Origin of the sequence: Chlorobium sp. (assembly GCF_049593655.1) — a bacterium.
Taxonomy (GTDB): domain Bacteria; phylum Bacteroidota; class Chlorobiia; order Chlorobiales; family Chlorobiaceae; genus Chlorobium.
The window spans coordinates 1-44022 of record NZ_JBAWHG010000016.1; the positions used below are offsets into that span (position 1 = coordinate 1).

Genomic DNA, 44022 nt, shown 5'->3' on the forward strand with positions numbered 1-44022 from the left:
CTGGGGAGCATACTGGATTTCGTCGATGAGAACCGGTGAGGTAAAGCGTTGCAGGAACAGTGCGGGCTCTTCCCTTGCGAGTGCCCGGAGCATCGGGTCGTCAAGCGTGACATACGAGCGATTTTCTCCTGCAAGGTGTCGCAGGAACGTTGTTTTTCCGGTTTGGCGAGGTCCGGTCAGCAGCATGACGGGAAATTGTTGACTCGCTTGCAGAAAAAAGATCTCAAGTGTTCTTGTTTTGTAGGGCATGATTCGGCTGATTTTATTATTGAGTATAAAAATAGCCGAAAAAACAATCAGGTGCAAGCGGCAAAAAAGAGAGCACCTCTGAGAATGATGCAGGAGGGAAAACGGTTCGGTATGTAAGTTAATGGCGCATCCTGGCTCACATCGCAACAACAGCTTACTGAAAGCAGAGCAAAATAATGTCGCGCCATCAACATAATTCGGCGCCAACCAACCAATCACTACACTGCAAACCACTGACATTCTGCCTGCGCCCGATGCCTGACGTTCCGTTACCTCACCCGCACCCGTTTTTGAAGGTTCCTGAAACAACACTATCTTGACTGATGTTTTTACCGAAAATCGGGGTGCGTCAGCAAACCATTACACGACAGGGTTTTGCCTGTACCCCTCTATCGCCCACTCCATGCGCGAACTGCTCCTCATCAACATCACGGGCCCGGACAAACCGGGGCTTACCTCGAAAATAGCGGCCATTCTTGCGGGCTACAACGTGCCGGTGCTCGATATCGGCCAGGCGGTCATCCACAACCATCTCAGCCTCGGCATGCTGGTTGAGGTGCCCAGGGAGTCGGCATCCTCGCCCATCCTCAAGGACCTGCTCTTCTGCGCCCATACGCTCGGCATACAGATAACCTTCACGCCGATAGCCGACGACGAGTACGACGGATGGGTGGGCGAACAGGGAAAGCCCCGATACCTGCTCTCGCTGCTGTCGCGCAAGATTTCGGCCGAACAGCTCGAACGGGTATCATCTCTCGTGGCGGCCCACCGGCTCAATATCGACACCATCAGCCGCCTTTCAGGCCGCATACCGCTCGACAACGGCGACAACCATACCCGCGCATGCGTGGAGTTCTCCCTGAGGGGAACCCTCTCCGACGAAAACCTCTTTCGCGAACAGCTTCTGGCCATTACCGACAGCCTCGGCATCGACATCGCCTTCCAGGAGGACAATATTTTCCGGCGCAACCGGCGCATGGTGGTGTTCGATATGGATTCTACCCTCATCACTTCCGAAGTGATCGACGAACTTGCAAAGGAGGCCGGGGTAGGCGAGGAGGTTTCGGCCATCACCGAGCAGGCCATGCGGGGGGAACTGGATTTCAACGAAAGCCTCGAGCGCAGGGTGGCGCAGCTCAGGGGGCTCGACGAGCAGGTGATGGAGAGCATCGCCGCGCGCCTGCAGCTCACCGAAGGGGCCGAACGGCTCTTCGGCAACCTGAAGCGGCTCGGCTACAAAACCGCCATCCTCTCCGGCGGCTTCACCTATTTCGGCTACTACCTGCAGAAAAAGCTCTCGATAGACTACGTCTACGCCAACACCCTCGAAATCGAAAACGGCAAGCTGACCGGCAGGGTGCTCGGCAAGGTTGTGGACGGAGCCCGCAAAGCCGAACTGCTCGGGCTGCTTGCCGAAAAAGAGAACATCAGCCTCGAACAGACCGTCGCTGTGGGTGACGGCGCGAACGACCTGCCGATGCTCGGCAAGGCGGGACTCGGCATCGCCTTCAGGGCCAAGCCCATCGTGCGCGAACGGGCCAAACAGGCCATCTCGACCCTCGGCCTCGACGCAATCCTCTACCTGATGGGATTCAGGGACCGCGACGAGCTGGCGGAGTAGGATCGCCAGCAAATCATCGAGCTGCCCTCCAGAGCTTTTCCCGGCAGGAAGGCATTTCAGTTCCGTTAAGACTTAATGTCGTTGGCATCAGCACTGCACTACCATATCGGCACCTCTTACGATGCCGTTTCGCCATTTTCAGGCTGTTTTCGATGCGTTACGATGGCAGAGGCATGCACATACATTCCCCCATAGTCTTATTATACCCGAAAGGGTATGGTTTTACCGTTTTTACTTGTTATTATACCCGAAAAGGTATAGATTGACTATAAACCATACACGGTATACCCGATAAGGTATCACAGGAATCATGAAGGATATAGCTGAATTTGTCCGCGACAGGCGAAAGGCCCTGGGCATGACCCAGCCGGAACTGGCAGAAAAAGCCGGTACAGGTCTTCGTTTTATCCGTGATCTTGAACAGGGAAAAAAAACATTGCGGATGGACAAGGTGAACCAGGTGCTTGCCCTGTTCGGGTTCGTACTTGCGCCTGTCAGGCCGGAAAGGGAGGCATAGCGTATGCAAAAAGCCGAAATACGGTACCTTGACCGAACTGCGGGCTGGTTCATTCAGGATGAAGAGGGCTATCATTTTCTGTATGATCAGGCATACCTGGACTCGAAGGATGCCAAACCGGTAAGTCTGACGCTCCCGTTGCGGGCTGCTGCATATTCTAGCAGAACCATGTTTCCTTTTTTTGACGGATTGATACCCGAAGGGTGGCTGCTTGCCGTTGCCGAAAGGAACTGGAAGCTCGATCCGCGGGATCGTATGGGCCTCTTGTTGAACTGCTGCAGGGATTGCATCGGGGCGGTGAGTGTACATCCTGTAATCATGGAGTGAGCCGATGGATCGTCGCTGTCTTTATTGCTATGAGCCGCTGGCCTCCGGGGAGGGAGATTTCCATCGGAAATGCAGCCGGAAAATGTTCGGAACGCCTCTCCCTCCACAGTTACCCTATGATGAAAACCAGCTCGACGAGCTCGCTCTGGAGGTCATCCGGAGCCAGACCGCCATTACGGGGGTGCAGCCGAAACTGTCGCTGCATCTGGAACCGGCCGGAAAGGCTGATGCTCCGCAGCGATTCACCATTGTTGGCCTGTGGGGAGGGTACATACTCAAGCCTCCTTCGCAGCGATTTCGGCAGTTGCCGGAAATAGAGGACCTGACAATGCGCATGGCAGAAGCGGCGCGTATCGATACGGTTCCGCACTCCCTGATTCGCATGCGCTCGGGAGCCCTTGCATACGTGACGCGCCGTATTGATCGCACAGGGAAAGGCAAGCTGCACATGGAGGATATGTGCCAGATCACCGGACGTCTCACGGAGAATAAATATCACGGTTCATATGAACAGATAGCGAAAGCCATACATCGTTACTCTGCAAATCCCGGTCTCGATGTCATCAATTTTTTTGAGATCGTGCTGTTCTGCTTTCTCTCCGGAAATGCGGATATGCATCTGAAGAATTTTTCACTGATCGATATCGAAGCAAAAGGGGGCTACAGCCTTGCCCCGGCCTATGATCTCGTCTCGACAGGACTGGTTATGCCTTCCGATAAGGAAGACCTTGCCTTGACGCTTGACGGGAAGAAAACAAGGATCACGCTGAACGATTTCAGAGCGGCTTTCGGCGTATTGACGATTGACGAGGTGGTTCAGGAACGAATGTTCAGGAAGTTCAGAAATGTTCTGCCTCTGTGGGATCTGCTGATAGAAAAGAGTTTTCTTGACCATGAAAATCAGGCGACCTACAAGGAGCTGATCAGGAAAAAATGTCATCAGATCCGGCTGGATGCGTGAACAGCTGAAATGGAAACCACATTGACGACAGAATCACGCCGATCGGGCCTGCCGCTCAATCGACGTACTCGACGAACCTCTCGAAATCTTCCGGGCGGGGCAGGGTGATCGCGCCGGAGGGACAGACCGGCTCGCAGCGGGTGCAGAGCACGATGCAGTTGAACGGGTTGGCGACGCTCATTTTCGGGCGGCAGACTCCCGCGGGGTCGGAGGGGCCGGGCTCGAACACTCCGGGCCGGCAGAGGTCGGCGCACGCTTCGCAGCCGTTGCACAGCTCGCTGTCGATGGCGGGAAACCAGGCTATCTCTTCGCGCGGAGCAAGCAGGCGTTTCTTTTTCCTTGCAGGTGGCGGTGAACCGCTCATGACTCGCTCCGTTTAGTATTCATCCTCTCAGTCCACATACTCGATATACTTCTCGAAATCCTCTTTCGGCGGGAGCTTGATCGCGCCGGAGGTGCAGATGGGCACGCAGCGGTCGCACAGCACAAGGCATTTGTACGGATGGGCCACGAGGAACTTGGGGCGGTGTATCCCTTCGGGGTCCGGCGGACCGGGCTCGAACACGCCGGGCCTGCACAGCACCTTGCAGTCGGCGCAGCCGTTGCAGAGGTCGGCCTTGATGGTGGGAAACCAGGCAATCTCCTCGCGGGGGGCGAGCAGCCGTTTCTTTCGTTTTGCCGACGGCAGCTTCGTTTCGGGCACCCTGGCGGCAAGCACGCTCTCCACCTCTTTTTTCCACACCCCGTCCGTATCGACGGAATCGTCTTCGCATTGCTGCATGGCGCGGGACTTCAGCCGCAACCGCAATGAACGCACAGGCATGAAGAGGCATCCGTCACACGAGGGCTTTTCGCATCGCCCGAAAAAACAGTCAAAAACAAGCATAAACCTTCAATCGTTATTTCTTCATTCCCCCACCGCAGCCTTGACCGAGGCGGTAAAGGCCTCGAAGGCGCTGGCGATGCCTGCCGGATCCTTGCCGCCTGCCGTGGCGAACTCGGGCTTGCCGCCGCCGCCACCCTGTACGGCCTTTGCCGCCTCGCGGACAAGCTTCGATGCATCGAGCCCGAAACCGCTGATGGCCTGCTGACCGGAAAAAGCGGTCAGGGATACCTTGCCGCCCTCTTCCGTGCAGAAAAGCCCCACCGATGCGGGATGCCGTTCGCGCAGGGCGAGCACTGCCTGGCGCAAGGTCTCGGTATCGACAGGATCGAGCCGGAGCGCCAGAAGGCGAATCCCTCCGACCGTTTCGGCAGCGTCGAATGCCTGCTGCAGCCTGGCGGAAAAGGCTGCGCTCCGGAACTCCTGCAGCTGTTTTTCAAGCTCTTTTCTCGATTCGGCCAGTTCGGCGATTTTCGCCGTCACCGCTTCGTCGGCCTTGAGCTTCAGCATATGGCGGATATCCTGCAGTTCGCGGTACTCCTTCCACATGAGCTGTTCGGCAGCCTTTCCGGTGAGCGCCTCGATGCGCCGCACGCCGGATGCGACCGACGATTCGCCGACGATCTTGAACAGGCCGATCTGGCCGATGCTGTCCACATGGGTTCCGCCGCACAGCTCGATGGAGAGGCCGGGAATTTCGACAACCCTTACCCTGTCGGCGTATTTGTCGCCGAAAAAGGCCAGCGCGCCTTTTCCTATGGCCTCGTCGTAGGGAATGTCCTGATGTTTGAGCACCGGTTCGGCGCTCCGGATCTGTTCGTTGACCTCGGCTTCGACGGCCAGAAGCTCCTCGTCGGTGAGTTTGGCGAAATGGCTGAAATCGAACCGGAGGCGCTCGGCGCTGACGAACGAGCCTTTCTGCTGTACATGCTGGCCGAGAATCCTGCGCAGTGAGGCGTGCAGGAGGTGCGTGGCGGTATGGTTCCGCTCGGCGCCCTGGCGGTTGTGCCGGTCTACCGATGCCCTGCAGGCAAGCTTTCCGTCGTCGAACGACACATCGGCAGGGTCGATTGCGCTGTCCCGGACGGTATCGAGGGCTTCCGTGACGACATGCACGACGGCGTCGCCGTCCTTGCGCGTGTCGGATACCTTCAGACGGTACTCCGCGGTTTCTATCCATCCCCGGTCGCCGGACTGGCCGCCGCTTTCGGCGTAGAAGGGCGTCCGGTCGAGCACGACGAACATCCTGTCGGCCGAGACGCTCACCCCGGTAATGGAGGCGATCTCCTCAAGCGAATCGTAGCCGGTGAACACCGAAGCCCGCTCCGTGGAGAACCACCGCCACTCTCCGTCCTCGTCCTGAAGGTGCTGTTTGTCTTTCCTGTCCTGCCGGGCGCGGCTCTTCTGCTCCTGCATGCAGTGCTCGAACCCCTCTTCATCGACCCCGAATCCGGCTTCGGATGCCATCAGTCTGGTCAGATCGAGCGGAAATCCGAAGGTATCGTACAGCCGGAAGGCGTCCTCCCCTTTTATTGCAGGGAGACCGGCAGCCTTTGCTCCCGTAATGACCTCGTTGAAAATTTCAATGCCCCGGTCGAGCGTGGCAAGAAAGCTCTCCTCTTCGGAACGGATGATTCTGGAAACCGTCTCCTGCTGTTTCTGCAGCTCGGGAAAGACATCGCCCATGGAGCGTGCAAGCGTCTCCACGAGCAGGTGGAGAATGGGTTCACTGCAGCCAAGCGTCTTGGAATAGCGCAGAGCCCTGCGGAGAATCCTGCGAAGCACATAGCCGCGCCCCTCGTTGGAGGGCATCGCGCCGTCGGCAAGAGCGAAGGTCAGGGTTCTGGCATGATCGGCAATCACCCGCATGGCGATATCGCAGGGATCGTCCATGGAGGCTTTATAGCTTACCCCGGTAATTTCGGTGATCCGGTCGAAAAGAGGGGTGAATACGTCGGTATCGTAGTTGGAGGACTTGCCCTGCATCACGGCGGCGACCCGCTCGAACCCCATGCCGGTATCGACATGTTTCTGCGGCAGAGGCTCGAGACGGCCGTCTCCCTGACGGTTGTACTGGATGAAGACAAGGTTCCAGAGCTCGATTACCCGGTAATCCCCGACATTGACCAGCTCTTTTCCGGAACCGTCTTCGGTAAGGTCGATATGAATTTCCGAACAGGGCCCGCAGGGACCGGTTTCGCCCATCTCCCAGAAATTGTCTTTTTCTCCGAACCGGAGAATGTGATCGTTCAGGATGTCGGTCTCGACCTGCCAGAGCATGAAGCTCTCGTCGTCGTCCTGATAGACGGTGACGTAGAGGCGCTCCTTCGGGAGTTTCCAGACCGATGTCAGGAGTTCCCACGCCCAGGTAATGGCCTCTTTCTTGTAGTAGTCGCCGAACGACCAGTTGCCCAGCATTTCAAAGAAGGTGTGATGGTAGGTGTCCCTTCCCACATCCTCCAGATCGTTATGCTTGCCCGAGGCCCTGATGCATTTCTGCGTATCGGCGGCTCTCAGGTAGGGGCGAGTTCCCTTTCCGAGAAACACATCCTTGAACTGGTTCATGCCTGCATTGGTAAACAGCAGGGTTGGATCATCCGCCGGAATGACCGGAGCCGAACGGACGATTTTATGGTCTTTGCCTGCAAAAAAATCTAAAAAAGACTGCCTGATTTCCCTGGATTTCATGAGAGGTTTCTTCTTGTTGCTGTATGCTCCCCGATACCCCGTCAATGCAGGGCAGGTGCCTCTTAAGGGCTCAAATTTAACTTTTTTTCCTGCGTGATGCCAACTTAATTTTCCCCCCCGCAATGGGCTGTTTTTTCGCGCCGTTTCCCCCCATATCTCCGGCATTGCGTGCAATGTTCATGAAAAAAATTTATATTTGAACGGACTGATGAAAGAGCTTGATTCTCACCGGTTTTAACCAAGGAATCCGTTTATGAGCTGGGGCGTTGAAGATGAACAAAGACGCAGGGATATTCTGGAACTCATGGATATATCAGCCAGAATCGTCAAGGAAAATCCCAACTATGTCAATGAAGTCAAAAAAAGCACCAACGGCTGCTGGATGGAGCAGATGTACGCCATGATGCGGTGCGATTTCTGCGACCTTTCCCCGGACTGCCCGGTCAGGGAAGAAAATGAATGGCAGGAATACCTCAGGACAAACAATATCGTCATCGGGAAATAATTCAGGCGGCATCGCCTCACAGCTTGCTTAAAGCCGAATTATCCTTTATATTCTTCTTGCAGAAGACTGTGCAGGGGAGCTTTTGTCTTCTTCTTTACCCACCACGTACATTTCACCAGATAACAAACTCAATGACCTTCCTGTCGCGATGTTCATTGGCAGGAGAATGTTATTGCTGTTTTACTAACCTTGAAAAGTAATAAACAGGCACAATGACTGATACAAAAACGACGACAAAACAGGTCAATGTAACATCGAAAACCAGCGTTTCCGTACTTTTTGCGGGAGACTCCGGTGACGGCATGCAGTTGACCGGCACCCAGTTCGCCAATACGGTTGCTGTTTCCGGGTCCGACCTGAATACATTCCCCAACTTTCCATCCGAAGTACGGGCCCCTGCAGGCACCATTGCCGGCGTTTCGGGATTCCAGCTCCAGTTCGGAAGCAAACCGGTCTATACTCCCGGAGCCCGGTTCGATGTCATGATCGCCATGAACTCCGCAGCGCTGAAAGCGAATCTGAAAGACCTTCATCGCGGAGGCATCATCATCGCGGGTACCGAAGGATTCGATGAAAAGAACCTCAGACTCGCCGGATATCCTCAGGGGGCAAATCCTCTCGAGGACGGCTCCCTGAGTAACTATATCGTCTTTCCGGTTCCGGTACTGCAGCTTACCCGCGAGGCCCTGAAGGATTGCGGCCTGAACCACAAGGAGATCGACCGGTGCAAGAACATGTTCGTTCTCGGACTGCTCTACTGGCTTTACAGCCTGCCGATCGACACAACGGTCGAGATGCTGCACGCCAAGTTCCGGAAAAATGCACAGCTTGCCGAAGCGAACATCACGGCCATCAAGGCGGGTTATTTCTTCGGAGACGAAACGGAAATATTCGCCAATCTGGGACGTTTCGACATCGCACCGCAGAAGCAGCGGGGCGTTTACCGCCGCGTAACCGGCAATGAAGCGTGCGCCATAGCCCTTACTGCCGCCGCAAAAAAAGCCGGACTCAAACTTTTTCTCGGTTCCTATCCGATCACGCCGGCAACGGAGATTCTGCAGACGCTTGCCAAAATGAAAAAATGGGGGGTCAAAACCTTCCAGGCGGAAGATGAAATCGCCGGTATCGTTACCAGCATCGGCGCGGCTTACGGCGGCGCACTGGCCGCAACCAACACCTCGGGCCCCGGACTCGCACTGAAAACAGAGGCGCTCGGACTTGCCGTCATTCTTGAAATACCGCTCGTCGTCATCAACGTACAGCGGGGAGGCCCGTCAACAGGGCTTCCGACCAAACCGGAACAATCCGATCTCCTGATGGCCATGTACGGACGGCACGGGGAAGCTCCACTGCCGATCGTCGCGTCGTGCTCTCCGGTCGACTGTTTCTATACCACCTATGAGGCGGCAAGAATCGCCGTCGAGCATATGACTCCGGTTATCTGCCTTTCTGACGGGTATCTTGCCTTGAGCTCCGAGCCGTGGAAGGTCGAATCGCCGGACAATCTGTGCGAAATAAAGCCGCGCTTTCAGCCCGAAAGAAATCCGGAAGATCCGGCCTATCTCCCCTACAAGCGCGACGAACGCCACGTACGCTCCTGGGCAATACCCGGAACCAGGGGACTGGAGCACCGTATCGGCGGTCTTGAAAAGCAGCATGAAACCGGCAACGTTTCCCATGATCCTGAAAATCATGCGCTGATGACAAAACTGCGTGCGGAAAAAATCGCCCGTATTGCCGAAAGCATTCCGCTTCAGACCATCGACAACGGACCTGAAAAGGGAGACCTGCTGATTCTCGGATGGGGCTCCTCCTACGGAGCGATCAAGACGGCTGTTGAACAGGCGCTTGCAGAAGGACTGAGCGTCGCTCATGCACATCTGCGCTATCTCAACCCGTTCCCGAAAAACCTTGGCGAAATGCTCGGAAATTTCAAAAAGGTGCTGATCCCCGAAAACAACAACGGGCAGCTCATCCACCTGATTCGCGACACCTTCCTGATCGCTCCCGAAGGATTCAGCAAGGTAAAGGGACTGCCGTTCAACGAAATGGAAATACTGGCCAAAATCACCGATCTTATAAAGGAGCACTGAAACATGACCGACCTCGATACAACACTGACAGCAGGAACGACGCTTACCGCAAAGGATTTCGCTTCGGACCAGGAACCGAAATGGTGTCCCGGCTGCGGTGATCATGCCGTTCTGCAGCAACTGAAAAACGTCATGCCCGAACTGGGCACGGCGCCTGAAAATATCGTATTCATTTCGGGCATCGGGTGCTCTTCGCGCCTGCCCTACTATATGGCTACCTATGGTGTGCACGGCATTCACGGCAGGGCGCTGCCGATGGCCACCGGCCTGAAAACATCCCGTCCGGAACTGACCGTCTGGGTTGCAACCGGCGATGGCGATGCTCTTTCGATCGGAGGCAACCATTTCATTCATACCCTGAGAAGAAACCCCGACCTCAACGTGGTGCTTTTCAACAATGAAATCTATGGTCTGACAAAAGGCCAGTACTCCCCGACCTCGAAACTCGGCCTGAGAACCGTCACCTCCCCCGTCGGTGTGATCGATCATCCGTTCAACACCGCCGCCCTGGTGCTTGGCGCCGGTGGCACCTTCTTTGCGCGCGCACTCGACCGCGACGGAAAGTTCCTTCGCTCGATGCTGAAGCGTGCCGCAATGCACAAGGGAACATCGCTGGTGGAGATTTACCAGAACTGTCCGATCTTCAACAACGGCGCTTTTGAAGCATTTGCAAGCCCGGAGAAAAAAGAGGAGACCGCCCTCTTCCTCGAACAGGGCAAGCCGCTGGTATTCGGAAAAGACAGAAAAAAGGGCATCGTGCTGGACGGCATGACGCCGGTGGTGGTCGATATCGACAAGGAGCAGGTGTCAGCCGACGACCTGTGGATACACGACGAATCGGACCTCAACAAGGCATCCATCCTGGCGAGGTTTTTCGACGACATGAGCGTGACGGAAGATTTCCTCCCAAGACCGTTCGGCGTCTTCTATGCCGCAAGCCATACCACGTACGAGGATGCGCTCACCGCACAGATCACCGATGCGCAGGCAGAGGGATGCGGTACACTCGAGGAACTGCTCAGGGGCGACAACTCTTATGAAATCAGGTAAGGCGCTCACAAGGCGCCCCTACAGACGGAAAAGCCGGCTTTGAAAGCCGGCTTTTCCGTTTATCCCTCCTCTTTCCAGACGCCCATGGACGAAAACTTTTCGATCCGGCTGCTGATCAGCTCTTCCGGAGCTTTCGGCAGGAGCGCCTTGAGCTCCTCGATCAATATGGATTTCAGCGTAGCGGCCATCGCCTCCGGATTGGTATGAGCCCCGCCGAGCGGTTCGGTAACGATCCTGTCTATAATCCCCTGTTTCAGGAGATCCTCGGCAGTAAGTTTCAGCGCTTCGGCAGCCTGCTCCTTGAAGTTCCAGCTTCTCCAGAGAATTGAGGAACAGCTTTCGGGAGAGATCACCGAATACCAGCTGTTTTCCGACATGAGAATCCTGTTGCCGACACCGAGGCCGATCGCGCCGCCGCTGGCTCCCTCTCCGATGATGACGCAGATCACCGGTACGCTGAGACGGGCCATCTCGAACAGGTTTCTTGCAATGGCTTCAGCCTGGCCGCGCTCCTCTGCTTCTATGCCGGGAAATGCTCCGGGAGTATCGATGAGCGTGATGACTGGCTTGCGGAACTTCTCTGCGAGCTTCATAAGACGCAGCGCCTTGCGGTACCCTTCGGGCTGCGCCATACCGAAGTTGCGGTACAGGTTCGACTTGGTATCACGCCCTTTCTGGTGGCCGATAATCATGACGGTCTGCGAAAAACCTCCTTCGCTCCCGGCGTTCTCCTCGATACGCGCAAAACCGCCGACAATGGCCTTGTCGTCACGGAAATGACGGTCGCCGGCCATCTCGATAAAATCGCGGGTCATCATGTAGATGTAATCGAGCGTAAAAGGGCGCTCCGGATGGCGGGCAAGCTGTACTTTCTGCCACCGGGTAAGATTTTTATAGATCGACCTCCTGAGCGCATCGACCTTCTGTTCCAGAAGTTCGATATCGCGGTGCAGGGTGTCCGCCTCATGCTGGCTCTGCTCTCTTGCGCTGCCCCGGAGACAGACTCGCATCTCGTTGAGCTTGGCTTCAAGCTCAAAAAGCGGTTTTTCAAAATCAAGCACAACCTTTGATGCCATAACCGAAAAAATAGGAGGAGACCCGGAATTGCCAGCACTGGCGTTTCAAGGCCGCCCGGTATTGATAAAAAAAGTCCATCACGCCGGAGCAGATGATGGACTTCTCATGTAATAAACTGAACGGGAAGCACTGACTATCAGGCTCCGACCTCATCTTTAAGAGCCTTGCCCGGCTTGAATTTCACAACTTTTTTGGCTGCAATGGTGATCGATGCTCCGGTCTGGGGATTTCTGCCCTGTCTTTCAGCCCTGTCTCCTGTGGTAAAGGTGCCGAATCCAACCAGCGTCACGTCGTCCCCGCCTTTCAGCGAAGAGGTGACAACATTGATAAACGCATTAACAGCGCGCTCTGCATCGGCTTTTGTCAATCCTGCCTGGGAGGCTATTTTTTCTACTAACTCAGCTTTTGACATATGACATTTTGTTATTGTTAGAGGGAAAGCATTTTTTTCTCAGAGCTACTAATTCAGTGAATTTAAACAGTGACCGCTAAAGATGCAATGACTTTTTCAGCAATCACCCTCTTTCAGGGGCGACAGTTTGAATTCATGACCGTGCGATGTTATATTTAGGTTCTTTTTGTAAACCGTAATTCTCTTCAGACCGCCTATGACGTCCATCAGCAATGTGTCCAAAGGGTCCATCATCCGCTTCAAGGGAGAGCCCCATATTATCGAAAGCCTCGTCCACCGCACGCCGGGCAATCTCAGGGCTTTCTACCAGGCGAATATGAAGAACCTGAAAACCGGCAGGAATGTCGAGTACCGGTTCAGCGCCACGGAATCGGTAGACCTGATTGTAACCGAACGCAAACAGTACCAGTACCTCTACCGCGACGGCACCGACTTCGTGATGATGGATACCGATACCTTCGACCAGATCAACGTTCCTGAGATCACCATCGGCTCCTCGGCGCGCTTTCTCAAGGACGGCATCATGGTTTTCATCGTTTTTTCCGATGACGGGTCGATTCTTGACGTAGAACTGCCTACATTTGTTGAAGTGGAAGTCATGGAAACCAGTCCGGCAACAAAAGACGACCGCGCCACCAGCGGAACAAAGCCGGCGAAGGTTGAAACCGGCACCGAGGTCAGCGTACCCATGTTCATCCAGAGCGGGAGTATTATCCGTGTGGATACCCGCACCGGTGAGTATATTGAACGAGTCAAGAAATAATTTCATTGTTTATTGCGTAACGTCTCTCGTGTTAAACTATTAAGGATACATCACCATGAACCTGAATGAAATCAAACAGCTGATTGAGGTTGTCAACAGCTCGGATCTGCAGGAAGCCATCATCGAAGAGGGCGCCCTTAAAATCATCCTCCGTCGCTTCGTTACGGGAACGGTCGCGCTGACGCAGCCGTTACCGGCCACTCCGGCAGCACAGCCTGCCGCAGCACAGTCCACGGTTTCATCAGGCAATGCCGCCGGGTCGGACTCATCCCTGCAGTCGTCGGAAATGCTGTCAGGACTGATCGACATCTGTTCGCCGATTGTCGGCACCTTCTATCGCTCCCCCTCTCCGGATTCAGATCCGTTTGTGGCGGTCAACGACACCATTCACAAAGGCGATGTACTCTGCATCATCGAAGCGATGAAGCTCATGAACGAAATCGAGGCAGAAGTCACCGGCACCGTTGTTGAAGTTCTCGTTGAAAATGGCCAGCCTGTAGAATACGATCAGCCGTTGTTCCGCATCAAACCGTAACTTTTCCATCATCAATCCAACGGCCGTGTTTAAAAAAATACTTGTTGCGAACAGGGGCGAAATAGCCCTGCGCGTCATGCAGACATGCCGTGAACTCGGCATCAACACCGTCGCGGTCTATTCGACTGCCGACGCCCAGTCCATCCATGTGAAATATGCCGACGAGGCCATCTGTATCGGCCCTCCTCCTTCCAAAGAGAGCTATCTGAACATTTCGAGAATCATTGCAGCAGCGCAGCTGACCCACGCGGACGCCATTCATCCGGGCTACGGATTTCTGGCCGAAAACGAAGACTTTGCCGAAGTATGCTCATCGCTGAGCATCAAGTTCATCGGACCGACAGCGCGCATGATCAACCAGATGGGGGACAAGAATACGGCAAAGGCCACCATGATCACTGCCGGGGTTCCTGTCGTTCCAGGCAGTCAGGGTCTGGTCAGCGATCTGCAGGGCGCTCTCGAAGCGGCTAACCGTACCGGTTATCCGATTATCATCAAGCCAACAGCAGGCGGAGGCGGAAAAGGCATGCGGGTGGTCCATGAGGAAAGCCAGCTCGAAAAGGCGCTCGTGACGGCAAGAAACGAAGCCGAAAAGGCTTTCGGCAACAGCGGCGTCTATATCGAAAAATATCTTGAAAATCCCCGGCACGTCGAAATCCAGATTCTTTCCGATCAGCATGGCAACACCACGCACCTCGGCGAAAGGGACTGCACCGTCCAGCGCCGGCACCAGAAACTGATCGAAGAGACGCCCTCCCCGGCTGTCGACGACAAGCTCAGAAAAAAAATGGGTGATGCGGCCGTCGCTGCAGCCAGAGCCATCAATTATGAGGGAGCCGGCACCATCGAGTTTCTGCTCGACCGCCACAGGAACTTCTACTTCATGGAAATGAACACCCGTATCCAGGTAGAACACCCGGTTACGGAGGAGCTCTACGATGTCGATATCGTAAAGGAGCAGATCGAGATTGCCGCCGGAGCCTCCATAAAGGGCCGCACCTTCACGGCAAAAGGCCACTCCATCGAGTGCCGCATCAACGCCGAAGATGCCGAGCATCTCTTCCGTCCTTCACCCGGAAAGCTCGAGGTATTCCATACTCCGGGGGGGCACGGCGTCAGAGTGGACTCTCATGCCTACGCAGGTTACGTCGTTCCGCCGAATTACGACTCCATGGTCGCCAAACTCATTGTCACCGCGAACACCCGCAAGGAGGCCATTTCAAGAATGTCGAGAGCGCTCGACGAGTTTATTGTAACCGGAGTGAAAACCACGATTCCCTTCCACAAGCAGGTCATGCATTCATCGGTATTCCGGAGCGGTGAGTTCGATACCAGCTTCCTCGACTCCTTCCGGTACGAAAAAATGTGACCGCGATCTTTCGGCCACAAACAGAAAAGGAGATGCGAAAGCATCTCCTTTTCTGTTTCTCATCTTTTTCTGAAGCCTGAAGCGGCCGGCAGGGATCACATGCCGGGCGCCTCGATCTCTTCATCGGCAACAGCTGCAGCAGTTTCTGCAGTTTCAGCAGGCTTCTGCGTCTCGCCGTTCAGCCTGATGCTGCGATAGCGCTTCAGGCCGGTTCCTGCCGGAATAAGCTTGCCGACAATGACATTCTCCTTGAGACCGAGCAGATTGTCGATCTTTCCGGCAACAGCGGCATCGGTAAGCACCTTTGTGGTCTCCTGGAACGATGCTGCGGAAATGACGCTCTCGGTCTGCAGCGCGGCACTGGTGATACCGAGAAGCACCGGATGGGAGGTCGCCTGCAGGGCGGGCTCGAACACAACCATCATCTTGCTGTTTTTACGCAGTTCGCGGTTGAGCTTGGTGATGTCCCGTATCTTGTAAAGCTGGCCGTCCTGTATTCTTGCCGGCGCATCGCCCCTTTCGGTAACCCTTACCTTTTCGGCGATGCTTTCGTTCGCTTCGATAAAGGCACTGCGGTCGATCAGGTCGCCCGGAAGGAGATCGGTATCTCCCGGCTCCTCGACACGGACTTTCTGCAGCATCTGACGAACGATCACCTCAAGATGCTTGTCGTTGATTTCAACGCCGGCGTTGATCTGGTACACCTTCTGGATCTCGTTGACCAGGTACTGCTGTACCGCATTGGGACCCTGGATCCGGAGAATATCCTGCGGCGAAATGGCGCCGTCGGTCATCGCATCGCCGGCCTTGACCTCGTCACCCTCGTTGGCAAGCACATGCTTGCCGACCTGGACGTAATAGATCTTCTCTTCGCCGAAATCGTTCTTGACCTTGATCTCCTTGCTGCTTCTGCGCTGTGAACCGAAACTCACGTAACCGTCGATCTCGGAAACGATTGCCGGATCGGACGGGATGCGGGCTTCGAACAGTTCGGTAACTTTCGGAAGACCGGCCGTAATGTCGCCGCCAACCCGGTCGAGGTTTCTCGGGACCTTGGCGATGATATCGCCCGGCAGCACCTTCTGGCCGTCCTCCACATAGAGGTTCGACTTGATCGGCACCGGATAGGTTTTCCTGATCTCGCCGCTGGCGTCGATAATCATGATCCTCGGCTCCCTGGTCTCGTTGGCGCGGAGCTTCGAACGCCAGTTGATGATGGTGTGCTGGGCGAAACCGGTCTGCGGATCGACCTCTTCCTTGTAGGTCACACCTTTTTCGATATCGGCAAATCTCACCGAACCGGGCGTTTCGGCAATGATCTGGGTGCTGTTGGGCTCGCTGCTGAAAAGCACCTGGTCTTTTCTCACGATATCTCCCGAACGGCAGTTGAGATGCGCGCCGTGCGGTATGACATAGCGCTTGAAAACCTTGCCTGATTCGGGATCGACGATATTGATCTTGCCGTTCTTCTGGATCACGATCGTATGGATGTCTTCGACCCCGTCATCGTTGATGCTGCTGTGCTCGACGGTCTTGACATCCTCGAACTCAACCAGACCTTCATTGAAGGCCTTGGTCTCGGTTTCGGAAATACCTCCCTGTGCCGTACCGCCCTGGTGGAAGGTCCGGAGCGTAAGCTGCGTTCCCGGCTCACCGATGGACTGGGCGGCGATAACACCGACCGCCTCGCCGATTTCGACCAGCTTGTGAACGGCAAGGTTGGTGCCGTAGCATTTCGAACAGATGCCGGTTTTGGACTCGCAGGTAAGCACCGAACGGATTTCAGCCTCCTCGACTCCCGCGGTATCCTGAATGAGCTCTGCGAGCTCATCGGTAATGATCTCGCCGGCCTTGACGACAACACTGTTGTTCAGGCTGTCGTAGATATCCCGTGCGGCAACACGACCGCGGATCTTTTCGCGGAACTTGATCTGGCCGCTGGTCTCTTCCTCGATAATGCGTTGGACATGCAGGCCCCTCGTGGTGCCGCAGTCATCGATGGTCACAATGACGTCCTGGGCAACATCGTGCAGCCTTCTGGTCAGGTAACCCGCGTCAGCCGTCTTGAGCGATGTATCGGAAAGACCCTTGCGGGCGCCGTGCGTTGAAATGAAATACTCGAGAACCGTCAGACCCTCCTTGAGGTTCGAGATAATCGGGTTTTCGATAATCTCTCCCGGCTGGCCCGACATGGATTTCTGCGGACGGGCGATCAGACCCCTCATGCCTGTCAGCTGACGCACCTGCTCTCTGGAGCCTCGGGCGCCGGAATCAAGCATCATATAGAGCGGATTGAATCCCTCGCGGTCCTTCTTCAGCTTCTGGTAGGACTCCTCCGCGACAATATTGGAGGTTTTCTGCCAGACGTCGACGATCTGGTTATAGCGTTCGTTGTCGGTCAGGGTGCCCCGGTTGTACTCCTTGACGACCTTGGTGCTGTCCTTCTGGGCGCTCTTGATGTGGCGGACCTTCGTCTCGGGAACGATCGCGTCGGAAAGACCGACGGAAAGACCTCCCTTCATGGCGTAATGGAAACCGACCTCCTTGATGTTGTCGAGGAACCTTGCGGTTTCGACATTACCGACTTCGCTGCTCAGGCGGCCGATCAGCTCCTTGGCGACCTTCTTGTCGATAACCCGGTTGATGAAGCCGATGGAGGCGGGCACATGCTGGTTGAAAATCACCCTGCCCACCGTGGTCAGCAGCATTTTTTTCTGTTCGAGCTGCGAACGCAGCCACTTGTACTTTTCGGATTTTTCATCGACAATGGTGTCGAGCACTCTGAGCGGATCGAATTTCTGGTCGATGAGGCCGCTGTTGCAGACGAATATCTGGGCGTGCAGACCGACCTGCTGTTCGTTATAGGCGATCAGCACATCTTCGGGACTGTAGAAAATCCTGGCTTCGCCCTCTTCTCCCGAACGCGATTTGGTCAGATAGTACATGCCGAGTACCATGTCCTGCGAAGGGACGGTGACCGGCTTGCCGGACTGGGGAAGAATCAGGTTGTGCGACGACAGCATCAGAAGCGACGCTTCGATCTGGGCCTCCTGGGAGAGCGGAACGTGTACGGCCATCTGGTCGCCGTCGAAGTCGGCGTTGAACGCCGTACAGACCAGCGGATGAATCTGGATGGCCTTGCCTTCGATCAGTACCGGCTGGAAAGCCTGGATACCGAGACGGTGCAGGGTTGGAGCGCGGTTCAGAAGCACCGGGCGCCCGTCGATAACCTTTTCAAGCACATCCCAGACTATCGGATCTTTCTTGTCGATAAGCTTCTTGGCCGATTTGACCGACTTGGCTATGCCGCGCTCGACGAGACGGCGAATGACAAACGGCTGGAAGAGTTCGATGGCCATGCTCTTGGGAAGTCCGCATTCATGCAGCTTCAGCTCGGGACCGACCACGATGACCGAACGTCCGGAGTAATCGACCCTCTTGCCGAGCAGGTTCTGGCGGAAGCGCCCCTGCTTGCCCTTGAGCGCATCGGAAAGCGATTTCAGCGGTCTGTTCGACTCTCCGGTCTTGACCGCGTTGGCCTTTCTGGAGTTGTCGAAGAGGGCGTCCACGGCCTCCTGCAGCATCCGCTTTTCGTTCCGGAGAATAACCTCAGGGGCGCGGATGTCGATCAGCTTCTTCAGCCGGTTGTTCCGGATGATGACGCGGCGATAGAGATCGTTGAGATCGGATGTCGCGAACCGTCCACCCTCGAGCGGCACCAGCGGACGCAGTTCGGGCGGAATGACCGGAACGACCTCCATGACCATGTACTCAGGCTTGTTGCCTTCATACACGTAAGGTTCGGGCATATCGTCCTCGGGGAAAAGGCCGGTACTTTTCTTGCGGGTCCTCTTCTGGGGTTCGTAGCTTTTTCTGAACGATTCGACCACCTTGAGCCGTTTGAGCGCATCGGCGCGCTTCTGCTCGGAGCTGCTCTCCCTGAGCACCTTGCGCAGGGTTACGGCGGTCTCGTTCAGATCGATATTCTTCAGGAGCAGGTGAATCGCCTCTCCGCCCATCTTGGCGACAAACTTCGCCGGATCGGTATCGTCGAGGTCCTGGTTGTCCTCGTACTCGGTGATGATCTGGAAGTACTGCTCTTCGGTCAGGCGGTCGAGCTTTTTGATGCCCTGTTTCTCTCCGGGTTCACCGGGATTGATGACCACATAGACCTCGTAGTAGATAATCCGCTCCAGCTCCTTTGTGGAAAGATCGAGCAGCGCTCCGATCTTGCTGGGCACCGAACGGAAAAACCAGGTGTGCACGACCGGTACGGCAAGCGAAATATGACCCATACGTTCGCGGCGCACGCTTTTCGTGGTAACCTCGACGCCGCAGCGGTCACAGATGATGCCTTTGTAGCGGACCCTCTTGTATTTGCCGCAGTAGCACTCCCAGTCCTTGGTTGGTCCGAATATTTTTTCGCACATCAGGCCGTCTCGTTCCGGCTTGAAGGTGCGGTAGTTAATGGTCTCCGGCTTGAGCACTTCGCCCCGTGAATGGGCAAGAACGCTTTCAGGAGACGCTATACTGAATTTTATCCTTGAAAAATCACCTTTCAACGGCGATGCTCCCTGTGAAAAAATCATATCAATATCCTCTCGTTAAACGACCTTTTTAAATCCCTTTTATGATCTCCTCCGTTAAAGCGGATGCTGCTAAGGAACCCTGTCATCGATACGGATTTCAAGTCCAAGACCCTGAAGCTCCCTGACCAGCACGTTGAACGATTCCGGGGTTCCTGGTTCCGGCAGGTTCTGTCCCTTGACAATGGCCTCATAGGTTTTGTTGCGGCCGATCACATCATCGGACTTGACCGTCAGCATCTCCCTGAGAATATTTGCCGCACCGTACGCCTCGAGCGCCCAGACCTCCATTTCACCGAACCGCTGGCCGCCGAACTGGGCTTTACCGCCGAGTGGCTGCTGGGTAATGAGCGAGTAGGGTCCTGTCGAACGCGCATGGATCTTGTCGTCAACCAGATGGCTCAGCTTCAGCATGTAGATGTAGCCGACCGTCACCTCGTCATCGAATTTTTCGCCGGTCCGTCCGTCAAAAAGACTGACTTTGCCGTGTGCGGGCAGACCTGCCCGTTCAAGCTCTTTCTGCACCTCTTCATAGGTTGCACCGTTGAAAATCGGGGTCTTGAACTTGACGCCGAGTTTTTTGGCCGCCCATCCGAGCGAAGTTTCGTAAAGCTGTCCGATGTTCATACGGCTCGGCACACCGAGCGGATTAAGCACGATATCGACAGGGGTTCCGTCTTCCATGAAAGGCATGTCCTCTATCGGCAGAATCTTGCCGACGACACCCTTGTTGCCGTGACGGCCGGCCATCTTGTCGCCCACCTGGATCTTGCGCTTCTGTGCGATATAGACCTTTGCGAGCTCTTCGATGCCCGGAGGCAGTTCGTCGCCCACATTGAGCTTGTATTTTTCATTTTCCCGCTCATCGGCGATATCCTTGAGCATGAACCGGAACTCCTTGACGAGACGGACAACATTTTCGTTGACCTTCTGGGATTCCACCACGCCTTTGGTGAAGTCGATCGATTCGAGGAACGGCAGACCGCCGAAGCGCGCCAGCAGGCTCTCGTCGAACACGGTACCCTCGGCTACCAGAACCTTCCCTTTTTCATTGAAGATACCGGAGCTCTTTTTGCCGGAGAGCAGCTGGTTCAGCCACTTGGTGAACCGTTTGCGCAGATCGTACTCTTTCTGGTCGTACCGCTTGTCGACAACCTCGATGCGCTCCTTGACGTCAAGGCCGACTTTCTTCTTGCGGCTGAACAGCTTGGTCTTGATGACAATGCCTTTCATGCCGGCAGGCACATGCATCGATGCATCCTTGACATCGCTCGACTTGTCTCCGAAAATGGCCCGGAGCAGTTTTTCCTCCGGCGTGGGATCGCTCTCGCCTTTCGGGGTGATCTTGCCGACAAGAATATCGCGCTCCTTGACTTCGGCGCCGATACGCACAATGCCGTTTTCATCGAGGTTTCTCAGCGCGTCTTCGCTGACATTGTAAATATCACGGGTGAACTGTTCCTCTCCCCGCTTGGTATCGCGGACATTGGCTTCGAACTCGTGGACATGAATCGAGGTGAACACATCGTCGAAAACGAGGCGCTCACTCAGGATGATGGCATCCTCGAAGTTGTACCCCCGCCATGGCATGAAGGCCACGAGCACGTTTTTGCCGAGCGCGAGCTCGCCCTCTTCGGTCGAAGAGCTGTCGGCCAGCACATCGCCCTTGACAACCCGCTGTCCGCCATGCACAAGCGGCTTCTGCGAAATACAGGTATCCTGGTTCGAGCGCTTGAACTTGATAAGCTTGTAGGTTTTCAGACCCTCATCCGGATCGAGCATCGACAGGTGAACACCGTTTTCGGTATCCACATCGTAGCGAACCCGTATATAGTCCGCCGTTACCTCGTCGACAACGCCGGCCTGTTCGGCGACGATGACCGAACGGGAATCCCTTGCCACCTTGGCCTCCATGCCGGTACCGACAACCGGGGCCTCGGAGGTGAGCAGCGGAACCGCCTGGCGCTGCATGTTCGCGCCCATGAGCGCGCGGTTGCCGTCATCATGTTCGAGGAAGGGAATAAGGGCTGCAGCAGCGCTTACAATCTGCACCGGAGAGACATCCATGTAATTGACATCCTCTGCAGGCACAAGCGGATAGTCGCCCTTTGTCCTTGCCTGAACCGACTCTACGGCTATTTTCTGGTTTCCGTCCAGCGGTATGCTGACCGGAACGGTTATCTTGTTTTCCTCATCCTCGGCGGAAAGCATGACCACCTTTTCGGTCACCTGTCCGTTCTCGACCACACGGTAGGGAGTCTGGATAAACCCCTTGTCGTTGATTTCCGCATAAACCGAAAGCGAAGAGATAAGACCGATGTTCGGACCTTCAGGCGTCTCGATGGGGCATAGCCTGCCGTAGTGTGTATAGTGAACGTCGCGAACCTCGAATCCTGCACGTTCGCGGGTAAGGCCGCCGGGTCCCAGAGCCGAAACCCTGCGCTTGTTGGTCATCTCGGCAAGCGGGTTGGTCTGGTCCATGAACTGCGAAAGCTGACTCGTGGCAAAGAAGCTCGAAACCACGCTGGAGACCGTTCGGGCGTTGATGAGATCAGCCGGAGCGATCTTGTCCGAATCGCGGGAGTTGAGCTTTTCACGCACGTTCTTGCCCATTCTTGCCAGTCCCACGACAAACTGCGCCGCGAGCTGTTCACCGACCGAGCGGACCCGGCGGTTTGCAAGGTGATCGACATCATCGACCTCTGCCTGTCCGTTGACAAGCTTGATCAGGTAATTGATGACGGCAATGATATCGAAATGCGTGAGAACCAGGATATCCTCGCCGACCGGTTCATCGGAGAACGACTGGATGGTCTGCAGGATTTTCTGGTATATCGTATCGGAAAGCTCCCTGAGGCCGGCCTTGCCTGAAAGATAGGACTCCAGCTCTTCGAACTCCCTGCTGAGCTTTTTGCGGATCCTGTAGCGGCCGACATCGCCGAGATCGTACTTCTTCTGATTGAAGAACGTCCGCTCGAGAAAACTGCGTGCAGCGTCGATATCGGGAGCTTCGTTGGCCCTCAGCTCCTCGTAGACAATTTCGAGCGCCTCCTCTTCGGTGGCGGAACTGTCGTTGAGAATGGTATTGATGATGATCGACTTGTCCTGCCCCTTGTCGGTGCCCGAGTAGCTCTTCATCACCTTTACCGACTTGTAGCCTGCGGCAAGGATCTGGTCGAAAATCTCTTCGGTAATTGCCGTTCTGGCGCTGACAACCTCGCCGGTCTGCATATCGACAATATCGGAAGCCAGATACTGGCCGAGCAGCTGATCCTTCTTGGCGGCACTCAGTTTGACCTCTTCGACAAGATCGAAAAGGCTGAGGATATCCTCGTCCTTGGCGAATCCGATAGCCCTGAGCAGCGCGCTGACCAGAAAGTTCTTCTTCTGGTCGATATAGACGAATATCTGGTTGTTGATATCAGTCTGGAATTCGATCCATGATCCCCTTGTAGGCACGATCTTGGCCGAATACATTTTCTTTCCGTTGGGGTGGACGGCCTCGCTGAAGACCACACCCGGAGAACGGTGAAGCTGGGCGACGACAACCCTCTCGGCGCCGTTGACGATAAAGGTGCCCCGTTCGGTCATGTAGGGAATCCTGCCCAGATAAACCTCCTGCTGGATGGTCTCTTTCCAGTCGGCCTCATCGGGTTCGTCCTTGTAGGACAACTTGAGTTTAACCTTGAGCGAAACATCGTAGGTAAGCCCGCGTTCGATACAATCCTCAACGGTGTACTTGGGCTTGTCGAAACTGTATGAAATATATTCAAGCAGATACAGGCCGCGCGTATCGGTTATGGGAAAAGCGCTGCGAAGCACCTTTTCCAGCCCCTGGTCCTTGCGTTTGGCAAGAGGGACGCTGTCCTGGATAAAATTATGGAATGAATCGAGCTGAACTTTCAGTAAATCAGGAGGATCGATAATGCTTTGAATTTTGGAAAAGTCAATACACGGTGTTGTTGTTGCTTCAGCCACTTTCACATGCACCTCGCTTTTATCAATTGCATGAATTTCTTACAGATTTAAGATCATAACAAAAAACCGCAAAGACTTTGCCGGAACAGAACATCCGGCCGAGCCTCACTCACATCACAGCAGAAACGGTCATCCGGTCGAAATAATACAAACGGACAAAGCTCCGTCTCTCAGGGGAGACGGAGCTTGTTGTTGGAATGACGCGTAAAAAAGATCACTTAACCTCTACGCCTGCGCCAACTTCTTTGAGTTCTTTGGCGATCTTTTCTGCCTCATCCTTCGAAACGGCTTCCTTGACGGTCTTCGGTGCACCATCAACCAGATCCTTCGCTTCCTTGAGTCCAAGACCGGTGATTGCACGGACAACCTTGATAACGTTGATCTTGCTTTCGCCTGCGGAGGTCAGCACGACATCAAACTCGGTTTTCTCTTCAACTGCAGGAGCATCGCCTGCTGGAGCTGCAACTGCGGCGCCGGCGAAAACTGCAGGAGCTGCGCTTACACCGAATTTCTCTTCAAGCGCCTTGACCAGCTCGGATGCTTCTGTAAGGGTAAGCTTACCAATTTCCTCTACAAGTGTTTCAATAGACATTATTTCCCTCTCCTGTTTGTTGTGTAATTAACTATAATCTTGAGTGCGTAATAGACTTTGTTACGGCTCACTGCTTCTGCTTGGCAACCTGGTCGAGAACCGATACGAGGTTCCGCATGACCGCATTGACCACCATAGGCACGGAGCTGACAACGTTGTTGATGAGACCTGCCGCACGACCGATATTCTCGGTTTTGCCGAGCATCTCCGAAAGCAGGACAAGCTTGTCCTCACCATAAACAACACCGTCGATAGAGGCCATCTTGAACTTCAGCGCCTCGTTGGTCTTGCTGAACTTCCTGATGATTTTTGCCGGAGCCAAAGGATCGTCGTAGCCAAAAGCGACAGCGGTAGTGCTTTTCAGCCCGTCAGCAAGCTTGTCGCCCTGTTCCAGCTCCTGCAGAGCCTGCTTGACGAGGGTGTTCTTGATGACCTTGTACTCGATGCCTGCTTTTCTGAACTCATTGCGAAGCTCGGCCATTTTCGCCACGTTCAGTCCCTGGTATTCCGTCAAATATAATCCCTGGGTTCTGCCGATCTTCTCGGCAACCTCCCGAACAATCTGCTCTTTTTTATCCCTTTTCATCACTGTAAACCGTTTATGTTAGGCAACAAATTTTTCTTTCCTGACCCTCACGCTCGGAGACATCGTGCTTGAAACCGCTATTCCCTGCACGTACTGCCCCTTGGCTGCGGAAGGCTTCAAACGGACCACCTCCCTGACGAAGCTGGTAATGTTCTCGACCAGCTGCTCGGGCTGAAAGGATACTTTTCCTACCGGAGCGTGAATATTGCCTGCCTTATCGACTCTGAACTCGATCTTGCCGGCCTTCACCTCTTTAACGGCTTTTGCGACATCCATCGTAACCGTTCCCGATTTCGGGTTCGGCATAAGACCACGGGGACCGAGAATTTTGGCGACCTTGCCAAGCTGACCCATCACATCGGGAGTGGCGATGATGACATCGACACCGGTCCATCCGGACTGGATTTTCTCGATGTACTCTTCGAAACCGACAAAATCGGCGCCGGCATCCTTTGCCTCTTCAGCCTTCGCCTCCTTGCACACAACCAGTACGGAAACGGTCTTTCCCGTGCCGTGCGGAAGCATGACGGTTCCGCGGACAACCTGATCGGCATGACGCGGATCGACTCCGAGCTTCATGGCAACATCAATCGTTGCATCAAATTTCACATTGGTGATTTCCTTGACTTTCGCGACGGCCTCGGCAAGTTCATACTCCTGCAGCCTGTCGATTTTTGTCAGGGCTTCCCTGTATTTTTTCCCAGCCATTTTTTTTGTCTTGTATAAGTGGTTAAAAAAGCGGCCAATGGCCTCCCACACTCAGCTTTTGTCCGGAAACTCAGTCCTGGACAACGATACCCATGCTTCTTGCCGTACCCATAACCATCTGCTCGGCTCCGGCAAGATCGACAGCATTCAGATCCGGCATTTTCAGCTCGGCAATCCTGCGAACCTGCTCGATGGTGACCGTGCCAACCTTGTTGCGGTTGGGTTCGTTGGAACCTTTCTGCAGTTTGGCCTCTTTGAGAAGCAGAACCGCTGCAGGAGGAGTTTTGGTAATGAACGTAAAAGACTTGTCGGAATAGACGGTAATCACAACGGGAATGATCATGCCGGCCTCAGACTGGGTCTTCGCATTGAACTGCTTGCAGAACTCCATGATATTGACACCTTTCTGACCGAGAGCCGGTCCGACCGGCGGTGCCGGATTAGCGCCACCTGCAGGAATCTGAAGCTTGATAAAACCGATTACCTTTTTTGCCATAACCTATTTCTATTCAGAAGCTTAAAAAGTTTAAGCCCTTGTATTATTGTGAAACTGACTTAACCTGTGAAAAATCCAACTCCGTAGGAGTACTGCGGCCAAAGAAACTGATCATGACCTTCACCTTCATGCGCTCGGTACAGACATCATGAACAACTCCGGTAAGAGAACTGAACGGACCATCGATAACCTTGACCGAATCGCCGACACGGAAAGGAGCCTCGACAACCGAACGATGCTCGACGGCGTTTTCCGGAACGAGAATTTTCTCCACCTCGTCGGGACGCAGCGGAGTGGGATTATCATCGACGCCGAGAAATCCCATGACGGAGGGAATATCGAGAATAAGGTTTCTGGTCTGTTTGTCCAGAACGGCTTCTATAAGCACATAACCGGGAAAGGCATTCTTGGTGAGGCTTCTTTTCTTCCCGTTCTTGACCTCGACAAAGCGCTCGTAAGGCACATACACCTGAAGAATCTTCTCTTCGAGGCCGCAACGAAGCACTTCAGCCTCGATCCCTTCCTTGACCTTCCGCTCATGACCGGAATAAATCCGCAGCGCGTACCACCTTGGAACAGGGATAACCTGATCATCAGCACTTTTTTTTCTCACACCCATCTCTGCACCCCAACTGTGGTTATTATAATAACCGGCTCATAACAGAATTAATTACCCAGTCAACAGCAAAGGTAAACACGGCAAGAATACCGGAAACGGTCAGCACCACGATGGTCAGATCCTTTGTCTCCTCCTTGCCCGGCCAGACAACCTTGCGCATCTCTCCGACAACATCACGATAATACTGGCCGACCTTACCTGTAATTTTACGCATATGCACAGTCCGCAATAAGAATCGTGAAATACTTTATGATAACCGGCACGTCAGGAGGGAATCGAACCCCCAACCTGCGGTTTTGGAGACCGCTGCTCTACCAATTAAGCTACTGACGTCTGTCAAACTCCGCTAAACAACCCTGAGCTGATGATCGGACTTGAACCGATGACCTCTTCCTTACCAAGGAAGTGCTCTACCGACTGAGCTACATCAGCCTCTGCAAAAACAATCCGAAAAGATTCCGTGGGTAGGGGAGGATTCGAACCTCCGAAGACATATGTCGACAGATTTACAGTCTGTTGCGTTTAACCACTTCGCTACCTACCCGCAATGTCAAGAGCTGGTGATGGGACTCGAACCCGCAACCTGCTGATTACAAATCAGCTGCTCTACCAATTGAGCTACACCAGCAGCTCATTCTAAAAAACAGGGCAGGTAATATAGCCTGCGCTTTTTTAAATACAAAAAAAAAGAAACAAATTATCGATTATTTCTTGCCGCGGCAAGATACCCGGACAGTCTGACGGAGAAGTGGCGCGAGACGAAGCGTTGTGAAAAGATGACGAGAAAATCAAGAATGGTCGGATACACACGCATGCGGTTCTGCCTGTAGCCTCTGAGTACAGCCCTTACGACAACATCCACACTGCGGACCGGCAGCCTTACACCCCGTCGGTCATGTCCGGAACTCTCCATGAAGCCGGTATCGACAAAGCCCGGACAGACGGTAACAACCTTCACGCCCGTTCCCCTGAGCTCCATATGCAGCGCTTCGCCCAGCGTTATCATAAAGGATTTGGTCGCTGAATACAGGCCGAGTCCCGGCACGCCCTGAAGACCTCCGAGAGAGGCGATGTTGATGACCGCGCCATCCCGCTCCGCAGCCATGCCGGGAATGAACAGGCGGGCAAGGCGTGCGGCGGCCGACATGTTCACCTGCATGATGCGCTCGATATCTTCGAATGCGAGGTCGCTGAAATCGGATGCACGGGAGGTTCCCGCACAATTGACCAGCAGCCGTACCGAAAGATGGTGGCTGGTGCAGTAATCGAAAATCCGCTGCGGACTCTCCTGCTGGGCGAGGTCCGCCGGACAGCAGAACACCGAAACGCCGTGAGCGGCCTGCAGTTCACGGGATAAGCCGGCAAGCCTGTCTGCCGATCGGGCGACCAGCAGCAGATGATTGCCCATGCCGGCAAACGCTCCGGCAAGAGCACGTCCGATACCCGATGATGCGCCCGTGACGAGAGCCACCGGCAGCAACGGTCCTTTCCTTCCGGGAGTCATCATTTCCATAATGGCGCAACAGTTGCCGCTACAGGGGGTCTACCCATCTGCCTCTCTCCCTGATAAGCTCGATAAGCCGGTCAACAGCCCCCTCCTCCGGAAGATTCTCTTCAACGCAATCCTTTCCGACATACAGGCTTATACGGCCCTTCCCGGATCCCACGTAACCGAAATCGGCATCGGCCATCTCGCCTGGACCGTTGACGACACAGCCCATGATGCCTATTTTCAGGCCCTTCAGGTGCATGAGTCTCTGTTTTATGGACTTGGCCGCCTTTTCAAGATCGAAATAGGTTCGGCCGCAACCGGGGCAGGAGATGAACTCGGTTTTCGACATTCTGGTTCTTGCTCCCTGCAGAATATTGAATGCAAGATCGATCTCGTCGGCAGGAGGGAGCCCGGTTTCGAGCGCAAGAATATCTCCGATACCGTCACAGAAAAGCGTTCCGGTCTGCACCGAAGCGTCGATAAGCGTATCGAGCCTGTCCTCGCCGCCTTTGCGGAAACGCACCACAAGCGGGTAATCGATGCCCCCCTCATTGAACTCCCTGACAAGATGCCGGTAGACGAACACCGGAGAGGCGGAGATGACGGAAAAAAACACCCGCCCGAAACCCTGCGTCCTGAGCTTCCGGGCAAGATGCACAAGCACCTCGGCCGGAACACGCTCTCCCGACTGCTCATGAAGAAAACAGAATTCCAGCGAACCCTGCGATCGGGAGTCGAGCCCTGTTATGAAATCGGGATCAAGCCGCTCCCCCTCCAGAATATCGAGCCTTGCCTTGGCGACCTTTCCGGCCATTCCGCACAACAGCAGCGGATCGGAGGTCGATGCGGTTACAGACCGGCCACATTCACCCAGCCTTGCAAGCAGAAGGTCGAGAGCGGCAAGTTCTTCGGCGCTGTCGATGCGCACGCCGACAAGTTCCGAACGGATGGCATCCGGAGCTTTTTCAGGGGCAAGCCGGGCGCTGATCTCCTGAAAAACCGCTTCGGCATCGGAAAGCCGGCTGCGGACTTCCGTTTCAACCCTCGGCATCTCGTCGCCTCCGGCATGGAAACCGGCAAGCAAAATCCGACCGGAAACTCTCTTCCTGTAGCTGAAGGGGTCGAACGGAGGAGGAGGCTCCGGGCGGGAACCCTTCCGTCTCTCGACAACATGCTTCACGGGAAGATGGGCGCTCTCTCCACGCACAAGATGGTAGTCGTTATATTTTTTTACGATCGCAAAACCTACCGGAACCTCGTTGACCGGGTCCTCGGTCAGGGAAACCCTGATGGTATCTCCAAGACCGTCCTCGAGAAGCGCGCCGATTCCCATGGCGGATTTAACCCGGCCTTCATCGCCGTCGCCGGCTTCGGTCACGCCGAGATGCAGGGGATAGGCGTGACGGAGTTCCCCGTCGGCCTTCTGAACGAGCAGCCGGTACGCCTGGATCATCACCCTCACATTCGAGGACTTCATTGAAAAGAGCAGATCGTAATAGCCGTTCTCTTCACAGATACGGGCGAACTCCAGAGCAGCCTCTACCATGCCTTCGTGAGAATTCCCGTAACGGCTGACGATCCTGTCGGAAAGGGAGCCGTGGTTGGTGCCGATTCTCATGGAGACACCGAGCTCTTTGGCCCTCCTCACCAGAGGAACGAACTCCGTGCGAACGGTATCCAGCTCCCTCCGGAACTCCTCTTCCGAATAACCCTCGGTCGAAAACTTCTGCCGGTTGGCATAATTGCCGGGATTTACCCGGATGTTCTCCACATACTCGACGGCTTTCATGGCCGCACGGGCCGAGAAATGAATGTCGGCGACCAGAGGCGTGTCGATCCGGTCACGACGGAGCTGATCCCTGATCTGTTTGAGGTTTTCGGCATCCCGCTCCGTAGGAACGGTAAGCCGGATGATTTCGCAGCCCGCCTCGTAAAGGCGCCGGCACTGCTCGACGGAAGCGGAGGTATCCCTGGTATGGGTATTGGTCATCGACTCGACCCTGACAGGCTGGTACCCCCCCAGCGATATGGGTCCGAAGGCGACCTCCCTGGTATAACGACGGCGATAGTGATACATTGAAAAACAAAAAAATTGACCTCGTGTAATTGACTGACCGGCTACTTGCTGCGGATAATGTAGAGCGTCTCCCCTTCCCTGCGGAAATTATACTTCTCCCTTGCGGCTTTTTCGATGCTGTCGGCACTGTATGCATTTCTGATGCGCTGCTCGTTGTCGACAATGCGCTGCTGCTCCTGGCGCGAACGCTCAAGCAGCATACGATATTCGGCTTCCATCCTGATGCGCTTGACAAGCCCGTAATCGTCGAAGAGAAACCAGATAACGATAAAGCCGAACAAAATCAGAAACAGAAATTTTTTCGGACTGGAACTGATAAAGTCCCGTAACCCATAAAAAAGCTTCATTGCTCTATACCTGCTGGCTTGAGATTTGCTGAACCTGTTCTATCCGTAAAACGGCATATTTCTGCAGAAACGCAGAAGGAACCCGGATCAACGGGTTCCCTGCCTGCATTTTCTATACCCTGAAGGCCGCACCGCCGGGATACTTCGCCTGGCCTCCCAGTTCCTCCTCTATGCGGAGCAGCTCGTTGTACTTGGCCATACGGTCCGAACGCGACATGCTTCCGGTTTTGATCTGCCCGGCATTGGTGGCCACGGCGATCTGGGCTATGGTGCTGTCCTCGGTCTCTCCGCTCCTGTGGCTGATCACGGCAGTATATCCGTTGCGCTTTGCCAGGTCGATGGCCTGCAGCGTTTCGGTAAGGGTGCCGATCTGGTTCACCTTGATGAGAATCGAGTTGCCTACCCGGCGCTCGATGCCCGAGGCGAGCCGCTTGCTGTTGGTGACGAAAAGATCGTCGCCGACAAGCTGTACCCTCGAACCGATCTTGTCGGTCAGCAGCTTCCACCCTTCCCAGTCGTCCTCTGCCATACCGTCCTCAATGGAGATAATGGGATAGGCGCTGGCCCATTTTTCCCAGTATTCAGCCATCTCCAGGGAGGTCAGCTCCTGTTTGGAGGATTTCTTGAATACATAGCGCTGTTTCGCGGAATCGTAGAACTCGGAGCTGGCAGGGTCAAGTGCGATCATGACCTGGGCCTCGCCGAGTCCGCCCTTGTCGGTCGGGGAGCCCGCTTTATAACCCGCTTTTCCGATAGCCTCTATCACCAGCTCTATCGCCTCCTCGTTCGAGCGAAGGTTGGGTGCGAACCCGCCTTCGTCGCCGACCGCCGTGCTCAGTCCCTTGCTTTTGAGGAGAGCCTTGAGGGCATGGAAGATCTCGGCGCCGCAGCGAAGCGCATCGCTGTATGAAGCGAAACCTGCAGGCATAATCATGAACTCCTGGAAGTCGACGGTATTGTCGGCATGAGCGCCGCCGTTGAGCACATTCATCATGGGAACCGGAAGCGTGTTGGCCATGGTGCCGCCGATGTATCGGAAGAGCGGCAGGCCTGAATATTCGGCGCCGGCCTTTGCACAGGCCAGAGATACGCCGAGCAGGGCGTTGGCGCCAAGCATTGCCTTGTTCGGCGTGCCGTCAAGGGCAATCAGCATTTCATCGATCTCCTCCTGCTCGGTCACCAGCATACCGCAGAGAGCCTCGTTGATTACGGTATTGACGTTGTCGACAGCCTTCAGTACACCTTTGCCAAGATAGATCCCTGCGTCACCGTCCCTGAGTTCGACCGCTTCATGAACTCCGGTGGAGGCTCCGCTCGGCACGGCAGCCCTGCCGAATGAATTTTCAGTGTATACATCGACTTCAACGGTAGGATTACCTCTCGAGTCAAGAATCTGGCGGGCAAGAACTTTCCTGATTATGGGCATAGCGGAGTATGGTTTTTGTTTTATGAAACAGGCGACAAAGCCGGACGGAAAAAGAGGTTCCTTTACCGTATCACAATGCATAAATTTATCCAATTTCCATGCGATTTCATTGCTGCCGCACCATCAAATAATGCTTTTTTTTGTTTATTAGATGATATGCTGTTTTCCGCCTGAAGAGACCCGACAGCACCAGACTTCTTTTATCCTGGCCCGCAAAGAAAACAGGTCGCCGTTGAAAAACCGTTGTGAGCGCTTCGAGATCAACAGAAACAGAGCGCAGAAACCGGAGTGTAGCGGACAGCTGCACGACGATTCCCGACACCGCCGCCTACGGCAAGCCGGGAGCATGCTCAGCAGGTTTTTCAGCTTCGCCTAACCATCAATTCAACCAAGGAGTGCCGCCATGCAAGCCGTCCAACCAGAACAACTGCGCAACATTGTCGTTACCGGCCATGCCGGATCAGGTAAAACCATGCTCTGTGAGTCGCTGGCCCTCTCGATGGGGGTGATCAACCGTCTGGGAAGCATCGACGATGGAAACACCCTCTCGGATTACTCATCCGACGAGATTCAGAGAAAGCACAGCCTCAATACCAGTATCATCCACGGCTTCTGGAACGACCATAAAATCAATATTATCGATACGCCCGGCCTTGTCGACTTCCACGGGGACGTCAAATCCGCCATGAGGGTGGCCGACACCGTGCTTATCGCCGTCAATGCGGCAACCGGCGTAGAGGTCGGCACCGATTCGGTCTGGGAATATACCCAGGAGTACTACAAGCCGACCATGTTCGTGCTTACCAAGCTGGACGCAGACCGTACGAGTTTCAATAACTCTCTGGAAGAGCTGCGGGAGCATTTCGGACACCTTGTGACCCCGATCCAGTTCCCCGCTGAAGAGGGGCTCGGGCACCACATCCTCATTGACGTGCTGCTGATGAAGCAGCTCGAGTTCAACCCGGACAAGCCGGGAAACATGACCGTATCCGATATACCGGCAGCCTATCTGAAGCGTGCCGAAGAGCTTCACCAGCAGCTCATCGAAGCCGTTGCCGAAACCGACGAAGAGCTGATGAACCGCTTTTTCGAAATCGGCACACTTACCGAAGACGAACTGCGATCCGGCATCAAATCAGCTCTGCTCACCAGAACGTTTTTCCCTGTATTCTGTACTTCGCCGCTGCACCTTATCGGAACCGAACGGCTGCTCAACGGCATTGTCAACCTCTGCCCCTCCCCGATCGAACGCGGGCCCGAGCATTCGCTCTGCACGATTGACGAAACGGAAAATCTTCTTGAGCCCGATCCGGAAGGCCCAACGGTTGCCTTCATTTTCAAAACCATGTCCGAACCCAGGGTCGGCGAAATCTCATACCTGCGCGTTTATTCGGGCCATATCGAAACCGGCCACGAACTGATCGATGTACAGACCGGCCAGCTTGAAAAAATCGGTCAGGTATACACCATGCTCGGCCAGAAAAAAATACCTGTCGAAAAACTTCTTGCCGGCGACATCGGCATGGTTGTCAAGCTCAAGGACGCCCATACCAACGATACGCTGACCGACAAGGGGAAAAACTGCAGGATCAGTCCGATAACCTTTCCTCAGGCGGTTTTCGCTTCGGCAATCATCCCTGTCGCACAGGGTGACGAAGAGAAAATTTCCGCCGGACTGCACCACCTGCATGAAGAAGACCCGAGTTTTTCCATTGTCCATGATGTGGAGTTCAACCAGACGATCATCAAAACCCTTGGCGAAACCCATCTCGACATCATCATCAGCCGCCTGCAGAACAAGTTCAACGTTCAGGTAGAGACCGCTCCGATAAAAATACCCTACCGGGAGACCATCCGCGTTGCCGCGACGGCCCAGGGCAAATACAAAAAGCAGTCCGGCGGCAGAGGACAGTACGGCGATGTCTGGCTGAGACTTGAACCAAAAGAGAGGGACAGCGGTTTCGAATTTTCAAGCGAAGTTGTCGGAGGAGTGGTCCCCACCCGTTATCTGCCTGCAGTCGAGAAGGGGGTCAGGGAGTCCATCGCAACCGGCATCCTTGCGGGCTTTCCGGTTATCGATCTCAAGGCCGTTGCCTACGACGGGTCGTTCCATCCGGTCGACAGCTCCGAATTCGCATTCAAGATAGCGGCCAGCATGGCATTCAAATCGGCATTCGAAAAAGCCAGGGCGCTTCTGCTGGAGCCGTTCTACTCCCTGGAAGTCTATGCTCCCGAGCAGTACACCGGTGAAATCGTAGGCGAAATTTCAAGCAGGAGAGGAAAGATTATCGGCATGGACACCGATGCCCGTTTTCAGATCGTCAAAGCACTTATTCCGCAGGCATCGCTCTCCTCATTCCACCACTCCCTTACGAGGCTGACGCAAAGCAGGGCGAAATACTCCTACAGCTTCAGCCACTATGAAGAGGCTCCCCAGGAGATCATGCAGGAGATCATTGCAGAAAACCGGCAGCACTGAGCCCATTTCGGGCGCCATTCTCCGGAAAGGGAAATACCTTCCGGAGAGCGGTGCTCAAAGCAGTCCCACAATCGACTTGATTTTCAGCCACCAGACGATCCAGACCGCCTCACGGATATTTTTTCTGGTCATTTTCGATTGCCCCACCGTCCGGTCGGTAAAGACAATCGGCACCTCCCGTATAACGAACCCTTTTTTCCAGGCCCTGAAATTCATTTCGATCTGAAACGAGTATCCCTGGGAATTGACCCGCTGAAGATCGAGCGTCTCAAGCACTTTTCTCCTGAAACACTTGAACCCGCCGGTAGGATCGAAAATGGGCATACCGGTAATCATTCGGGTATACACGCTTGCCAGCTTGGAAAGCACCAGCCTGCCGAGCGGCCAGTTAATCACATTGACCGTATTGTTCACATATCGGGAACCGATCACCAGATCCGCCGAATCCATACCGTCGAGCAGCACGGCAATCATTTCGGGGTCATGGGAGAGATCGGCATCCATCTCGATGACGAACCGGTACTCTTTCTCGATGGCGTAACGGAATCCTGCAAGATAGGCCGTGCCGAGCCCGAGCTTGCCGCTTCTTTTCATGAGCCTCAGACCGGGCCGCGTCTGCTGCAGGGCAGTTACGATTGCTGCCGTTCCGTCAGGCGAGTTGTCGTCGATAACAAGAATATCGAGTCCCGACGGGTAGAGGGTGAAAACCTTTTCAATCACCCTCGATATATTTTCGGACTCGTTGTAGGTTGGAATGATGACAAGCGTATCCGGGTCTCCGCCTCCCGGCGGAAACGGATTGGATTCATCGGTGGAGGTTATCGGCAGTGGCATTTCCGGCATAGAACAATATCTTAAAAAAAAAGCATTGCCCGAGGAACAGGGCAATGCTTTTGGTGTATTTCATGCAAACCGTCTGCGGTTCCTATCGGACTTCCCGATGAAAACGGTGGAGAAAGCGCAGATCGAAATCGAGCCTTTCGGGAGGCGTATACGAGAAGTCGAGCACCTGTCCATCAGGCAGAACCTCGATCAGGGCTCCCGAGGGACACTCGTCGCCGGAGAAACATGCCGAACAGGAGATGCAGGCAACCTGATCGATGTAACATCTGAATCCCCCCTCCTGAACATCGCCGTAAAACTTGTAGCCGATGGCATTGACCTTGGGCGGACATTTATCGAGACAGAGTCCGCACCCTACGCAGAGGTTTTCGATAATGAAATAGTGCTTTTTCGCTCTTGGAACGGCAGGTTTCGCAACCGGCGCACCTTTTGCGGCGGGAACGGCTCCTGCTGCCGGAGCGGCGGGCTTTGCCCCCGGTGCCGGTTTTGCGCCTGCAGGCGCCGGTTTCGGGGCCGGCTTCGGAGCGGCTTTCTTGACAGGAAGCGCCGACTCCTGACGGATACCGGTCCTTCCGAGATTGACATTCAAGGCTTCAAGGCGAGGCTTTCCGGATGGCTGCTTCGGCGCTGATGCCTTCGGTTTAGCCTGATCCTGCTTTGCAGCCGGAGCCGCGGCTTTGGGTGCGGCCGGTGCTGCTTTCGCTGCTGGAGCGGCAGGCTTTGGAGATATATCTGGCTGTTTAACAGGCTCGGCCATAAAAACCCTCCTCTTAAATTGACAATGGTAAAAGTATTAACAGGCCAAAAGAGATCCGGAGGGTTTTTGAGGCCCCCCGGGATGGACTATACTCAGGCAACCAGCTTGATCAGGAAGTCCACAACCTGTGTAAGCATCTGCTGTCCGGATACGGCGGCATCAGCGACAGGCGGCGGAAGCGGAGAGTCTGTCTGATAGAAACCGTTACCGATAAAGAGGAAGACAAGCATAAAGGTACCGCCGAAATACAGGAAGGTACCGGCAAGCTTCGAATCGGAAATCGTCAGCACCGGGAAGCGGAAAGATACGTCCCTGTTGAGGAACTTCTTGCCGAGCCAGCGTATGGTGCGGGTCTGGATGTCAGCACCTTCAAGACGGGAACCGCGATCCTCAAACCATACGGCAAAGCTGATGAACCAGATCAGGTGACCGATCATGAGAATCGTCGAGAGATGGGAACTCGAGAAGATCGTCACGGTCTCTGTCCAGAAATAATAGAAGATGCCCGAAGTATAGTGATGAGCCAGGCCTGCAACGGAATCCCATGCCTTCGCATCGGCAACCGGCACACCGTACATCATCGAAGCGATCCATGCTCCGTCGATATACCAGCAGACAGCTGAAAGACCCTTGACTCCCCAGAGCATGGCGAACCAGAGCTGATCCTGAATGGATACGCCGCAGGTACCACCGTAAACCGGTCCGAGACAGGGGAAGGAATAGGAGTTCTTTTTAAGACCGAGATCATCCCACAACGGAGAGGTGTGCGAGAAGAATGCGATACGCACGAGTGCGATAAGCGAGAACAGCGAGCCTGCAGTAATGACATGAGCCATAACCCAGTCGTTGATGCTCGGATCGGCAAACATCCACTGGAAGACAGGTAGCGGTTTCAGCCAGTAGAACGACATCATGATGTTGGTGCCGAAAATATTCAGCTCGCAGATGGTGTTCCAGACGATAACCGCATAGACGGAAAGCATGGTGGCGAAGCAGAGCGCCATGACGGTACCGAGAATCTTGACCTGGACTTCCTGGTCACGGCCTTTGGTGATCCAGATGGACTTGATCTGGTTGTACAGACCGTTCAGCTGAATCTTGAGGAGATACTGACCGCCATGATAGACACCGGCAAAAACATAGAGAACGCCGCAGATGATATGGTTGAAGGTAATCAGGTTGATGACCACCCTCGACATGCCGAATGCCTGGCCGTTCTTTGGAAGAATGGCGTAGGGAGCGAATTCGGCGAATTCCTTCTTGCCTGACAGGATTCTGCCGCCTTCCTGTACGAAGTCGTAGCTGACGCGGTTGAAGGGCTCACCGTAGAGGTAGAATACGAGGTTGTCGAGTTCCTTGTAATACGCGTGGAAGGATGGCTGCTGGAAAGCAACGAAAGCGATGACGCCGAGTGCGATGTTGATGTAGCCGATAGCGGTCAGGTGAACGGAAAATGCCGCCTTCATGTCGTCATTGAGGTGAATGGCTGCATTGGGAGGATTGTTCCACCAGTAGATGCCGAGAGCGAAGAAAATGACCGCGAACACGAACGACATGAACGGCTCTGAATTGATGGTCTGGAAATCGGGTACGGGAGGAATGCCGAGAGCGAACCACATCACAAGACCCCAGCCGAGAAAAAGCAGCGACATGTATACGGTGTGAGGTCCAAGGGCATCCTTGTATGTCTTCGCGCTTGTGCCGTTGAAGGCCATATCACCGAACTTGCCGAGAAAACGGAAGTCGCGGAAGTTGCCTGCCCTGCCGGTGAACGGGTTGGTCAGGTTGTGCGTCCAGTGCCTCCATCCGCCGAAAAGCAGAATGGAACCGGAAATGACATGCAGAAGAGCCCAGCCGAGAAGGTTGATCGCCGCCTGTTCGAGATCGGCGGTTTTTGTGCTGTAGGTGTCGATGCCGAGAGAGACCATCCTCGGCTTGATGGTAAGATAGAACCAGTTATCGTGAAAGCCTGCATAACCGCCAGGGAAGACCTGGATCCCGGAAATGTAGTAGATCGCCATGAGAAAGCCCATGACGCCGAGAAGTGCAAGGTGGCCGCCGACTACCTGTTCGTCGTCCAGCTTTTCGGTATCAAAGACCTGATACCACTTCGTGGTTCTGGTTTCTGTTCTCTGGAACAGAAATCTCCTCATTTTGGCAGCGTCCTGTTCCTTGATAACGGATGGAGCTCCGGGTGCGCCGTTTCCCTTGGGAGATGGAACATTCCCCTTGGGAGGTGGGACAGATCCCTTTGGCTTGACTCCTGCAGGATTCACTTGTTCAGCCATTGTATTCTCTCCTTTGTTTGGTCGTATTTCAGGTTGAAGAAACCGAAAAGAAAATCTGTGCGTTGTGCCTTGCAATGCCGGTAAACACCGGTCCGGATTTCAGATAAAAAAGCACATGGTATCAATGCCGCTCTTGAATGGCATCCGCCGCTCAGGCCGCGCTCATGTGCAAATCTCAAAAAATCAGCAAGGAATACAGAACAAATCTATCGCTATTGCCGTTACCTGGCTTATGCCCGACAAATCACTTGACATAGTAGCAGACAAAATAAGAAAAATTATTTAATAATAAATTTTTTTGGCGCGGCTTTCACCCGCAGCGGCTGTATTTTAGCCATTCTAACTTGTTGAAAACCCTGGTGGTTCATGGAATGCACCCCGGAGAATACACTGAAAACAGACCACGAAACAAGCGGCAGGTAACGGTATGCAGATCAATTTCACAAAGCTTTCGGGAGCCGGAAACGATTTTATCGTCATCGACAACAGGAGCAGGGCCCTGCAGCTCACCGGCGACCAGATCAATGCCCTGTGCACGAGAAGAACGGGAATAGGAGCGGACGGCCTCATTCTCATAGAACCATCGGCTCGTTTCGACTTCAGCATGAAGTACTACAATGCCGACGGACTTCCGGGATCGATGTGCGGCAACGGAGGACGATGCGCGGCTTATTTCGCGCATGTCGAAGGAGTCCCGTCCGCCGAAAAGGGGCGCTACGCTTTCGAGGCCAACGGCAACCGCTACGACGCAGCCATCACCGGACCGGAACAGGTTAGGCTGCACATGCTCGACCCTCGGGATTTCCGTGACGGACTGCCGGTTGAGGGACTCACCTGCCATTATGTCAACACAGGGTCACCCCATGCCGTAATCTATACTTCCCAGGGGGAGCTCGACCGTATCGATGTCTATAACGAGGGCCGCGCCGTAAGGCACAGAACGGATATCTTTCCGGAGGGAACCAATGTGAACTTCCTTGAGATAACCTCTCCGGACGGCCTCAGTGTAAGGACATTTGAAAGAGGCGTCGAGGACGAAACCCTTGCCTGCGGAACCGGAGCCGTTGCAGCAGCACTCATGAGCTACCGGCTTGGAAAGGTGACCTCTCCCACGGTGAAGGTGAAAGTCCGGAGTGGTGATATTCTTGAAGTCTCCTTCAGTGAAAATCTGAAAACCGTAACCCTCTCCGGCCCGGCAAAAATCATCTACCGCGGCACGGCCGAACTTCCTTAACCGCCACTTCCCGCGATGCCTGGGGGAATGCTTTCCCGCAGGGCATCCACGGGGAAATGCTCGAAAAAACGGAAAATCCTCCCTATCTTTGTTACGGCAACAGCGGTGAAGACCCCTGTGACGACAAAATGAGTGTCGTCGGCTTCGGCACCGTTATCCTCTTCGAGCCCTGAACAGGCTGATCCCATAGTGCCTGCGCGACTTTCTTGCCCTGGTTAAACCACTCGAGCCATGACCGAAAGAACCGAATCCAGAGAATGCACGCTTCCCGATATGCTTATGCAGACCGGAACCCCTTCGGAACGAAACCCGTTCGTCTCGGCCCGTAAACAGCTTGACGAGGCTGCCGCGATCATGCAGCTCGATCCCGCCACCCACGAACTGCTCCGCTGGCCGCTCAGGGAGCTCCATGTCACCATGCCGGTTAAAATGGATAACGGCTGCACGAAAATCTTTCATGGGTTCAGGGTACAGTATAATGATGCGCGCGGGCCGAACAAGGGGGGCATCCGCTTTCACCCCGACGAGACCATCGATACGGTACGGGCCCTGGCCGCATGGATGACCTGGAAAACAGCCGTCATGGATCTGCCTCTCGGAGGAGGAAAAGGAGGGGTGATCTGCGATACGAAATCCATGTCGAACGGCGAACTCGAACGGCTCTCGCGCGCCTATATCCGCCAGGTCGGTCGCATGCTCGGCCTTGAAAAGGATGTTCCGGCGCCCGACCTGTACACCACGCCCCAGATTATGGCCTGGATGGCCGACGAGTACTCCTTTATGCAGGGAAACAACGAATTCGGAGTCATAACCGGAAAACCCCTCCCCCTCGGAGGGTCTGCAGGCAGGGGAGATGCCACGGCAAGGGGAGGAATCTGCTGCGTCCGTGAAGCTGCCGGGGTAGCCGGTCTCGACCTTTCCGGCCAGAGGGCTGCAATCCAGGGATACGGCAATGTCGGCAGTCATGCCCACAAACTTGCCGCCGAACTGCTCGGCATGAGGGTGGTCGGCGTATCGGATTCAAAAGGCGGCATATACAATCCCGAAGGTCTCGACCATGCGGCAGTCAGCGCACACAAACAGGCTACCGGCTCGGTAACCGGCTTTCCCGGAGCCTCGGCTGTATCGAACGAAGCGCTGCTCGAACTCGACGTTGCCGTACTCTTTCCTGCCGCGCTGGAATCGGTGATAACCGGCCTGAACGCGGAAAACATCAAGGCGAAAATCGTTGCAGAACTTGCAAACGGCCCGACCACTCCCGAAGCCGACAGCATCCTCCACGGCAGAGGGGTCATGCTTATCCCTGACTTGCTCTGCAATGCCGGAGGCGTCACGGTCTCCTATTTCGAGATGGTTCAGAACACGTACGGGTACTACTGGGAGGAGACTGAGGTTCAGCGGCGGCTTGAAAAAAAGATGAAAACCGCATTCCGGAACGTGATCGACACCTCACGAAGGTACAGCGTGCATAACCGCCTCGGCGCTTACATTGTAGGAGCAGGGCGAGTGGCGGACGCGATGAAGCTGAGGGGGTGGGTATGAGTACGGCCGGTTCGAGGGGTATATTATAATATATGTTCGAGGATATCGACGACGCTGCGTACGCAGGGAGTGCATACCGTGCTGCAATACCCGTTATCCGAGTAAGCCTTTCGCCCCTCCTCGGTCATGAGCTCGCAGCCGCTGAGGAGGGTGCTGCAGCAATAGGATCCGTGCCGTTCGGCAAACCGGCACATGAGCTCCCTGGTCTTTGCATACGCAATGCCTGAAGCAGACCGGTCGTCGCCTTCCCCCCGGCCATACCGTGCGCCGATAACCATCACGCCGCCGGTCACAGCGCCGCAGACCTCCTGCATCCGTCCAATTCCCCCGCCGAATCCCGAGGCGATCTTCAGCGCGGTGTCCCCTGCTATGCCGAGATCGTCGCTGAACGAAAACAACACCGACTGGGCGCAGTTGTACCCCTCGGAAAAAATCGAAACCGCCCGTTCACTTCTTGTCATCCTGTGTTCCAGTCAAAAGATTACCGTTTTTCATGCCATCTTGCCACAGCCGGGCCACAGGCCGAAATCGCTCTGGAAACAGCACCGCGCGACAATGCGTTACCTCCGTTTCAGGGGAATGCAGATATCGACAAACCACTTCCCTTCGGGATGCTCCGCGCCATTATTGCGATACAGCTCATAGCATGGCCTGTCGTCACACTCGTATCCGCTGCCAGCCAGCCAGGCGAACGCGTCGTTCCAGGCCTGGGGAAAGCCGTCCGAATCGAGTTCGAATCCGCATACCGCATAGGAACCTCCGCTGATTACCTGCAGGCCGATCTGGGCGTCGGTGACGGTCCCCGGAGGAACGCTGACGCAGGCATCAACCCTGCAGTTTTCCGGCGAGGTCACTTTCGGATCATCCCAATAGACCCCGAGCACCACTCCTCGGTCGAAGTGGCCTTTCGGGCCCGCCCACCGCGCCAGTTCATCGAAAGCCTGCCCGCAGGTCTCCTTGCCGTAAGCCCCGATCTTGCGCACATACGCGACGGTATACTCCGGCATCTCCTGTATTTCTGTTTTCATCTCTTTTCTCCAAGGTTGCATCGGCAGATTTTCGAACTCCACGGAAGCAGTATACGCCGTATGCAGCGATAAAACGTTTTCATCGTTGCCGTGTTCATGTTTCCTCTCTTGCTTTTCCGGAATGCTGGCGAAAAGCTTTGGCAAAATTCCGGGAACCCGAGAAACCGCAATCCAGCGCTGTACCGGTAACCGTGTCCCGGCGATCTCTTCAAGTGTAAGCCCCCCGGATCGCGCTGCTGATAGAGTTCATTGCAAGGCATACCCGCCTGCGGTACTCCATTGCCGTATCCCGCATTACCTCCATATGACCGTTCAGATATGATGCCTGGATAACTACACCGACCATATCCCAATGTAGAAAAAACCGGAAACACATACGCAACCGGCTCCATCAGGAAAAAGGCTGGCCGCATCAGTTGCTGCAACTACGAGGCCGCCCGTTTTTTCCGTCGCCACTCCCAGGGAGGAACCGGCCGGGAATCGGCCCACAGACCGCTGCGCCGCTCGAATGCATCGAGTTCCGAGCGCCCGTAGGAAACATCCCGGGAGTACTCCCGGTACCACCAGGCATATCCCTGCCTGACCAGCTGGAGATTGACATTGGTTCCGCCGATATAGACAACCCCGATGAGACGCCCGTACCGGTCCCGGTCCGTCACCTCGATCCTGACCGCTTTTCCGAAAATCAGCGAAGAAACGTACTGCTTTGCCTTGCCGCCGTATGGCTGGGCTTTTTCGGGAGTATCGATATGGGCAAGACGGATCACGTGGCGCTCGCGGACGGCGTCGAGCAGTTCGATGGTGTCGCCGTCCCTTACCCCCACGACCCGCCCTTCGAGCATCCGGGCATCTGCAGGAGATACCGGGAAAATAATCAGCAGAAAAAAGAGAACAACGCAGCGAAAAAACGGGTAAACCATTACTGATGAACTACTTGAAATTTCACGAACAGACAATTGACGGCGGTTCCACAAAAAAACAGCTTCACCTGAAGGAGATGTCGGCATCGGCGCACAGCCGGCTGCATTCACCTCGGGGAAGCCTCAAGGGCGCTCTGTTCGATATAAGCCACGATATCCCCTACGGTCAGTACCGGAAAACCATGCAGCCTTGAAAAGGCAAGGGTCTCTTCGGTGCCCGCCATGGTGCCGTCGGGATTGGTCAGCTCGCAGAGCACCCCGGCGGGGTTCAGGCCGGCAAGTCTCATGAGATCCACCGTGGCTTCGGTATGGCCGGGACGTTCGAGCACCCCTCCCGGCCTTGCCCTGAGGGGAAAGATATGACCTGGACGGCGGAGATCGGATGGCCGGGCATGTCCGGCGGCGGCGGTTCTGACGGTTTTCACCCGATCGGCGGCGGAAACTCCTGTCGTAACCCCTTCGGCGGCCTCGATGGAAACGGTGAATGCGGTCTGAAATCCGCTGGTATTGTGCTCGACCATCATGGGAAGCTCAAGGGAACGGATCTTCTCGTCGGTCATGCAGAGGCAGACGATACCGCTGCACTCCCGGATAAGCATGGCCATCTGCACAACCGTGACTGACTCTGCCGGAAAAATGAGATCGGCCTCGTTTTCACGGCCGGGATCATCGGCAACCAGCACGCCCTCCCCTCTGCGAAGGGAAAGAAGAGCCTGCTCGACACGGGAAAAAGCACTGCCGGATTGTTCTGAAAACATCTGATTCATGGCTGCTGTATTAAAAATTGCATGAATCAGGGCGCAGGAATACCCTTGAGGCATTCTCATTCTCTTTCGTCCGGACTCTGACCGTCGGCCTTGGCTTTTCACCAAATCTGCTGACCTTCCGCCATGCAGCGGAAGCGCTCGCGGGCTCTCCGGACAAGTCGCCCGGAATACCGCCGGTGGGGAATCACACCCCGCCCTGAGATAGCA

The 44022-nt window shown here is 55.0% G+C and carries 39 protein-coding genes, 4 tRNA genes and 1 riboswitch; of the genes, 13 read left to right on the forward strand and 30 right to left on the reverse strand.

Annotated elements, in window-relative coordinates:
• Positions 1–561: AAA family ATPase (locus WBP50_RS02560; RefSeq protein ID WP_423931500.1), on the reverse strand; the 561-nt coding region annotated here is incomplete at its 3' end.
• Between the two features lie 91 nt (positions 562–652).
• Between WBP50_RS02560 and serB the strand changes: the two genes are divergently transcribed.
• The 4 genes from serB to WBP50_RS02580 all read left to right on the forward strand — a co-directional run bounded on the left by serB (position 653) and on the right by WBP50_RS02580 (position 3675).
• Positions 653–1870 (forward strand): phosphoserine phosphatase SerB, encoded by a 1218-nt coding sequence (serB, locus tag WBP50_RS02565; protein ID WP_423931534.1) that lies wholly within the window; start codon positions 653–655, stop codon positions 1868–1870.
• 310 nt (positions 1871–2180) lie between these two features.
• The gene (locus tag WBP50_RS02570; protein WP_059138877.1) at positions 2181–2387 is read left to right on the forward strand and encodes a helix-turn-helix transcriptional regulator; all 207 of its coding nucleotides are present in this window, start codon (positions 2181–2183) and stop codon (positions 2385–2387) included.
• A 3-nt stretch (positions 2388–2390) separates the two neighbouring features.
• Positions 2391–2714 (forward strand): HipA N-terminal domain-containing protein, encoded by a 324-nt coding sequence (locus WBP50_RS02575; RefSeq protein ID WP_292004200.1) that lies wholly within the window; start codon positions 2391–2393, stop codon positions 2712–2714.
• 4 nt (positions 2715–2718) lie between these two features.
• Complete coding sequence (locus tag WBP50_RS02580; protein ID WP_363319369.1) at positions 2719–3675, forward strand: HipA domain-containing protein; 957 nt, start codon at positions 2719–2721, stop codon at positions 3673–3675.
• A gap of 55 nt (positions 3676–3730) precedes the next feature.
• Here WBP50_RS02580 and WBP50_RS02585 read toward each other — a convergent pair whose 3' ends face one another.
• Genes WBP50_RS02585 through alaS form a run of 3 tightly spaced genes read right to left on the reverse strand, consistent with a single transcriptional unit; the run spans position 3731 to position 7246 of the window.
• A complete protein-coding gene (locus WBP50_RS02585; RefSeq protein WP_423931501.1) occupies positions 3731–4039 on the reverse strand; it encodes a 4Fe-4S dicluster domain-containing protein in 309 nt (102 codons plus the stop codon).
• A gap of 27 nt (positions 4040–4066) precedes the next feature.
• The gene (locus tag WBP50_RS02590) at positions 4067–4561 is read right to left on the reverse strand and encodes a 4Fe-4S dicluster domain-containing protein (RefSeq protein ID WP_423931502.1); all 495 of its coding nucleotides are present in this window, start codon (positions 4559–4561) and stop codon (positions 4067–4069) included.
• Positions 4562–4582: 21 nt separating this feature from the next.
• Positions 4583–7246 carry an alanine--tRNA ligase gene (gene alaS, locus WBP50_RS02595; RefSeq protein ID WP_423931503.1) on the reverse strand — a complete coding sequence of 888 codons (2664 nt, stop codon included), beginning with the start codon at positions 7244–7246 and terminating at the stop codon, positions 4583–4585.
• A gap of 253 nt (positions 7247–7499) precedes the next feature.
• Between alaS and WBP50_RS02600 the strand changes: the two genes are divergently transcribed.
• The 3 genes from WBP50_RS02600 to WBP50_RS02610 all read left to right on the forward strand — a co-directional run bounded on the left by WBP50_RS02600 (position 7500) and on the right by WBP50_RS02610 (position 10894).
• Positions 7500–7751, forward strand: a complete 252-nt coding sequence (locus WBP50_RS02600) for a hypothetical protein (protein ID WP_423931504.1) — start codon at positions 7500–7502, stop codon at positions 7749–7751.
• A gap of 212 nt (positions 7752–7963) precedes the next feature.
• Positions 7964–9844: a 2-oxoacid:acceptor oxidoreductase subunit alpha gene (locus tag WBP50_RS02605; protein ID WP_423931505.1), complete on the forward strand. Its 1881-nt coding sequence runs from the start codon at positions 7964–7966 to the stop codon at positions 9842–9844.
• 3 nt (positions 9845–9847) lie between these two features.
• A complete protein-coding gene (locus tag WBP50_RS02610; protein ID WP_423931506.1) occupies positions 9848–10894 on the forward strand; it encodes a 2-oxoacid:ferredoxin oxidoreductase subunit beta in 1047 nt (348 codons plus the stop codon).
• Positions 10895–10953: 59 nt separating this feature from the next.
• Here WBP50_RS02610 and WBP50_RS02615 read toward each other — a convergent pair whose 3' ends face one another.
• Positions 10954–11970, reverse strand: a complete 1017-nt coding sequence (locus WBP50_RS02615) for an acetyl-CoA carboxylase carboxyltransferase subunit alpha (protein ID WP_423931507.1) — start codon at positions 11968–11970, stop codon at positions 10954–10956.
• 137 nt (positions 11971–12107) lie between these two features.
• Positions 12108–12398, reverse strand: coding sequence for an HU family DNA-binding protein (locus tag WBP50_RS02620; RefSeq protein ID WP_423931535.1), 291 nt, complete (start codon positions 12396–12398; stop codon positions 12108–12110).
• Positions 12399–12579: 181 nt separating this feature from the next.
• Here WBP50_RS02620 and efp point away from each other — a divergent pair, with 181 nt between their 5' ends.
• The 3 genes from efp to accC are packed head-to-tail and all read left to right on the forward strand — an operon-like array spanning position 12580 to position 15050.
• Complete coding sequence (efp, locus tag WBP50_RS02625; protein WP_423931508.1) at positions 12580–13146, forward strand: elongation factor P; 567 nt, start codon at positions 12580–12582, stop codon at positions 13144–13146.
• A gap of 55 nt (positions 13147–13201) precedes the next feature.
• The gene (accB, locus tag WBP50_RS02630) at positions 13202–13681 is read left to right on the forward strand and encodes an acetyl-CoA carboxylase biotin carboxyl carrier protein (protein ID WP_423931509.1); all 480 of its coding nucleotides are present in this window, start codon (positions 13202–13204) and stop codon (positions 13679–13681) included.
• 25 nt (positions 13682–13706) lie between these two features.
• A complete protein-coding gene (gene accC, locus WBP50_RS02635; protein ID WP_423931510.1) occupies positions 13707–15050 on the forward strand; it encodes an acetyl-CoA carboxylase biotin carboxylase subunit in 1344 nt (447 codons plus the stop codon).
• A 95-nt stretch (positions 15051–15145) separates the two neighbouring features.
• Here the strand turns inward: accC and rpoC are convergent, their stop codons facing one another.
• The 16 genes from rpoC to eno all read right to left on the reverse strand — a co-directional run bounded on the left by rpoC (position 15146) and on the right by eno (position 31957).
• A complete protein-coding gene (gene rpoC / locus WBP50_RS02640) occupies positions 15146–19639 on the reverse strand; it encodes a DNA-directed RNA polymerase subunit beta' (protein ID WP_423931511.1) in 4494 nt (1497 codons plus the stop codon).
• A gap of 69 nt (positions 19640–19708) precedes the next feature.
• Positions 19709–23614 (reverse strand): DNA-directed RNA polymerase subunit beta, encoded by a 3906-nt coding sequence (gene rpoB / locus WBP50_RS02645; RefSeq protein ID WP_423931512.1) that lies wholly within the window; start codon positions 23612–23614, stop codon positions 19709–19711.
• 214 nt (positions 23615–23828) lie between these two features.
• Positions 23829–24206: a 50S ribosomal protein L7/L12 gene (rplL, locus tag WBP50_RS02650; protein ID WP_423931513.1), complete on the reverse strand. Its 378-nt coding sequence runs from the start codon at positions 24204–24206 to the stop codon at positions 23829–23831.
• 67 nt (positions 24207–24273) lie between these two features.
• Positions 24274–24792 carry a 50S ribosomal protein L10 gene (gene rplJ / locus WBP50_RS02655; protein ID WP_423931514.1) on the reverse strand — a complete coding sequence of 173 codons (519 nt, stop codon included), beginning with the start codon at positions 24790–24792 and terminating at the stop codon, positions 24274–24276.
• A gap of 18 nt (positions 24793–24810) precedes the next feature.
• Complete coding sequence (gene rplA / locus WBP50_RS02660) at positions 24811–25500, reverse strand: 50S ribosomal protein L1 (RefSeq protein WP_423931515.1); 690 nt, start codon at positions 25498–25500, stop codon at positions 24811–24813.
• Between the two features lie 70 nt (positions 25501–25570).
• Entirely contained in the window at positions 25571–25996 is a 426-nt protein-coding gene (gene rplK / locus WBP50_RS02665; RefSeq protein WP_423931516.1) for a 50S ribosomal protein L11, read from the reverse strand.
• A gap of 43 nt (positions 25997–26039) precedes the next feature.
• Positions 26040–26615: a transcription termination/antitermination protein NusG gene (gene nusG / locus WBP50_RS02670; protein WP_423931517.1), complete on the reverse strand. Its 576-nt coding sequence runs from the start codon at positions 26613–26615 to the stop codon at positions 26040–26042.
• 22 nt (positions 26616–26637) lie between these two features.
• A complete protein-coding gene (secE, locus tag WBP50_RS02675; protein ID WP_423931518.1) occupies positions 26638–26829 on the reverse strand; it encodes a preprotein translocase subunit SecE in 192 nt (63 codons plus the stop codon).
• 46 nt (positions 26830–26875) lie between these two features.
• Positions 26876–26948, reverse strand: a tRNA-Trp gene (locus WBP50_RS02680).
• A gap of 26 nt (positions 26949–26974) precedes the next feature.
• Positions 26975–27047, reverse strand: a tRNA-Thr gene (locus WBP50_RS02685).
• 29 nt (positions 27048–27076) lie between these two features.
• Positions 27077–27159: transfer RNA gene (locus tag WBP50_RS02690), tRNA-Tyr, on the reverse strand.
• Positions 27160–27170: 11 nt separating this feature from the next.
• Positions 27171–27243, reverse strand: a tRNA-Thr gene (locus WBP50_RS02695).
• A 69-nt stretch (positions 27244–27312) separates the two neighbouring features.
• On the reverse strand, positions 27313–28128 hold the full coding sequence (locus WBP50_RS02700; RefSeq protein WP_423931519.1) for an SDR family NAD(P)-dependent oxidoreductase: 816 nt from the start codon (positions 28126–28128) through the stop codon (positions 27313–27315).
• 19 nt (positions 28129–28147) lie between these two features.
• A complete protein-coding gene (gene ispG / locus WBP50_RS02705) occupies positions 28148–30184 on the reverse strand; it encodes a (E)-4-hydroxy-3-methylbut-2-enyl-diphosphate synthase (protein ID WP_423931520.1) in 2037 nt (678 codons plus the stop codon).
• Positions 30185–30225: 41 nt separating this feature from the next.
• Positions 30226–30531, reverse strand: coding sequence for an FtsB family cell division protein (locus WBP50_RS02710; protein ID WP_423931521.1), 306 nt, complete (start codon positions 30529–30531; stop codon positions 30226–30228).
• Positions 30532–30643: 112 nt separating this feature from the next.
• On the reverse strand, positions 30644–31957 hold the full coding sequence (gene eno / locus WBP50_RS02715; RefSeq protein WP_423931522.1) for a phosphopyruvate hydratase: 1314 nt from the start codon (positions 31955–31957) through the stop codon (positions 30644–30646).
• Positions 31958–32360: 403 nt separating this feature from the next.
• On the opposite strand from eno, the gene fusA reads away from it, so the two are divergent.
• A complete protein-coding gene (gene fusA, locus WBP50_RS02720; protein ID WP_423931523.1) occupies positions 32361–34436 on the forward strand; it encodes an elongation factor G in 2076 nt (691 codons plus the stop codon).
• Between the two features lie 54 nt (positions 34437–34490).
• Here the strand turns inward: fusA and WBP50_RS02725 are convergent, their stop codons facing one another.
• The 3 genes from WBP50_RS02725 to WBP50_RS02735 all read right to left on the reverse strand — a co-directional run bounded on the left by WBP50_RS02725 (position 34491) and on the right by WBP50_RS02735 (position 38324).
• A complete protein-coding gene (locus WBP50_RS02725) occupies positions 34491–35270 on the reverse strand; it encodes a polyprenol monophosphomannose synthase (RefSeq protein WP_423931524.1) in 780 nt (259 codons plus the stop codon).
• Between the two features lie 91 nt (positions 35271–35361).
• Entirely contained in the window at positions 35362–36036 is a 675-nt protein-coding gene (locus tag WBP50_RS02730) for an indolepyruvate ferredoxin oxidoreductase subunit alpha (RefSeq protein ID WP_423931525.1), read from the reverse strand.
• Between the two features lie 92 nt (positions 36037–36128).
• A complete protein-coding gene (locus WBP50_RS02735) occupies positions 36129–38324 on the reverse strand; it encodes a photosystem I reaction center subunit IX (RefSeq protein WP_423931526.1) in 2196 nt (731 codons plus the stop codon).
• Positions 38325–38751: 427 nt separating this feature from the next.
• Here WBP50_RS02735 and dapF point away from each other — a divergent pair, with 427 nt between their 5' ends.
• Positions 38752–39558 carry a diaminopimelate epimerase gene (gene dapF / locus WBP50_RS02740; protein WP_423931527.1) on the forward strand — a complete coding sequence of 269 codons (807 nt, stop codon included), beginning with the start codon at positions 38752–38754 and terminating at the stop codon, positions 39556–39558.
• On the opposite strand, the gene WBP50_RS02745 is transcribed toward dapF, so the two are convergent.
• The gene (locus tag WBP50_RS02745; protein WP_423931528.1) at positions 39555–39746 is read right to left on the reverse strand and encodes a hypothetical protein; all 192 of its coding nucleotides are present in this window, start codon (positions 39744–39746) and stop codon (positions 39555–39557) included. The genes dapF and WBP50_RS02745 overlap by 4 nt on opposite strands.
• Positions 39747–39789: 43 nt before the next feature.
• Between WBP50_RS02745 and WBP50_RS02750 the strand changes: the two genes are divergently transcribed.
• A complete protein-coding gene (locus tag WBP50_RS02750; RefSeq protein ID WP_423931529.1) occupies positions 39790–41100 on the forward strand; it encodes a Glu/Leu/Phe/Val family dehydrogenase in 1311 nt (436 codons plus the stop codon).
• A 23-nt stretch (positions 41101–41123) separates the two neighbouring features.
• Here WBP50_RS02750 and WBP50_RS02755 read toward each other — a convergent pair whose 3' ends face one another.
• From WBP50_RS02755 to ribB, 4 genes are all read right to left on the reverse strand, one after another.
• Positions 41124–41561, reverse strand: coding sequence for a C-GCAxxG-C-C family protein (locus WBP50_RS02755; RefSeq protein WP_423931530.1), 438 nt, complete (start codon positions 41559–41561; stop codon positions 41124–41126).
• Positions 41562–41660: 99 nt separating this feature from the next.
• A complete protein-coding gene (locus WBP50_RS02760) occupies positions 41661–42128 on the reverse strand; it encodes an AraC family transcriptional regulator (protein ID WP_423931531.1) in 468 nt (155 codons plus the stop codon).
• Between the two features lie 425 nt (positions 42129–42553).
• Positions 42554–43048 (reverse strand): thermonuclease family protein, encoded by a 495-nt coding sequence (locus WBP50_RS02765; RefSeq protein ID WP_423931532.1) that lies wholly within the window; start codon positions 43046–43048, stop codon positions 42554–42556.
• A 107-nt stretch (positions 43049–43155) separates the two neighbouring features.
• On the reverse strand, positions 43156–43815 hold the full coding sequence (gene ribB / locus WBP50_RS02770; protein WP_423931533.1) for a 3,4-dihydroxy-2-butanone-4-phosphate synthase: 660 nt from the start codon (positions 43813–43815) through the stop codon (positions 43156–43158).
• 54 nt (positions 43816–43869) lie between these two features.
• Positions 43870–44022: riboswitch (FMN riboswitch) on the reverse strand.

Bases quoted from the DNA above. Each gene is read 5' to 3' on its own strand.
- serB (WP_423931534.1), top strand. From the start codon at position 653: ATGCGCGAACTGCTCCTCATCAACATCACGGGCCCGGACAAACCGGGG.
- WBP50_RS02570 (WP_059138877.1), top strand. From the start codon at position 2,181: ATGAAGGATATAGCTGAATTTGTCCGCGACAGGCGAAAGGCCCTGGGC.
- WBP50_RS02575 (WP_292004200.1), top strand. From the start codon at position 2,391: ATGCAAAAAGCCGAAATACGGTACCTTGACCGAACTGCGGGCTGGTTC.
- WBP50_RS02580 (WP_363319369.1), top strand. From the start codon at position 2,719: ATGGATCGTCGCTGTCTTTATTGCTATGAGCCGCTGGCCTCCGGGGAG.
- WBP50_RS02585 (WP_423931501.1), bottom strand. From the start codon at position 4,039: ATGAGCGGTTCACCGCCACCTGCAAGGAAAAAGAAACGCCTGCTTGCT.
- WBP50_RS02590 (WP_423931502.1), bottom strand. From the start codon at position 4,561: ATGCTTGTTTTTGACTGTTTTTTCGGGCGATGCGAAAAGCCCTCGTGT.
- alaS (WP_423931503.1), bottom strand. From the start codon at position 7,246: ATGAAATCCAGGGAAATCAGGCAGTCTTTTTTAGATTTTTTTGCAGGC.
- WBP50_RS02600 (WP_423931504.1), top strand. From the start codon at position 7,500: ATGAGCTGGGGCGTTGAAGATGAACAAAGACGCAGGGATATTCTGGAA.
- WBP50_RS02605 (WP_423931505.1), top strand. From the start codon at position 7,964: ATGACTGATACAAAAACGACGACAAAACAGGTCAATGTAACATCGAAA.
- WBP50_RS02610 (WP_423931506.1), top strand. From the start codon at position 9,848: ATGACCGACCTCGATACAACACTGACAGCAGGAACGACGCTTACCGCA.
- WBP50_RS02615 (WP_423931507.1), bottom strand. From the start codon at position 11,970: ATGGCATCAAAGGTTGTGCTTGATTTTGAAAAACCGCTTTTTGAGCTT.
- efp (WP_423931508.1), top strand. From the start codon at position 12,580: ATGACGTCCATCAGCAATGTGTCCAAAGGGTCCATCATCCGCTTCAAG.
- accB (WP_423931509.1), top strand. From the start codon at position 13,202: ATGAACCTGAATGAAATCAAACAGCTGATTGAGGTTGTCAACAGCTCG.
- rpoC (WP_423931511.1), bottom strand. From the start codon at position 19,639: ATGATTTTTTCACAGGGAGCATCGCCGTTGAAAGGTGATTTTTCAAGG.
- rplL (WP_423931513.1), bottom strand. From the start codon at position 24,206: ATGTCTATTGAAACACTTGTAGAGGAAATTGGTAAGCTTACCCTTACA.
- rplJ (WP_423931514.1), bottom strand. From the start codon at position 24,792: ATGAAAAGGGATAAAAAAGAGCAGATTGTTCGGGAGGTTGCCGAGAAG.
- rplA (WP_423931515.1), bottom strand. From the start codon at position 25,500: ATGGCTGGGAAAAAATACAGGGAAGCCCTGACAAAAATCGACAGGCTG.
- rplK (WP_423931516.1), bottom strand. From the start codon at position 25,996: ATGGCAAAAAAGGTAATCGGTTTTATCAAGCTTCAGATTCCTGCAGGT.
- nusG (WP_423931517.1), bottom strand. From the start codon at position 26,615: ATGGGTGTGAGAAAAAAAAGTGCTGATGATCAGGTTATCCCTGTTCCA.
- secE (WP_423931518.1), bottom strand. From the start codon at position 26,829: ATGCGTAAAATTACAGGTAAGGTCGGCCAGTATTATCGTGATGTTGTC.
- WBP50_RS02700 (WP_423931519.1), bottom strand. From the start codon at position 28,128: ATGGAAATGATGACTCCCGGAAGGAAAGGACCGTTGCTGCCGGTGGCT.
- ispG (WP_423931520.1), bottom strand. From the start codon at position 30,184: ATGTATCACTATCGCCGTCGTTATACCAGGGAGGTCGCCTTCGGACCC.
- WBP50_RS02710 (WP_423931521.1), bottom strand. From the start codon at position 30,531: ATGAAGCTTTTTTATGGGTTACGGGACTTTATCAGTTCCAGTCCGAAA.
- eno (WP_423931522.1), bottom strand. From the start codon at position 31,957: ATGCCCATAATCAGGAAAGTTCTTGCCCGCCAGATTCTTGACTCGAGA.
- fusA (WP_423931523.1), top strand. From the start codon at position 32,361: ATGCAAGCCGTCCAACCAGAACAACTGCGCAACATTGTCGTTACCGGC.
- WBP50_RS02725 (WP_423931524.1), bottom strand. From the start codon at position 35,270: ATGCCACTGCCGATAACCTCCACCGATGAATCCAATCCGTTTCCGCCG.
- WBP50_RS02730 (WP_423931525.1), bottom strand. From the start codon at position 36,036: ATGGCCGAGCCTGTTAAACAGCCAGATATATCTCCAAAGCCTGCCGCT.
- WBP50_RS02735 (WP_423931526.1), bottom strand. From the start codon at position 38,324: ATGGCTGAACAAGTGAATCCTGCAGGAGTCAAGCCAAAGGGATCTGTC.
- dapF (WP_423931527.1), top strand. From the start codon at position 38,752: ATGCAGATCAATTTCACAAAGCTTTCGGGAGCCGGAAACGATTTTATC.
- WBP50_RS02745 (WP_423931528.1), bottom strand. From the start codon at position 39,746: ATGGGATCAGCCTGTTCAGGGCTCGAAGAGGATAACGGTGCCGAAGCC.
- WBP50_RS02750 (WP_423931529.1), top strand. From the start codon at position 39,790: ATGACCGAAAGAACCGAATCCAGAGAATGCACGCTTCCCGATATGCTT.
- WBP50_RS02755 (WP_423931530.1), bottom strand. From the start codon at position 41,561: ATGACAAGAAGTGAACGGGCGGTTTCGATTTTTTCCGAGGGGTACAAC.
- WBP50_RS02760 (WP_423931531.1), bottom strand. From the start codon at position 42,128: ATGAAAACAGAAATACAGGAGATGCCGGAGTATACCGTCGCGTATGTG.
- WBP50_RS02765 (WP_423931532.1), bottom strand. From the start codon at position 43,048: ATGGTTTACCCGTTTTTTCGCTGCGTTGTTCTCTTTTTTCTGCTGATT.
- ribB (WP_423931533.1), bottom strand. From the start codon at position 43,815: ATGAATCAGATGTTTTCAGAACAATCCGGCAGTGCTTTTTCCCGTGTC.